Source organism: Gluconacetobacter takamatsuzukensis (assembly GCF_014174275.1).
Lineage (GTDB): Bacteria > Pseudomonadota > Alphaproteobacteria > Acetobacterales > Acetobacteraceae > Gluconacetobacter > Gluconacetobacter takamatsuzukensis.
Map to the genome: position 1 here is coordinate 1 of NZ_JABEQK010000015.1, position 57,671 is coordinate 57,671.

The following is a 57,671-nucleotide window of genomic DNA, read 5'->3' on the forward strand; positions in this document are numbered from 1 at the left end:
TCCACTCAACCCAGCAGGGCCAAAGAAACTAGCAGGTCCAAACCGCCAAGTCAAGAACCTCAGCCCCGGCGGTGAACAGCGATCTACACCCCACCCCAAACACCGTCAACAGCCAAAAATGAACTTCGTCGTTTTTTTCTGACCCACCGATCAGAAAATGGCGGTTTCAGGCCGTTTTGCCCCGATCGATCAGCATGTTGGTCACGGCTGCCTTGAACGGAGCGAGGGAATCGGCCGCCCGCAGGCCGGCCCGACGCAGGTAGCGAAAGGGCGATTCGTCGCGCGTATAGAGGGTGGCAATGCCGTTGGTGGCGGCAAACAGCGGCGCCGTGGTCAGGCGATGCCGCATGGAGAACCGCCGCAACACCGCAGCCGACCCCGGATCGCCATCGCGCGCCATCCCCGCCGCGATTTCCTGGGCCAGGATACCCTGCCCCTTCAGGCCCAGGTTGAACCCGTGCGCGGTGATCGGATGCATGCCCACCGCCGCGTCGCCGATCAATGCGAAGCGCCGCGCCGTGAAGCGATGCGCATAGACCGCCCGCAAGGGATAGACATGCCGCGAGCTGACCAGCCGCATCGCCCCCAGCCGGTTGCCAACCCGGGCCATGATCTCCTCGTTGAATCGCTCGCGCTCCATGGTCCGCAGCACTTCGATCCGGTCCGGCGGCAGGGTCAGGACCAGCGAGGACGCACCGCCATTGACCGGCAGCAGCGCAATCGTCTGCCCGTCATCGAACCATTGGGTCGCCACATGATGATGGGGCGATTCATGCGCCATCCGACAGACCAGCATCGATCGATGGAAATCATGGACGATCGCCCCGATCCCCTGCAAACGCCGGATTTCGGAAAACCGCCCATCGGCCGCAATGGCCAGGCGCGACATCACGTCGCCCCCCTCGGCCAGCACGGTCACGCCATCGCCGTCGTCCCGCACACGCCGCGTCGCAACACCCGCGCGCAGCACGATCCCGGGACGCGACACGGCCTCTTCATACAAGGCCCGCCGGATCAGGTGATTGGAAACCAGATACCCCAGCGCCTCGACGCCCTGGCCGTTCGTATCGAAGGTCAGCGGATGATTATGTCGCCCCGTCTCCACCCGTGCTTCGCGCAGGGGGGAAATGCCCACCGAGGGAATGCGCGCCCACGCCCCCGCGTCCCGCAGGAGCGAGACCGAATGATGGGTCAGGGCGATTTCCCGCCCGTCGAACGCGGGTTCGGCCAGCGCGGCCTGTGGCGCGCGCTCCAGGACAGTGACCGACAGGCCCAGGCTCTCCAGCGACAGGGCCGTGGCCAGGCCGGCGGGACCGCCGCCGATGATCGTGACGTCGCTGCGCATCTCGCCCCTCCCTATCCGCTCTCTTACCTGTCCGCCCCGAACGTGACCGGCGCGCCGTGCCACTCGGCTACATAATCGTCCACCGGCCGGCGCGAAGGCACGGCCCGGTCAGGGGCCGGCGTGCCCACGAACAGGAAGCCCGCCAGCCGGTGCGGCGCCGCGAACCCAAGCGCCGAGGCCACCGCCGGATCAACGGCCATGTCGCCCGTCACCCAGACCCCGCCGAACCCGGTCGCATGCAGCGCATTGAGAATGTTCATCGCTGCCGCCGCGACCGCCATTTCCTGCTCGATCACCGGGATCTTGTCCTCGGGCCGCAGATGCATGCCCAACGCAATGGTCAGCGGCATGGTGGAAAACCGGCTGCGCCGCTTCTCGATCTTCGCGGCCGGCACATCCGGATCGCGCGCAAGCATGCCCGCCACCACCAGCTCGGCCAGCTTCGGCCGCGCCTCCCCGCGGATCAGCACATACCGCCACGGCCGCAAGCGGCCATGATCGGGCGCACGCATCGCGGTGGACAGGATATCCTCCAGCACCGATCCTTCGGGCGCGGGTTCGGACAGGGCGTCGGTCGATGAGCGGGACAGCAGGCTGTCGAGCACGGCCATATCGGGGCCTCCTTGGTCTCGGGCCCCGGCAGCGGTCGCGCGGCCCTGGCCGGCACCATGCCGCAGAAGGAAGATGAAGCCAATATCTGCCGCCCGCGCCCCAGAGGCGCAAGACAGGACCGGCGACACCCCGACGCCCCCTACAGGAGAGTGGCCTAACGCGGCCCACTCCTGTAGGAGAACGGGCATGGATACTGCCCGCACAGCCACGATTCATCGCGTCACCAGCGAGACCGACATCACGCTCCGACTGAACCTGGACGGCACCGGCCAGGCACGGATCGCGACCGGAATCGGCTTCTTCGATCACATGCTGACGGCACTGGCCCGCCACGGCCTGTTCGATCTGGAGATCGAGGCCAAGGGCGACCTCCATATCGATTTCCATCACACCACCGAGGATACCGGCATCGCGCTCGGTCAGGCCTTCGTCCGCGCGATCGGCGACAAGCGCGGCATCCGCCGCTTCGGCCACGCCCTGGTGCCGCTCGACGAGGCACTGAGCGAAGTGGTGGTCGATATCTCGGGCCGTCCCTTCCTCGCCTGGTCGGTCGATTTCACGCGCGACAAGATCGGCGAGATGGACACCGAACTGTTCGAGGAATTCTTCCGCGCCTTTGCCATGAGCGCCATGCTGACGCTGCACGTCACGCAGAAGGCCGGGCGGAACTGCCACCATATCGCCGAAGCCTCGTTCAAGGCGGCAGCCCGGGCCCTGCGCATGGCGGCGGAGCCCGACCCACGCGCGGCCGGCAGCATCCCCTCGACCAAAGGCGTGCTGTGACCAGCTATTCCTCCTGGTTCCGGCCCGACGACCGCCGGCCGCCCGTCCTGGTGGCCGATCGCCTGTCCTGGCGGGTGCTGCTGCTGGGCTGGCTGGGGCTGGTGATCCAGGGAAGCTGGATCGCCGGACTGCTGGCCGGCGCCGCCAGCCTGGCCCTGATGGGCGCGGTAGAGGTGGCGCATCTGCCGCTCCTGCCGTTCTGGGCCGGACTGCATCTGTTGCTGGGCCTGAACACCGCCGATATCCGGGCATGGGAATTGCGCCTGAACGGCCTCGCCGCCGGCCCGATCATCGTCGCGCAAGGGCGCGAAGCCGCACTGCTGCGCCTGCTGGAGCGCAATCCCACGCTCGCGCGCACCCGCGGAACGACGGCTGAGGCATAAGACATGACATCCGCGACGCAATCCATCGTGGTCATCGATTATAATGGCGGCAACCTGGCATCCGCTGCCCGGGCGCTGTCGCGCGCGGCGGCCGATAGCGGCATCGACGTCGAGGTCACGATCTCGGCCGACCCGCAGGCCGTGCGCGGGGCAGACCGGATCGTGCTGCCCGGCCAGGGCGCCTTCGCCGACTGCGCCGCCGGGCTCGAGGCCGTGCCGGGACTACGCGCCGCCATCATCGACGCGACGGACGCCGGCACGCCCTTCCTCGGCATCTGCGTCGGCATGCAGTTGATGGCCCAGCGCGGGCTGGAACACGCCGTCACTCCCGGTTTCGGCTGGATCGCGGGCGAGATCGCGCCGATGGAGGCCCCCGGCCTGCGCCTGCCGCAGATGGGGTGGAACCGGCTGGATTTCACGCCGGGCGCACATCCGCTGACCGACGGGCTGGACTCGGACGCCCACGGCTATTTCGTCCATTCCTATGCGCTGCGCCACGGCACGCCCGACCAACTGGTGGCCACCACCGATTATGGCGGGGCCGTCCCGGCGATCGTGGCCCATGGCAACCGCGCCGGCACCCAGTTCCATGTCGAGAAAAGCCAGACGGTCGGCCTGCGAATCCTGTCCAATTTCCTGCGCTGGACCCCAGCCCGCGAAGGAGCCCCCGCATGACGAGCATCGGCAATTCCACCCACGACCAGCCGCGCGCCGAACGCGTCCAATCGCTGACGGAGGACGAGCTTCAGGCCCTGTGCGAAGCCACCGACGCCGCGATCCTCGATGGCGGCGGGTTCGGCTGGCTGAACGTGCCGGGCCGCCAGGCGATGGAGCGCTATTTCCGGGGCCTGCTGATGGTGCCGGAACGCATGCTGTTCGTGGTGCGTCTGGACGGCGTCATCGTCGGCGCCGCCCAGATGGTCCGCCCCCCCCGCAACAACGAAGCGCAGGCGATGAGCGCGACGCTCATGCATCTCTATGTCGCGCCCTACGCCAGGGGGCGCGGCCTGGGCCGGCTGCTGCTGCTCGAAGCCGAGCAATGCGCGCGCGCCATGGGCTACCAGATCCTGAACCTGGATGTGCGCGAGACCCAGGAGGCCGCGATCCGGCTGTTCCGTACGTTCGGTTTCCATCAATGGGGCACCCACCCCAGCTATGCCCGCGCCGACGGGCGCACGGTGCGGGGCCTGTTCTTCACCAGGCGCCTGCAGGATAATGAGCGGGTCGTCCCTGCCCACCCGCAGGCTTCCTCCGTTCCCATTCCCGCGACAGGACCCGCCAGCGTGACCGGCCACAGCCTGACCCTCTACCCCGCCATCGACCTCAAGGACGGCGCCTGCGTACGCCTGCGCCGGGGCGAGATGGACGACGCCACGGTCTATTCCGACGATCCCGGCGCCCAGGCCCGCGCCTGGATCGCGGCGGGCTGCGGCTGGCTGCATGTGGTCGACCTCAACGGTGCCTTCGCCGGCAAGTCGGCCAACAGTGCCGCGATCGAATCCATCATCGCCAACGCCACCGTGCCGGTGCAGCTGGGCGGCGGCCTGCGCGACCTGGGCAGCATCGAACGCTGGCTGGCCGCCGGAATCAGCCGCGTCATCCTGGGCAGCGTGGCGGTAAAGAACCCCGAACTGGTCCGCGCCGCCTGCCGCGCCTTCCCCGGCCGCATCGTCGCAGGCATCGACGCGCGCTCGGGGCAGGTGGCCACCGAAGGCTGGGCCGAAACCTCGGACATGAAGGCCATCGACCTGGGCCGCCGGATGGAGGATGCCGGCGTCGCCGCGATCATCTTCACCGAGATCAGCCGCGACGGCATGCTGACGGGCATCGACATCGCCCAGACCGCCGAACTGGCGAACAGCCTGTCGATCCCGGTCATCGCCAGCGGCGGCGTCGGCAATATCGAACATCTGCGCGCATTGCGGGCCGCCACCGTCACCGCCCCGGGGATCGAGGGCGTGATCGTCGGCCGCGCCTTGTACGACGGCAGGGTCGACCCCGCCGACGCCTTGCGGATCCTGTCCTGATGCTGAAGCTGCGGGTCATCCCTTGCCTCGACGTCAAGAACGGCCGGGTGGTGAAGGGGGTCAATTTCGTCTCGCTGCGCGACGCGGGCGACCCGGTGGAGCAGGCGGCGATCTACGACGCCGCCGGCGCGGACGAGCTGACCTTTCTCGACATCACCGCCAGCCACGAAAACCGCGACACGATCCTCGACGTGGTCAACCGCACGGCGGAGAAGATCTTCCTGCCCCTGACCGTGGGCGGCGGCGTGCGCACGACCGACGACATGCGCCGCCTGCTGCTGGCCGGCGCCGACAAATGCGCGATGAATTCCGCCGCCGTCAGCCGGCCGGAACTGGTCAACGAAGCCGCGCGCAAATTCGGCAGCCAGTGCGTGGTGGTGGGCGTCGACGCCCGGTCCGACGGGCATGGATCATGGGAGGTCTACACCCATGGCGGCCGCACCCCCACCGGCCGCAACGCCATCGACTGGTGCCGCGAAGTGACCGAGCGCGGCGCCGGCGAAATCCTGCTGACCAGCATGGACCGCGACGGCACCCGCAGCGGGTTCGACCTCGACCTGCTGCGCGCGGCCTGCGGCGCGGTGCGGGTGCCGGTCGTCGCCTCGGGCGGCGTCGGCACGCTGGAACATTTCGTCGAGGGCGCGCGCGCCGGGGCCACCGGCCTGCTGGCCGCCAGCGTGTTCCATTTCGGCCAGTTCACCATCCCGCAGGTCAAGCAGGCCCTGGCGGATGCCGGCCTGCCGGTTCGCCACACGCCGGCCGCCAGATCCTGAACGGCGCGAACACCCAAGCGAGGGCATGATGCCAAAGATCCCGAAGACCACGCGCAAGAACGACGACACCAAGGCCGCCGGCAAGAAGAGCGTCACCAAGAAGACGGCCCGGAAAAAAGCCGCCCCCGCCGTCCCCGCCATCAAGGCGGTCCCCCCCCTGCCCGCCGAACCGGCGGCAACGGCGGAAATCCTCGACCGGCTGTTCAACGTCGTCGTGTCCCGCAAGGGCACCGACCCCGCCATCAGCCATTCGGCACGCCTGCTGTCGCGCGGCCGGCGCAAGATCGCCCAGAAATTCGGCGAGGAAGCGGTCGAATGCCTGATCGAGGCCGTCGCCGGCAATGCCGAGGAACTGATCGGCGAAAGCGCCGACGTGCTCTACCACCTCATCGTCATGTGGGTTGATGCCGGCATCCATCCGTCGGATGTATGGTCCGAACTGACGCGCCGTCAGGGCACCAGCGGCATCGCCGAAAAGGCCGCCCGCCCCCGCGACCCGTTGGCGGTGTAAAGCAAGGAGGCATGTCCATGGCCGTTTCCGGACGGGGTCCCTACGACCCGCAAAACGTCTTCGCCAAGATCCTGCGCGGTGAAATCCCCTGCCGCAAGGTCTACGAAAACGAGTACGCGCTGGCGTTCCACGACATCGCGCCCCAGGCGCCGGTCCATGTGCTGGTGATCCCCAAGGGCCCCTACGTCTCCTACGCCGATTTCAGCCAGACGGCCGCCGATCCCGAAATCGCGGGCTTCACCCGCGCGGTCGGCCATGTGGCGGCACTGCTGGGACTGGAAGAGAACGGCTACCGCCTGCTGGCGAACATGGGGGTCGCAGCGGGGCAGGAAGTGCCGCACTTCCATGTTCATCTGTTCGGGGGCGCCGCTTTGGGGCCGATGCTGCATCGGTCCTGAACGGGCGCTCTTCGTCGGGGCCCTGCCCCGATACCCGATGGCTGTCGATCCCCACCCGGCATTGATACCGCCCCGTCGAGCGGATACGATATTTCAAAATATTGCCAAACGGGAGCCAACGGGAATGATCACGCAGAAAGGCGCGCCATTGCGCGCCCTCGCCATCCTGACCATGCTGGCCGGCCTCCCCTCCTGCGAAACGGCCGACCAGAGGATCGCGCAGAAGGAAGACCATCTCGCCGCGGCGGGCTTTGCCCTGAAACCCGTCAACTCGCCGCAGCAGCAGGCGATGCTGAACCGCCTCCCGCCCCACCATTTCGTCCGCAGGACGCACGGCAACAGCGTCTTCTACGTTTTCGCCGACCCGACCGTCTGCGACTGCCTGTATATCGGCGACCAGGCCGCCTACGACAATTACCAGAGCTACCGCCAGCAGAAGATGCTGGCCGACGAACAGCAGATGACGGCCGGAGAATACCGGGACGCCGCCTGGAACTGGAACGCATGGGGTCCGATGACCGGCCCCGGCTGGGGCGGCTGGAACCCGGCCTGGAACCCCGCCTGGGGCAACTGGGACCCCGGCATGGGCCAGTATAACGCCGGCTGGTAAGCAAGGCTCATCCGGCAACCGGACGGATATTGCCGTCGGCACATCCTAATCGTGGCGGATCCGTGCGGAGACATAAGGATCCGGCGTGTAGGCCAGGTCGGCAACCCACGGCCATGTCGGCCTGCGCCGGTGATTGGCGATATGGACGATATCCTGATCGATGGCCCCCGGCGAAAGCGCCATCAGCGCCGGATTGGCCAGCGGTTTCATCGTCGGGTTCAGATACCCGCATTTCAGCACGACGATCTTGAAGCGCGTCGGTTCCAGCCCGATATCCCGGAACGCTTCGGCGGCATGATACAATCGCCGCCGGGCCGACAGGGTGGCGGTAATGCCGTCGAATGTAACGACAGCTTCCCCGTCCTCCGGACGCGCGACAGATGTCAGATGCCTGACAGTCGCCGTCACGTGCACAGGCTTGCACATCAGCGGGTCCAGCGTGGCGCCAATGGAAAGCGGCAGCACGGCACCGACACCTGCCTTGTAGCAGGCATCGGTCGCGGCCCGATCCGTCATGCCCCCCAGCAGGACATCTTTGGCACCAGCCTTGAGCAGGGCCTGCAAGAAGAAGGTCTGGTCGGAATTTCCGCCCCCACCCGGATTGTCCCCGGAATCCGAAATGACGACCGGATGGGTTTTCGACTTCATGGCGCGGGCGAGGCATTCCTCGATCGTCCCGGCCGGCGCACCAAAATGGAATTCATGCCGTGAATCCCAATAGCGTTGCGCAAGTTCGGCGGCGATCCGCTTCTGTTCGTCCAGGTTCGTCCCCGTCACCACGACCGATGCCGCGGCGCGCGGCTCATCCGCCCAGACATAACCGACAAGCTGCGAGACATCGAGGATACCCGGCAGACGATTATACTCGCTCAGGTCCGACCACAGGCGCCGCCCCGGCTCCCACTCCGTACTGCTCTGCTCGCCCGGCAACAGCACGGGAATGCTTGCCCACACAATGCCGGGGCGAATGCCGTATCGCAGGCAATGGGTCAACATGTCCGTCGCACGCATCACATTTTCGATGCGATCGACATGCGGCGCGGTACGATAGGCCGTGAAGGCATCCAGCGTATCGACAATCCGCCGGCTGAGATTGCCGTGAAGATCGTAATAGGCCGAAAGAAGACAATCCGGCCCCACGACAGAGCGGGTCGCGGCGTACCAGTCGCCTTCGGCATCCTCCATCCCGTCGACGCTCAGGGCCCCATGCATGGCCAGGTAAACCCCATCCAGCGGCAGGAGCTTGTGCAACCGTTCGAGATATTCGGCTTTCAGCGCCTCATAGGTCGCCCTGTCCACGGGCCCGCCCGGCGGCGCGGAGGCCTCCAGCGTGGGCATGAAATCGACATCATAACGATGCAATGGCTGCGACAGCGGCGCCCCGAAAATCTCGTCCCCCCGCAAGGTGGTAAAATCCGGCAACCGGGAGCGAATGCGACTGTACGTGCTGCATTCCGAAGCGATTCCGCCAACGGCGATGCGGGGAGTCCCTTTAAAGGCCGGTATCAGTCCGGCCGCTCGGCTCTGATGACGATACGCCAGAATCCCTGCCGGAAGCATCTTCAAAACCAGTCTACGCCGCACGCCGTCAACTCCCTTGGTATTCTCTCAGATCCGAAGCGGCAGGCCTCATCGCAGCTCTTCCCCACTCCCTGCCCCGGACAGGAAGTCTGAACGATGCCGATATTGTTTTGCCATGAAAATTAACCGCGCGAGCGCACACCGAACAAACGACCATGCAAGCATCCCCTGCTTCCTCTTTTTCTCCTTGACCTCGTCGTTTGTATACAGAATACTGAACCCATGACGACCACATCGCTCACGACCGAAATCGGCACTTCGATCCCCGAGAACCTCGCCCGGCTGATCGGGGCCGACATCACTTTCGGTCGCCTCGCCGCCTGGACAAGGCTGACCGAAGAGCAAGTCGCGAATACCTATAATGTCAGCCGCTCCCCGGTGCGCGAAGCCATTCGCCTCCTCGAGCGCGACGGCCTGATCGCACGCTCAAGCCGCCGCGGCATATGGGTCGCGCCCTTGTCGCTGAAGGATTTCGACGGCGTCTATGCCTGTCGTATCGCTCTGGAGGCTCTCGCTGCCGAGCAAGCCGCCCGCTCGCCCCACGCCGCCTCCACACGCCCCGCATTCGACCGCCTGCTCACGCGCCTGAGGACGACGCTGGCCAATGGCGACACGGTCGGCTTCTTCGAAGCCGATGTCGAGGGCTCCGAAATCATTTACGATCTTGCGGATAACCCCACCCTCCGGCGGCTTCTGCTGAGCCTCGAAAAGCAGGCTCTCCGTTATCGCTATTTCGCCTATCAGCACAGTGCGGAAGTCACCGCGCTTTCCGTCAACGCCACGCGGGACATCTATGCCCGGATCTGCGAAGGCGACCATGCCCGCGCCCGCGCCCTGACCGAGACCCTGATCAAGGACATCTGGCAATCCACGCGGGAAGTGCTGGCCGATTTCTTTTCCGAGAAAATGCCATGATGCGCAGCGCACGCACTTTCCTGGTCATCGATTCCCACACCGCCGGTCATCCGACACGCGTCATCCAGGCAGGCATTCCTCCGCTTTCGGGGGACAGCGTCCGTGCCCGCCGCGACGATTTCCAGGCCCGTTTCGACGCGCTGCGCCCTGCACTCCTGCACGAACCCGCCGGACATGCCGCGATGGTCGGCGTCGTCATGGTACCATCCGGCGTCGCACAATTCGGCGCGTTCTTCATCTCATCCTATATCTATCTCGACATGTGCGGCCACGCGACGATGGGTCTGGCCAAGACCCTGTCGGTCACCGGGGCGATCGCACCGGACATGCCGTCATTTACCCTGGAGACGCCCGCGGGCATCGTGGACGTGGCACTCGACTGGAGCGATCAAGGCACGCTCAATTCAGTACGAATACGGAACGTTCCGTGTTGCGCAGGTCTTTCCGCCATCAGCCTCGATATTCCCGAAATCGGTACGGTCTCGGCAGACCTGGCATATGGCGGCATCTGGTATGCCGCAGTGGACGCGCGCGCCATTGGGCTCTCCCTCACTGTCGACAATGTACGAACGGCGATGCATTGGGGCAGCCTGATCAAGAAGGCGATCACCGCCGCCATCGCGTCGGAACCCACCGGACTCGGTGGCGGCAGCGAGCCGAGCATCCTTTTCTACGAGGCAATGGGGCCGGCGCACGGGCGCCATCTGGTCGTGCTCTCCCAGGACAAGTTCGACCGGTCTCCATGCGGCACCGGGACCTCGGCCCGCCTCGCCCTTCTTGCCGCACAGGGCATGCTGGAGCCGGGTGAGACCTATATCGCCGAAAACATTCTCGGACAGTCGTTCCGGTGTCGTTTTGTACCAGCGGAAGACACGCGCAACCGGGAAATCATTCCCGAAATCGAAGGCGCCGCCTTCATCACCGCCTTGACCACGATCGTCAAGGAAGATGGTGATCCCCTGGCAGGAGGCTTTCTGTGTCGATGAACACCGTCCCGCCCCGGCACATGAGCCGCCGGCGGATCCTGGGCCTGGCTGCGACCGGGCTGCTCGGCGGCACGCTCGACGGGCGCCGCGCCGATGCCACCACGGACGATCCCAACACCGTTCTGCATCGCATCATCTCGCGCGGCACGCTGAATGTGCCCGTCATGGTCGGGGAAGAACCCGGCTATGTCAAAGACCCCGCCACGGGGGAATGGTCTGGATATTATCTGGATTTTCTCCGTTCGATCGCATCGGTTCTGAAAGTCGACATCAGGACCGTCGAGACGAACTGGGGCAATCTCGCGGCCGATTTCGAGGCCGGCAAGATCGATGTCGCCGTCGGCGTCAATCCGAATGCCCAGCGTGCCCTGGTGGTCGACTACCTGCCGGACCCGATCTTCTTCGATGCGTGGTCGGTCCTGATGCCACCCGATCGCCATGTGTCCAGCTGGTCCGAACTCGACCGCCCCGAATCCCGGGTCGTCGTGCAACTGGGCAGCACCATGCAGATCGTAGCCGGCGCGCAGCTACCAGCCGCCACGATCGTTCCCGTAGCCGACCGCGCGACCGCTCTTCTTGAAATGGAATCGGGCAGGACGGATGCAGTCGTCCTTGCCGTCTTCGATGCGCTGCAGATCGCCTCTCGCAGGATCAACGGCCACCCCCTTGGCGCCGTCTCCGTTCCGCGCCCGATGCTGCGCAGCCCGGTCATGCTCTGCGTCGCCCGAGAGGCAGGCAATGAAGGCTTCATCAGCTATCTGACCGCGTGGACGCTGGAGCAACGCTCCCTGGGAATGGTGCGCGCCTCGCTTGAACGCGGATGGAAAGCCGCCGGCATCGATGTCGCCGCCATCCCCGCGGAGATTCTCGAATGAGGAATGCCGCGATCCTTTTCCTTCGGGCGGGAGGCTGAGAACATGTTCGACACAAGCGTCGTTGTTCAGAACGCGCCGCTCCTGTTTCGCGGCCTTCTCGTCACCCTGGCCTTTACGGTCACGACCATCGTGGCGGGCCTGTGCATCGGCCTGCTCGTCGGCATGGCGCAGCTCAGCCGAACCCGCCTCCTGCGCTGGCCGGCCCGGGTCTATGTCGAATGCCTGCGCAACGTGCCGCTGCTCGTCACCCTGCTCTGGATCTACTACGCACTCCCCATCTTCGCGCATATCTCCGTTACCCGCATGACGGCCGGCTTCGTCGCCCTGACGCTCTACGTCTCATCGTTCTACGCCGAAATCCTCCGTGGCGGCGTACTGGCCGTCGATCGGGGTCATATCGATGCCGCGACCGCACTCGGCATGTCGCGGGGCCATATCTTCTTTCGCGTCGTCCTGCCCCAGGCCGTCTCGAAGATGCTGCCGTCCCTGGTCGGCCAGTCGATCATCCAGATGAAGAATACGACGCTGCTTTCGGCCATCACGGTGCCGGACCTGCTCTACCAGGGCACCTATGTCAGCAGCTTCACCTATCATCCGGTCGAGATCTACACCTGCATCGGGGCGATCTTCCTGGCCATCCTCCTCCCCATGACGATGCTCGCCCGCCGTATGGAGCAGCGTCATGGCTGAGCCGGTTCGCAATTCCGGCCCGGATGAGGGCGTCGCACTCCGGGCCGAAGACATCTGCATGGCACGCGGCGGCCATATCATTCTCGATCATGTCAACCTGACGATCCGGCGCGGCGAGGTCGTCGTGCTGCTCGGTAGCAGCGGGTCGGGAAAAACCACCCTTCTCCGCTCGCTGAATCTTCTCAACGAGCCCGATTCGGGGCGCGTCAGCGTCGAGGGAACGACGATTTTCGACCGCGGCCCGGATGGCAGGCAGGGCACACGCTGCACGCCCCGCGACCTGGCACAGGTCAGGGCGCGGATGGGCATGGTCTTCCAGCACTTCAACCTGTTTCCCCACATGACGGTGCTGGCCAATATCGTCGAGGCACCGTGCCGGGTGCAGAACATCCCCCGCCCCCAGGCCGAGGCGCGTGCCAGGGCGCTCCTGGCCCAGATGGGACTGGAAAGATTCTCGTCGGTGCGCCCCGGCCGCCTGTCCGGCGGCCAGCAGCAGCGCGTCGGCATTGCCCGCGCACTCGCCATGGAACCGTCGATCATGCTGCTCGACGAACCGACATCCGCCCTGGATACGGAAATGGTCGGCGAAGTGGTCTCCGTGATCCGCACCCTGGCACGGGCCGGCATGACCATGGTCATGGTCACGCACGAACTCGGCCTAGCGCTCGAACTCGCCGACCGCGTGGTGATCCTCGACCAGGGCAAACTGATCGCGGACGGTCCACCCAGGACCGTCTTGCTGCATCCCACCAATGCGCGGGTCCAGCGCTTCGTCGGCCGCTTCCACGCCTCCGTCGAGGCCCTGCGACCACTCTGGGAAGCCCGCCGGCACGACAATCCGGGCACCAGTCCCACCGCTCCCTGAGGATTTCAGAATCATGCTCCATCCCGTTGATCCAGGATCCCTCTCCATGCCGTCGGGCCATTTTATCGGCGGCCGATTTGTCCAGATGTCCGGCGAGAAGATCCAGGTCTCCTGCCCGTCCGACGGGCGGCATCTCGGCACGCTGGACGATGCCGGCGAAAACGGCGTCGACGAAGCGGCGAAGGACGCGCGCAACGCGCTGGCGCGCAGCAGCTGGGCCACCGCCAATCCGCGGGAACGCGGCCGCGCGCTCTGCGCCTTTGCCGATGCGATCGAGGCCCAGGCCGAACGGCTGGCCATGATCGAGGCCGTCGGCTCCAGCCGGCTCCTGCGGCTGACGCGCACGCGCGACATCACGCGCACCGCCGGCGTCATCCGCTATTACGGCGAATTCTGCGACAAGCTCGACGGAAGCCTGACACCCGCCGGCAACGGTGTCATGAGCGCCGTGCGCAACGAGCCCTACGGCGTCGTCGCCGGGATCGTGCCCTGGAATTTTCCCATCATCACGGCGGCCTGGAAATTCGCCCCCGCTCTCGCGGCGGGCAATGCCGTGGTCATGAAGACCTCCGAACTGACGCCCCACTCCCTGCTGGCGGTCGCGGAGATCGCCTGCCAGGCCGGCCTGCCGCCGGGGCTCCTGAACGTGGTCAACGGCTACGGGGCGACGACGGGCGCGGCACTCGTGCGCCATCCGGAGATCGGCATGGTGTCCTTCACCGGTTCGACCAAAACCGGCGCGGACATCATGAGCCTGGCCGCCTATCACGGGATCAAGCCCGTCTCGCTCGAACTCGGCGGCAAGGGTCCCCAGCTCGTCTGCGCCGATCCCGGCGACCTGGACGACATCGCCGGCAAGGTGGCCGCTGGATTCATCGACAATGCCGGGCAGGTCTGCACGGCCGGCTCACGCCTCATCGTCCACGAATCGATCGCCGATGCGCTTCTGGAGCGGATCGAGCAGAAATGCCGCGATGTGCATCCCGGCCGCACATGGGACGACGCGACGACACTGGCGCCGGTCATCAGCGCGGGCCAGCTCGCGCGAATCAGTACCCTCGTGAACCAGACGGTGGCGGAGGGCGCGACCGTCCGCATCGGCGGCGCACCGATCCCCTCGCCCTATGGTAGCGGGCATTTCCACGCACCGACGATCCTGGAAAATGTCGGTCGCGACATGACCGGATTCCGCGAGGAATTTTTCGGACCCATCCTGATCGTCGACCGTTTCCGCGACTTCGAGGAAGGACTGGCGAAGACCCGGCACCCTGTCTACGGCCTGTCGGCGAATGTCTATACCCGCTCGCTGCCGGAAGCCATGAGAGCCGTCGAGACCATCGAGGCAGGCATGATCTGGGTGAACCAGCCGGGACGCGCGCCGGAATTCACATTTCCCGCCGGCGGTTTTCGCAGTTCGGGGTTCGGCAAGGATATGGGCCGCGAAGGGCTCCTCGGCTTCACGCGCCAGAAAGCCGCCTGGATCAATTATGCCGCCTGACGCCACGAAAGCCCCCCAGGACATGAACAGCGATCCCTACGATTTCATCATCATCGGCGGTGGGTCGGCAGGCGCGGTCATGGCCGGCCGCCTGTCGGCGCGCAGCAACCTGCGCGTCCTCCTTCTCGAAGCCGGACCGGACATTCCGCCCGACAACGTGCCGGACATCATCGCCGACAGCTATCCCGGCCTGTCCTATTTCGATCCGCGTTTCCATTGGGAAAGACTGCGCGTCTACACGACGCGTCGCAACAATGGCGGCCCGGGCACGCGCGGCGCGGAAAAGCTCGAGCAGGCCCGCGTCATGGGCGGCGGCTCCAGCATCAACGGCCAGTTCGCCATACGCGGCCTGCCCGCGGACTATGACGAATGGGAACAGAACTACGGTGCGAAAGGCTGGGGATGGAACGACATGCTCCCCTGCCTGAAGCGCCTCGAACGCGATCTGGATTTTCCCTCGGCCGACCTGCACGGCCATGACGGCCCGATGCCCATCCGTCGCCTTTTTCCCGATCAGTGGGCCGGTTTTACAAATGCCGTGGCCGCCACCCGAAAGGCGGACGGCGCCAGGTACGAGGCCGACTATAACGCCAGCACCGACGACGCGATCTTTCCGCTCCCCCTGGCCAACGAAAACGACCACCGCGTCTCGACAGCGACAGCCTACCTGAACGCCGATGTGCGCAAACGCCCGAACCTGCACATCATGGGCGATGCCGAAGTTCAGGAAATCCTGTTCGAGGGCAGCCGTGCCACAGGCGTCCATGCCCGTGTCGGGGGGAAGGAGACCCGGTTCGCGGCGCGCGAGGTGATCCTCTGCGCAGGCGCGCTTCACTCGCCGGCCATGCTGCTGCGCGCGGGAATCGGCTCCGCGCTTTACCTGAAGCAGATCGGCGCGGACGTGCGGGCCGATGTCCCGGGCGTGGGCGAGAACCTTCACGACCATCCCCATATCGCGGTCGGTGCCCACCTCAAGGCCAGGGGGCGTCTGCCCAAGGGCCAGAGGCGCCATATCTTCATGGGCGAGCGCTACAGTTCCGGCCATGCCGGCTGCACGCCGGGCGACATGCTGCTCATGCCCGTCAACCGGGCCGGCTGGCATCCTCTCGGCTTCAGCATGGGCGCGCTGAATATCTGCGTGAACAAATCCTACTCTCGCGGACGGGTCCGCATCCATTCGCTCTCGCCGGCCGACGAGCCCCTCGTCGAACTCGACCTCAGTTCGGACCGGCGCGACCTTCTGCGCCTCGCGGACGGGTTTCGCCGCATCCATGCCATCATGACGAGCGGCCCCCTGCGCGACTGCGTCAACACATGGTTCCTCGCAGGATACAGCGACGAAGTCCGCGCCATGAGCGTCTTCAGTCGCAAGACCTGGTTCAAGACCGCGACCGCCGCGCTCCTGCTCGACATTCCCGGCATTCGCGGGGCCGTCCTCCGTCACAAATTCGGAACCCAGACACGGATCAACCAGCTGATGGCCGATCCCGAGGCGCTTCTGGAATGGGTGCGCAGCGCGGTCTGGTCCGGCTGGCACGTCTCGGGCTCGTGTCGCCTGGGCACCGACGACGATCCACATGCCGTCGTCGATCTCCGATGCCGGGTCCGGGGCATCCAGGGGCTGCGCGTCGTCGACGCCTCGATCATGCCGAGCATCATCAGCGCCAACACCAACATCACGACCATCGCGCTCGCCGAGCGCGCCAGCGAACTCATTCTCGCCGAATAAGGAAATCCGCCAATGCGACCCAATCTTTTTCGCCAGAAGCTCGATCGCGGTGAAACCGGCTATGTCGGCTGGCTCATGATCCCCTCGTCCATCAGCGCCGAGATGATGTCCCTCCAGGGATGGGATGCCCTGACCATCGACATGCAGCATGGGCTGATCGACTACAGCGACGCCCTGACCATGCTGCAGGCCATTTCCAGCACCGACGTCACGCCGCTCATCCGCGTTCCTTCGCTCGACGCCGGCATGATCGGCAAGGCCCTCGACGCCGGCGCCTACGGGGTGATCTGCCCGATGATCAACACGCGCGCGCAATGCGAGGCCCTTGTCGCCGCATGCCGTTACGCGCCGCTCGGCCACCGCAGCATGGGGCCGGTCCGCGCGACCATGTATGCGGGCGCCGACTACGCCGCCAATGCCGACAGGACGGTGATGGCCATTGCCATGATCGAAACACAGGAAGCGTTCGACAATCTCGACGAGATTCTCTCCACCCCCGGACTGGACGCGATCTTTGTCGGCCCGTCCGATCTCTCCCTTTCCATGGGCGGCCCGCCGGGCTTCGATCCCACCACGCCGCACATTCGCGAGGCCCTAGTGACGATCGCCACGGCCGCGAAACGTCACGGCGTCATCGCCGGGCTGCATACCGGCGCGGTCGCGTATACGCGCAGCATGGAAGAGGCGGGATACGATTATTTCGCGTTCCTGAGCGAACTGCGCTTCATGGCGCTCAACAGCGCGACCATGCTGTCCGCGCTTCGCGCCAATGCCGCACCGACCCAGCACGCTTCCACGAACTCGTACTGAGGGATCCGTCGGTGGACGACCTTGCCAATGACCAACGGAAGCGCGTGACGGTAATCGGTGCGGGAATCATCGGCGTCTGCGTCGCGCGTTATTTGCAGATGGACGGGTTTTCGGTCGACATCGTCGATCCCGAACCACCGGGAAGCATGTGCTCCTACGGCAATGCCGGCGGCATCTGCCCTGGTTCATGCGTCCCGATCGCCGGCCCGGGCATGCTGCGCAAGGTGCCGGGATGGCTGCTGGACGAAGACGGGCCGCTGCATATCCGCATCGCTTTCCTGCCCCACATGATCCCGTGGCTGGTAAGCTTCCTGCGGGCCGGGCGCGAAGACGCCGTGCGACGCATCTCGCGCCAGATGAGCGCCCTGCATGCCCAGACCTACCGTTTCTACGAGCCCCTTCTGCGCGACGCGTCGTGCCCGGACCTCCTGGAGCGCAACGGCCAGCTCTTCGTCTACGACGAGGAGAATGGACCGGCAGCCGACGCATTCGGACTGGGCCTGCGCCGCGACGCGGGCGTCAGGATCGAGCTTCTGGACCAGCACGCGCTGCGCGATCTCGAACCCGCCCTCTCCTCACGCTTCAAAAGCGCGGTCTACCTGCCCGAGCAGGGGCAATGCCGCAATCCGGGACGCCTCGTCACCAGCATCGCGGAAAGCGTGGTCCGGGCGGGCGGCACGATAATGCGCCGGCGGGTCAACGCCATCGAAATGGACAATGGACGCGCGCGCGCATTGCTGACCGACGCCGGCCGCCTTGCCGTCGACCAGGTCGTCATTGCCGCGGGCGCATGGTCCCGGGCGCTGGTTCGCAACCTGGGCCTCGATGTGCCCCTCGAGACGGAACGCGGCTATCACGCGATGCTGCTGGGTACGCAGACCCCTTTGCGCACGCAGACGATCTGGTCGAAACGCAAGTTCGTCGCGTCGCAGATGGAGCAGGGGCTTCGTTTTGCGGGCACGGTCGAATTCGCGGGACTGGAGGCGCCGCCGGACATGCGGCGCGCCGACACCTTGCTGCGGCTCGGCCGGCGGATGTTCGCCCGCGCGCCCGAGGGCGAGGTCTCGCGCTGGATGGGCTTCCGCCCGAGCCTGCCGGACAGCCTGCCCGTCATCGGCCGGGCACCCGGCTGTGCCAATGCCTTCCTGGCCTTCGGACACGGTCATATGGGGCTGATCGGCGGCTCGACCACCGGCCGCCTCGTGGCCGACCTCATCGGCGGCCGCACGCCCGTCATAGACCCCGCCCCCTATCGCCTCGAACGCTTCCGGTCCTACAGGAGGAAAGCCGCATGACCGCTCGCGACCAGCGCCCCCATATCCTTCAGGCCGGCCCGCTGATGCCCTATCTGGAAGAGCGCCTGAACGCGCGCTTCTCGGTCACACGCCTGACGGACCTGCCCGAACGCGCGGGTCACCTCGCCGCCACGGGCCACGATTACACCGCCATCGTGACCAGCACCTTCCTCGGGCTGAAGCCGGAGATCCTGGATTCCTGTCCGAACGTGCGCCTTGTCGCCTCGTTCGGCGTCGGCACCGACAGCCTGCCCGTGGACCATGCCACGAAGCGCGGCGTCCTGGTCACCAATACGCCGGACGTCCTCAACGACGACACCGCCACGATGGCGATCGCCCTTCTCCTCGCCTGCACGCGGAACATCGTCGCCAACGATCGCTACGTCCGGGCGGGGGAATGGCGCCTGCGGGGCGACCCGCCGCTCGGCCGCAGTCTCCGCGGCAAGCAGGTCGGGATGGTCGGCCTCGGCCGGATCGGACTGGAGATCGCGCGGCAACTCGAAGTCTTCGGCTGCGAGATCGCCTACCACACACGCACCCCCCGCCCCGACCTGCCCTATCGTCACGAGGCGGACCTCGAGACGCTCGCCCGCATGTCGGCTGCCCTCATCGCCATTGTTCCGGGCGGCCCGGCCACGCACCACCTGATCGGCGCCCGCATTCTCGACGCGCTGGGGCCGGAGGGCGTGTTCATCAACGTCGCCCGCGGATCGGTCGTCGACCAGGACGCCATGATCGCGGCCCTGCGCGACGGCCGGCTCGGTCATGCCGGGCTCGATGTCTACGACGACGAGCCCAACGTGCCCGACACGCTGGCCGCACTGCCCAATGTAGTGCTCCAGCCGCACCAGGCCAGCGCCACGCGCGAGACACGCGAAGCGATGGCCGATCTCGTGCTGGCCAATCTCGATCGTTTTTTCGCCGACCGCACGGTCGTCACTCCCGTCGTTCCCGCCACCCGCACATCATGAGGCCTTCCATGAACACGCCAATCCTCAACATCATCGACGGCACGCCGATCGCTCCGGATGGAAGCGAGACCTGGCAGATCGCGAACCCGGCGCGCCTCGACCTTCCGTCGCGGCACTATGCGCTTTCGTCGCCCGAACAGGTCGACCTGGCGGTCGCGGCAGCCCACACGGCGCAGAAGATCTGGGCCGAGACCTCTCCCATGCTGCGCGCGGACCTGATGATGAAGGCGGCCGCCCTGATCGCGGAAAGGCAGGAGGAACTCGCGCTCCTCATCACGCGCGAAATGGGCAAACCCCTTGTGGAATCCCGTGGCGAGGTCGGATATGCGGCGAAGATCCTGCAATTCTACGCCGCCGAAGCCCAGCGCCCACGGGGCGAGACGCTGTCGTCGGGCCGTCCGCGCGTCCACTACTACACGGTCCGCGAGCCGATCGGCGTTATCGGCGCCATCACCCCCTGGAACTTTCCCCTCTCCATCGCCTGCTGGAAGATCGGCCCGGCAATCATGACGGGCAACACGGTGGTCTGGAAGCCCTCGCCACAGCATCCGCTCTGTTCGCAGGCCCTGATGCAGGTCTTTCTCGACGCCGGCCTGCCGAACGGCGTGGTCAACATGCTCCATGGCGCGGTAGACGCCGGCAGCGCCCTCGTCGCCCATCCGGGCGTCCAGGGCATCTCCTTTACCGGATCGTCGGCGACCGGCGAGGCGATCTATCAAACCACGTCCGCACGTCTGGCCCGCGCCCAATGCGAAATGGGCGGCAAGAATGTTCTCTACGTCCACGAAAGCGGTGATCTGCAAACCGCCGTGACCCTCGCGATCGAGGGCGCCTTCCGCAGTGCCGGGCAGAAATGCACCGGCACCAGCTGGATTCTGCTCGATCCCGCAATCGCCGATCCGTTCATCGAGGCCTTCCTTGCGCGCGCACGCGCCCTGGATGTAGGCGACCCCGAACTGGCCTCGACCTTTCTCGGTCCCGTCGCGGATGTCCGGCAATTCACCAAGGTCTGCGACTATATCGAGGCCGGCATCGAGGAAGGGCTTGCCCTGTCATGCGGCGGCCTGCCCGCCGCGCCGGAAATGGGCTATTTCATAGCGCCGACCGTTTTCACCGATGTCCCCGCGACATCGCGCCTCGCGCGAGAGGAGATCTTCGGCCCCGTCGTGGCGATCACGCGGGTCGCGGACCTGACGGATGCCATCGACCATATCAACACAGGCACATATGGGCTGAGCAATACCATCATTGCCACCGATCTCGGTGCCATCCAGAAATTTTCCCGCAAGGTCGAATCCGGCGTGATCAACGTCAACCTGCCGACGGCGGGCGTTGAAATGCACGCACCTTTCGGCGGCTGGAAGCGGTCGGGGCTCGGCGCCCCGGAACAGGGCCTGAAGACCCTGGATTTCTACACGCACTGGCGAAGCGTCGCCATCCAGTCACCGATCTGAGATCGCAATACAGACAAAAATAAACAAAGAACAAACATCGCAATATCCGCGCCGGACAGAAAGATGTCAGGCGCGGACCGCCGAATTGCGCCCTGTTTTTTGAGAACTATCAATAAAATAATAATATCGACTATGACCTGATTCTTCTTTTTGTTGGGTGTCCATTATGATACTCATATCGATATCGGAAAGTTCCGGACGGACATCAACCGAACCGCCGGAACGCGAACTCCCCCGCTGCCAACCACGGAGACGGTGAAGATGCTTGTGTCTCGATATGGAAAGAAGACTGCCATCGGCCTGCTATCGTGCTCCATGTTGCAGGGCACGGCATGGGCAGCTTCCACCGCTGATGTATACAATCGACAGGATGCCGCGCGCATCCGGCCCAATCCCTCAACGGCTCCGCAGAAGCCGGCGGCCCCGGCAGTGGCAAGGCACGCCAGGGCGGAAAAAGCCAAAGTGGCCGCCGAGGAAATCGTGGTGACGACGCGCAAGAAGAACGAGTCGCTCATGCGCGTGCCGACATCCGTCACCGCATTCTCGGCACGTGACATCGATCGTTATTACATCAAGAGTTTTACCGATTACGCAACCCAGACCCCGGGCCTGTCGTTCAGTAATGGCGGGGGGTCCAATTACGGCCTCGCCGGCTCGCGCGCCATCGCGATTCGCGGGATCGCCGGCAACAACACGACGGGTTTCTACATCGACGATACACCGGTCCCCGCATCCATCGATCCGCGTGTGGTCGATCTCCAGCGCATCGAAGTGCTGAAAGGCCCGCAGGGCACATTGTACGGCGCATCGTCGGAGGGCGGCAACGTACGCCTGATCACGACCCCCGCCGACTACAACAAATCCTCCCTGAAGATCATGACCAATGCCGGGGGCACCGTACACGGCGGCAGCGCGGATGTCGGGGACACGATAACCGGCAATCTCGCGATCGTGCCCGACAAGCTCGCGCTCCGCGTAAGCCAGTATTACAACCAGGACGCCGGCTATCTCGTCCGCTCCTATCTCGATCCGAGCAAAGCGGGCGGAGTCGCCTACAAGCCCAATCAGGGCCAGATCACGACGACCGGCTACTCGGGCGCATTAAGCTATCACATCATCCCCCGCCTGACGGCGACGATGCGGATGCTCTATCAGAATTCGTACGATTACGGATGGCCGTCGGCGTACGCGCCGGCAAACAATTTCGTCGTCTCCAGCTATACCGTAAACCGCGACCTCAATATCCAGGAGAAGTCGAAGGATATCTGGTACCTCCCGAGCTTCGTCCTGTCATACGAGGGCAAAGGCTACACCGTCACATCCTCGACCAGCTATTTCGACCGCTCCTCCCACGACGTAGAGAATGGAAGCGAGGGCGTCACCCAGCAATTGCAGGACACGTTCGGCTACACCGGGCCCGAGCAACCTTCCTACTGGGTCCTCAACAATCATGAGCAGATCTTCACGGAAGAGGACCGGGTTACGTTCGATCCCATCTTTTTCCACCGCATTTCCGGTACGGCCGGTGTCTATTTCAATTCCGACCACCTCAACATGGACCAGCCGCCTTCCATATTTCAGGGAATCTCCTCCCTGTATGGAGACGACAACATCTATGGCGGCCATGCCTCAACCGACACGCGCCAGGTCGCCGCGTTCGGCGAACTCTATATCAAGCTGGCGAAAGGGCTCACCGCGACGCTGGGCGTGCGCGAATACTGGATCCACCAGACAACCAACGCCTCCTCCAACGGCCTGTTCGGCAGTCCGGAGCCGGGGATCTCATCCCAGGACCTGAATGGGGCATTGCCCAAATACGGCCTGTCCTATCAGGCTTCCAAATCCACCATGATGTATTTCAACGCCTCGAAGGGCATGCGTCCCGGCGGCGGCGGCGTTCCCGTCCCGTCAAGCTGCAACGCGGATCTCGCGGCGCTCGGCCTGAACACCAAGTCGCCCCTCCATTATAATGCGGATTCGGACTGGAGCTTCGAGCTGGGGCAGAAGACATCCCTCTTCAACTCCCGCTTCAATCTTTCGACTGCGATCTACCAGGTCGACTGGAACAACATCCAGCAGCAGGTCAATCTCGTCAGTTGCGGGGCGGTCTTCATGAGCAACGCCGGCGCCGCCCGCGTCCGCGGCGGCGAACTCGAATTCAATGCCGTTCCGATCGACGGCCTGCATATCCGGGGCGGTTTCAACTACAATAACGCGGTCATTACCCAGCAGGGCGACGGCGTCCTTCCTGCGGGGGAATGGGTTAACGGCGTGCCCCAGTGGACGGCGAACGCGGCGGTCGAATACGAGCATTCGCTCTGGAACAAGACGACCGGTTTTATCGCGGGCACTTTCTCCCATTCCGGCCCCAGCCGCTCCGACAACAATTCGCCCGGGTCCCCGCTGTATCGGCAGGGCTACAACATCGCCAACCTGCGGGGCGGCGTGCGTTTCAAGAATACCGAAATCGCCTTCTACATCAACAACCTGACAAATACGAAGGTCAATTTCGGCGACCTGCAGCCCATTTCGATCGTGCGCCAGATCACGAACAGCAAAGGCACGACGAACGATCTTCGCGTGACACTCCTGCCCCCTCTCACGGCCGGCCTCCAGATCAAGGAAGCATTCTGACGCCGGAACTGCCCGCCAACAGAGTCTGCTCCGGCCAGCAGGCCGGCGCAGACTCACGACATGCCATGGCACGCGACCGCCCCGTGGCACACCGTCCCTTTCAGACCGATGGGGCTCCGTTCAGCACATTCTTCCTACCCGTCCAGCGACTGCAATTCGAACAACCGCCGATACAACCCGCCCTCATGCGTCACCAGCTCCGCATGCGACCCATCTTCCAGCAATTCGCCGTGCGCAAACACCAGGATCCGGTCCAGCCCGACGACGGTCGACAGGCGATGGGCGATCACCAGCACGGTGCGCCCGACCATCAGCCGTTCCATGGCCTCCTGCACCAGGATTTCCGATTCCGAATCCAGGCTGGACGTCGCCTCGTCGAAGATCAGGATCGGAGCATTGGCCAGGAAGGCACGGGCAATCGCCACCCGCTGCCGCTCCCCGCCCGAAAGCTTGACCCCGCGTTCGCCGACCATGGTGGCATAGCCCTTGGGCAGGCGGTCGATAAAGCCCGCCGCATTGGCCTGCCGCGCCGCTTCCTCGATCTCCGCCATCGAGGCTCCGGGGCGTCCATAGGCGATGTTCTCGGCCAGCGAACGATGAAACAGCACCGGCTCCTGCTGCACGATCGCGATCTGCGACCGCAGGCTGGACTGCGTCACCGTGGCGATATCGATCCCATCGACCAGCACCCGGCCCGACGTCACGTCGTACAGCCGCTGCAACAGCTTGATCAGCGTGGTCTTGCCCGAGCCCGAGGGCCCCACCAGCGCAACGCGGCTCCCCGCGGGAATATCGATCGACAGATCATGGAACAGCGGCCGGCTCTGCGCCCGGTAGCCGAACCCGACATGGTCGAAGCGGATGGCACCATGCGTCACGCGCAGCGTGCCGGCTCCCGGCCGGTCCGCAACCCCCAGCGGCAGGCGATAGATGGCGACCAGTTCCTCCATCTCGTTCACCGACCGCTGAACCATCGAGATCTGCTGCCCGATATCACGCAGATAGCCCTGCACCAGAAACACCATGGTCAGCACATACGCCACGTCGCCGGGCCCGGCGCGCCCACGCCACCACAGCGCCAGCACCGCGCCGATCAGCAGCACCCGCATCAGCAGCGCCGCCACGTTCTGCAGATTTCCCGAATTGGTGCCCCGAATCCACGACCGTTCCGTCCGCGTCTGCCACCGCGCGAGGATGCGCGACAGATGCGCATCCTCCCGCTCTTCGGCACCGAACGCCTTGACGACGCTATTGCAGGTCACGGCATCGGCCAGCGCCGCGCCCATGCGGGTATCCCATTTGTTGGCCAGCCGGGCAGAGGGCGCGACATAGCGCAGGGTCAGCCAGGTCGACATCGCCACCAGCAGGACCGAACTCACCCCCAGCAGCAGCCCCATCGACGGCCAGTGCGCCGCCAGCACCACCGTCGTCGCGGCCAGCACCAGCACGCTGGGCAGCAGCATCAGCATCAGCGTGTCGGCCAGCGTGTCGGTCGCCCACATGCCGCGCGTCAGCCGGCGCACGGTCGACCCGGCGAACGTATTGCCATGCCAGTCGGTCGAAAAACGCTGCACGCGGGCAAAGGCGCTCTCGGCAATGCCGCGCATGGTGCGCGCGGTCAGGTGCGTGATGCCCAGATAGGACATGCGGCGACCGACCACCCCCAGCAGGCCCAGCAGCACCAGGCCGCCGACCATCCACAGCGCGCCGCGCCGGGCCGCCTCCATCGCCGGCGTGGCCACCGCGTCGGCACCCGCGCCGCCGGCGGCGCGGGAGACGTCATCCACCATCCAGCCGGCCAGCAGCGGCGTGACCACATCGGCCACCGTCGCCACCGACACACCCGCCAGCGTCCAGGCCAGCGCGCCGGGGTGGCGCAGCCAGCGGCGGATCACAAAATCCAGAACTTCGGCAAATTCGTTGCGCGCGGGGCGCTCCTGGCCCGACACGGCGTGCTGCTCCGTCATGATGCTCCGGCCGGTCATGCCGGCCATCCTCGTGCGTCCGCCCCAACCGCGGCGACGGCGCAGGCCGTCGCGTGCCGCGCGACGCGCGCCCGCGCCGCACGATGGGCATTCTGATCTTGTCCCGGTTTTCGGGGCAAATTATCGCCGTGCCGCCCCCGGAACGCAAGACGGCACCCCTCACGCGCGCGCCCGACGATTTACACATCCCCCCATCAGGCCGAAAACAGACCCCACCTGTCCCCCACCTTCCGCAGAGACGGCATGACCCGCACCCCCACCACCCAACCCGCCCGCGCCCGCCGCCGCATGACGCTGAAGGAAGTCGAACGCTTCATCACCCTGCTGGCCGAAGCCCACCCCAATGCGGAAAGCGAGCTGGATTTCGTCGACGACTACACGCTTCTGGTCGCCGTCGCCCTGTCCGCCCAGGCCACCGACGTCTCGGTCAATCGCGTGACCAAGGGCCTGTTCCGCGACGCCCCGAACCCCGCCGCGATGGTGGCACTGGGCGAGGACGCGGTCGGCGACCATATCCGCACCATCGGCCTGTGGCGCACCAAGGCCCGCAACGTCGTCGCCCTGTCGCAGGCCCTGCTCGACCAGCACGGCGGACAGGTCCCGCACGACCGCGCGGCCCTCGAAGCCCTGCCCGGCGTTGGCCGCAAGACCGCGAACGTGGTGATGAACGTGGCCTTCGGCGACAGCACCATGGCCGTCGACACGCACATCTTCCGCATCGGCAACCGCACCGGCCTGGCCCCCGGCAAGACCCCCCGCGCGGTGGAAGACCAACTGGTCGCCCGCATCCCGGCCCCGATGCTGCGCCCGGCCCACCACTGGCTGATCCTGCACGGACGCTATGTCTGCAAGGCCCGCCGCCCGGAATGCTGGCGTTGCCCGGCGACGGAACCCTGCCAGTATACGGGCAAGGTGCTGATCGCGCCCTGATGCGGGAGCTTTCCGTTCTTTTTTTGAAAAAAAGAACCAAAAAACTTTTGATCTGTTCAGGAATTTTTTGCCGGGACACACGATGGCCCCAAACGAATAAAAGTCTTTTTGCTTTTTTTTTCTTCAGAAAAAGAAGACGCTACTCCCGCTGCGCCAGCGGCAATGCCGGCATTCCATGCTGCCCCGGCGCCAGCACCCACGGCCGCGCCCCCCGCCAATCGCGGTCCGAGATCACCACCGGACCACCCGACGACAGAAAGACAGCCTGCGCGCCACTCTTCCACGCCTCCAGCGTATCGAGCACGCGCACGCCCCGACAGCCCGCATCGTCCGGCACCAGCGTCACCAGCACCACCATTCCCGCGCAACCGGAAGACGGCGCCACGTCCCGCAGACGCACCCCGACACGCCCGCCATCCAGCAGGCATGCCCCCTCCCGGCAGGCCCCCGCCATCGGCGCAGGCGGCAGCGCCAGGGCCTGCCGCCAGTCCGCCTCGACCAGCCGCTCGCTGCCGGGGCGCGGGCCAATGCGCAGCACGCCGCCATCCCGCACGGCCACCGTCCGCCCATCGGGCGACAGCAGCAGATCCGGCCGCACGACCCAAAAGGGCACGGCCAGCGCCAGCACCATCGGCCCCACCCCCCACCAGCGCCACCGCCCGGCCCACAGGCACAGCCAGCACAGGCCCAGCAACCACACAGCCAGCCCCCAGCCGGGCATGGCAGGCACCGCCAGCCGCGCCGCCGGCCAGCCGGAGACCATCCGCGCCAGATCGAGAATCACCCCAATGCCCCACCCCATCGGCACCAGCGCCGCGCCTTCCGCCCCCAATGGCATCAGCAACAGGGACAGCAGGCCCAGCGGCAGCACCCACATCGCCATCAGCGGCACCGCCAGCAGGTTGGCCAGCACGAACCAGGGCTGAAGCGTGCCGAAATGCGCCATCACCACCGGCACCGTCGCCCCACCGGCCAGCAAGCTGGCCTGCCCCAGATGCACGACATGAAGCAGGACACGCCGCCACCAGCCGGGCTGCTCGGTCAGGCGGGCAAGGACCGGCCGCGTGACCTCGGCCCCCGCCGCCAGCGCCATGACGGCCGCCAGGGACATCTGCAATGGCGCATCCAGCAGATCGGCCGGCCCGGTCAGCAGCAGCAGGATCGCTCCCACCGCCAACCCGCGCAGCGACAGCGCCCGCCGGCCGGTGACGATCGCCAGCACCACCAGCGCCGCCATGGTCAGGCTGCGCAACGCCGGCAGATGCGCCCCCGTCAGCCCCACATACACAATGCCGGCCCCCAGCCCCGCAATGGCGGCAATCGACCGGCACGGCCAATACAGGGTCGCCCACTCCGAACAGGCCAGCAGCAGCCGCGTCACCGCCACCGAAACCCCCATGACGATGCCCAGATGCAGCCCCGCCACCGCCAGCAGATGCGCCAGCCCCGCATCGGCAAACGCGTCGCGATCCGCCTGGTCCATCCCGACGGCGGAACCGGTCAGCACCGCCGTCGCCACCCCGCCCGTGGCACCCGGCAAGGCGCGCACGATACGCGCCGCAACAAGCTCGCGTATCCCCTCCAGCGACGAAGTCCCCGGCACCGCCCCAATAGCCTCCGCCGGCCCCAAGGCCGTTCCGCTCCCGGCCGTTCCGTCGAAATAAGCCCGGCGCTGCCGGTCGGGACCACCGGGCCAGGACGGCGGCGCCGGCGGCCGCAACAGGGCCCGCACCCGTACCACCATCCCCGGAACCAAAACCAGCGGATCGTCGGCCCGCAGACGCACGCGCAGGATGCGGCGCAGGGGCGGCATGCCGGCATCGAGCGGATCGTCCAGCACCACGCCAGCCAGATCCAACCGCCGGACAGACGGCCCGTCAGACGCCGCCAGCAACGAAACCGCCACGACACGCCCGGTCACGATGCTCGCGCGCGCCGGCAGGTCGGGCAATGGCGACTGGCGATGCGTGGCCCAGAACGCGGCCAGAAACCCCACGGCCAGCGTCGCGGCACCCCCACCGAACATACGGGGCGCCAGCGCATAAGGCCGCCACGCGATCCAGCCCAGCCCCAGACCCGCGATGCCGGCCCCGGCGAGAACCGCCAGCGTGCCCGGCTCGTGGCGCAGCCCGAAATACCAGGCGATGCCCAGCCCCAGCCCGACCGGTACCCACAGCATCAGGCGCCGCTGTTCCGCCAGCAGCAGGCCGGCCACCGCCTCCCGTTCTTTTTTGAAAAAAAGAACCAAGAAACTTTTAGCCTTTTTAAGAGGAAAACCGCCCCACAAGGCAGAATGCCGACAACAGATTAAACGTCTTTTTGCTTCTTTTTCTTCAGAAAAAGAAGAGACAAACGCGCCCCGCCCACAAGGCTCCCATACCGGCGCCCCCTGTCGGCAGACATCGTCCCATGGTAAAGAGCCGGCTCATGACCGTTCGTACGCGCTTCGCCCCCAGCCCGACCGGGTTGCTGCATATCGGCAACGCCCGCGCCGCCCTGTTCAACTTCCTCTATGCCCGCCACCATGGGGGAAAATTCCTGCTTCGTATCGAGGATACGGACCGCGAGCGATCGACCCAGCACGCGGTCGACGTCCTGTTCGACGGGCTGGCCTGGATGGGCATCACCCCGGACGAGGAACCGGTGTTCCAGTCCACGCGCCAGGCCCGGCACGCCGAAATCGCGCACCACCTGCTGGCGCAGGGCCTGGCCTATCGCTGCTACTGCACGCAGGAAGAACTGCAGCAGATGCGCGAGCAGGCGATGGCCGAGGGCAAGCCCCCCCGCTATAACGGCTACTGGCGCGATCGTGATCCGTCCGAAGCCCCGCCCGGCGCCCCCTATACGGTGCGCATCCGCGCCCCGCGCGAGGGCGAGACCGTGATCCAGGACCTGGTGCAGGGCGATGTCCACGTCGCCAACGCCGAAATGGACGACATGATCATCCTGCGCGCCGACGGCACGCCGGTCTACCAGCTCGCGGTGGTGGTCGACGACCATGACATGGACATCACCCATGTCATCCGCGGCGACGATCACCTGACCAACACGTTCCGCCAGGCGATGATCTATCGCGCCATGGGCTGGGACCTGCCGAAATTCGCGCACCTGCCGCTGATCCACGGTCCGGACGGCGCCAAGCTGTCCAAGCGCCACGGCGCGCAGTCGGTCGTGGAATTCCGCGACATGGGCTACCTGCCCGAGGCCCTGAACAACTACCTGCTGCGCCTCGGCTGGGGCCATGGCGACGCCGAGATCCTGTCGCGCGACGAGCAGATCCAGCTCTTCGACCTCGACGGCGTCGGCCGCTCGCCCTCGCGCATGGACTACGCCAAGCTCTCGCACCTGAATGGCGTCTGGCTGCGCCAGGCCGACGACGCACGCCTGACCGACGACGTCGTGGAGCGCCTGGCCGGGCGCGAGGGCGTGACCGTCGACGACACGCTGCGCGCGCGCATCCTCACCCTGATGCCGGGCCTGAAGGAACGCGCGAAGACACTGGTCGAACTGGCCGACAGCGCCGCCTTCCTCGGCCGGCACGTGCCGCTGGCGTTCGACGCCAAGGCCGAAAAGCTGCTGACGGACGAGGCCCGCGCCATGCTCGGTCTGCTGGCCCGCGAACTCGCGGTGCTGGCCGAATTCGACGCCCCGTCGATCGACGCCGCCCTGCGCCATTTCGCCGAGAATCACGGCCACAAGCTGGGCCAGGTCGCCCAGCCCCTGCGCGCCGCCATGACCGGTGGCGCCACCTCGCCGGGCATCGACGCCACGCTGGCCGCCCTGGGCCGGGACGAGGTGATGGCGCGGCTGGGGGCCGTCGCCCGATGAACGACAGCCCGCGCGCGGCGCCGCCCCGGTTCTTCCCGCAGCACGGGCGCCACCTGCTGGGTCTCCAGGGCATGCATCCCACCCGGATCGTGCCTTTCCTGGACCTGGCCGAGAGCTACGCGCTGATGAACCGCTCGCGCCAGACCCCGCGCGACCGACTGCGCGGGCGCACCGTCATCAACTTGTTCTTCGAGGACAGCACGCGCACCCGCACCTCGTTCGAACTGGCCGCGAAGCGGCTGGGCGCGGACGTGGTCAACATGAGCGTGGCCACCTCGTCGGTGAACAAGGGCGAGACCCTGCTGGACACCGCCGCGACGCTGAATGCGATGCGCACCGACCTGCTGGTGGTGCGCCATTCGCAGTCCGGCGCGCCGGCCCTGCTGGCCCGCAAGGTCGAGGCCAGCGTGGTGAATGCCGGCGACGGCACGCACGAACACCCGACCCAGGCCCTGCTGGACGCCCTGACCATCCGCCGGCATTTCGGCACGCTGCACGGGCTGACGGTGGCGATCTGCGGCGATGTCAGCCACAGCCGGGTGGCGCGGTCCAACATCCACCTGCTGACGGCCATGGGGGCAAAGGTGCGGGTGGTCGGCCCGCCGACGCTGATCCCGGGCGCGATCGGCGCGCTGGGCGTGGATGTCCATTACGCGATGGAAGACGGGCTGCGCGACGCCGACGTGGTGATGATGCTGCGCATGCAGCGCGAGCGGATGAATGGCGGCCAGGTCCCCAGCCCGCGCGAATATTTCCGTTTCTACGGGCTGGACCTCAAGCGGCTGGCCATGGCCCGCCCGGGCGCGCTGGTCATGCACCCCGGCCCGATGAACCGCGGTGTCGAGATCGAAAGCCGCGTCGCCGATTCAGACCAGAGCGTGATCCGCGAACAGGTCGAGATGGGGGTGGCCGTGCGCATGGCCGTCCTCGACCTGCTGTCGCGCGCCGGAGACCAGACGTGACCGTTTCCCACCCGATGGCCCAGCCCATCCTGTTCGAGAATGTCCGCCTGATCGACCCCGCGCGGGGCCTGGACCGGCCGGGGCGCCTGCTGGTCCGTGGCGGCACGATCGCCGGCACCGACCTTCCGGAGTCCGAAGGCGTGCCCGACGGCGCCCATGTGGTCGATGGCGGGGGCGCGGTGCTCTGCCCCGGCCTGGTCGACATGCGGGTGGCGATCGGCGAACCCGGATTCGAATATCGCGAAACCGTGGCCTCGGCGGCGCGCGCGGCGGCGGCCGGCGGCATCACCACAATGGCGGTGCTGCCCAACAGCCAGCCGGCAATCGACGATCCCGCCCTGGTGCGCCACCTGCGCGCGCGGGCCGAGGAAACGGGCATGGTCTCGATCCTGCCCTACGGCGCGCTGACCCGCCGGTGCGAAGGCAGCGAGATGGCCGAGATCGGCCTGCTCAACGAGGCCGGCGCGGTCGCCTTCACCGACGGCACGCGGGCCCTGGCCGATGCGCGGATGATGCGCCTTGCCCTGACCTATGCAAGGGGCTTCGACGCCCTGGTCGTCCAACACCCCGAGGACCCGTCGCTGGCGCGCGGCGGCTGTGCGACCGACGGCGAACTGGCCACCCGCCTCGGCCTGCCGGGCATCCCCACGGCGGCCGAGGCGATCATGATCGCCCGCGACCTGCGGCTGGCCGAACTGACGCGCGGCCGCCTGCATTTCGCCCATGTCTCGACGGCGGAAGGCTTGGACCTGATCCGCGCCGCCAAGGCGCGCGGCCTGCGCGTGACCTGCGACACCGCCCCGCCCTATTTCGACCTGAACGAGACCGCGATCGGCGATTTCCGCACCTACGCCAAACTGTCGCCCCCCCTGCGCGGCGAGGCCGACCGGCTGGCCGTCTGCGCCGCGCTGGCCGACGGCACGATCGACGCCATCGCCTCCGACCACGCCCCCTGCGACGCCGACGACAAGCGCCAGCCCTTCGCCGTGGCCGCGGCCGGCGGCACCGGGCTCGCGACCCTGCTGGCCGTCACGCTGGCACGGGTGCATGGCGGCAACCTGAAGCTGATCGACGCGCTGGGCCTGCTGACCCACCGGCCAGCCGCCCTGCTGGGCAGCGACGCCGGCACGCTGGCCGACGGCGCGGTGGCCGATCTGTGCCTGTTCGACCCCGACCGCGCCTGGCAGATCGTGGCCGGCGACCTGCCGGGCCGCGCCCGCAACACGCCCTTCGACGGCCGGGCGGTCGAAGGCCGCGTGCTGGGCACCTGGAAGGCCGGACGCCAGGTCTACGGCCAGGACGCGGCATGATGTCCGAAACGCTCCCGGGCTACGTCCTGCAATTGCTGGCGGCCATCGCCGTGCTGGCCTACGTCATCGGCAGCATCCCCTTCGGCCTGTTGCTGACGCAGTTGGGCGGCGCGGGCGACATCCGCACCATCGGGTCGGGCAATATCGGCGCGACCAACGTGCTGCGCACCGGCCGGCGCGGGCTGGCGGCGGCGACGCTGCTGTTCGATGGCGGCAAGGGCGCGTTCGCGGTGCTGTGCGGCTTCATCCTCTCGCCCTTCCATCCCGCACAGGCCATGGCGGTGGCGGCCCTGTTCGCCGTCATCGGCCATTGCTTCCCCATCTGGCTGAAATTCAAGGGCGGCAAGGGCGTCGCCACCGGGCTGGGGGCGGCGCTGGCGCTGTCGCCGCTCACCGGCCTCGCCTGCTGCGCCATCTGGCTGGGCGTGGCGAAACTGACCCGGATCTCCTCGGCCGGCGCGCTGGCCGCCTTCGTGGCCATGCCCGTGCTGCTGGCGGCGCTGGGCGGCGAAGGCCTGCGCGCGCCGGCCCCGATGGCGGGGCTGCTGATCGCGCTGCTGGTCATCGCCCGGCACCACGGCAATATCCGCCGCCTGCTCAACGGAACCGAACCGCGAATCGGGCGGAAGGCTCCGTGACACCGGCCGGGCCGCTGGCCGCGCGCCTTCGCCTGGCCCGCAGCGAAGGCGTCGGCCCAGTCGGCTACCGCAAGCTCCTGCTCGATTACGGCGACGCCGAAAGCGCCCTGTCCGCCCTGCCGGCCCGCGCCCGCGCCGCCGGCCGCGCCCGCATGCTGCGCATCCCGCCCGAGGACGAGATCGCGGCGGAAATCGCGGGCACGGCGGCCCTTGGCGGCCGGATCCTGATGCTGGGCGACCCCGATTACCCCCCGCTGCTGGCCGCCATCCACGATGCGCCGCCGGCCCTCTCGGTCCTGGGCGACCCGGCCCGGCTGAACGGGCGCTGCGTCGCCATCGTGGGGGCGCGCAACGCCTCCTCCAACGGCGCGCGAATGGCCGAAAGCCTCGCCGCGACCCTGGCGGCCCAGGGCGTCACCGTGGTCTCGGGCCTGGCGCGCGGCATCGATGCCGCCGCCCATCTCGGGGCGCTGCGGGCCGGCATCACCATCGCCGCCGTCGCCGGGGGCCTCGACCGTCCCTACCCGGCGGACCATGCGCAATTGCAGGACAGGATTGCGCAATACGGTGCCGTCGTCACCGAAACCCCGCTGGGTATCGCACCGCAGAGCCGCCATTTCCCCCGCCGCAACCGCCTGATCGCCGGCCTCTCGCTGGGCTGCGTGGTGGTCGAGGCCGCACTGCGCTCGGGCAGCCTGATCACCGCCGACCTGGCGGCGGGCTATGGCCGCACGGTCTTCGCGGTGCCCGGATCGCCGCTGGACCCGCGCAGCCGGGGCACGAATGCCCTGCTGCGGCGCGGCGCGATCCTGACCGAAAGCGAGAACGATATCCTGGCCGAACTCCCCCACGCGGCGACGACCGGCCTTTTTTTCGCCAGCCCGCCGGGCCACCCCGGCCGGCTGGCGCAAACCACCGCACCCTGGCCGGAACCGCCGGCCCCAGGCACCCCTTTCTCCCCTTCCGACACTTCGGAGGAAGCCTCCGATATCCGCCAGGCGATCCTGACTCTGCTGTCATTCACGCCAACGCCGGTTGACGATCTTGTACGGCGCTGCCAGTTCTCGACATCGGCGATCCTGACCGTACTGTCGGAACTGGAACTGGCAGGCGACATTGAAACCCTTCCGGGCGGGAGTGTCGTCCTTCCATCCCTGCCCGACGGACCCTGACGGGCGCCGGAACGAGACGCGTGATCCGGAGACAGAATGACTGACGTGGTCGTGGTCGAATCGCCTGCCAAGGCGAAGACGATCAACAAGTATCTGGGAGACGGCTTCACCGTTCTGGCGTCGTTCGGCCATGTCCGCGACCTGCCGCCCAAGGATGGCAGCGTCCGCCCGGACGAGAATTTCGCCATGGACTGGGAAGCCGACGAACGCGGCAACCGCCAGATCGCCGCCATCGCCAAGGCCCTGCGTGGCGCCAAGCACCTGTATCTGGCCACCGATCCGGATCGCGAGGGCGAGGCGATTTCCTGGCATGTCCGCGCGATGCTCGAGGAGCGGAAGCTGCTCAAGGGCGTGGATGTCCAGCGCGTCACCTTCAACGAGATCACCAAATCCGCCATCCAGACCGCGATGGCCCACCCCCGCGACCTCGACCAGCCGCTGATCGAGGCCTATCTGGCCCGCCGCGCGCTGGACTATCTGGTGGGATTCACCCTGTCGCCGGTCCTGTGGCGCAAGCTGCCGGGCTCGCGCAGCGCCGGCCGCGTGCAATCGGTCTCCCTGCGGCTGATCTGCGAGCGCGAAGCCGAGATCGAGAGCTTCAAGAGCCGGGAATACTGGACGGTCGCCGCCCAGTTCGCCACGCCGGACGGCGCGCCCTTCACCGCGCGCCTGACCCACTTGGCCGGCCAGAAGCTAGACCAGTTCGACCTGCATGACGAAGCCGGGGCCATGGCGGCCAAGGCGACCGTCGAGGGTGGAAAATTTTCGGTCCGCTCGGTCGAGCGGCGCAAGGTCCGCCGCAACCCGCCGCCGCCCTTCACCACCTCGACCATGCAGCAGGAAGCCTCGCGCAAGCTGGGCATGGGCGCCCAGGCGGCGATGCGCGTCGCGCAGCAATTGTACGAAGGCATCGACCTGGGCGGCGAGACGGTCGGCCTGATCACCTATATGCGAACCGACGGCGTGCAGATGGCCGGCGAGGCGATCGCCGCCATCCGCGAGCATATCGGCACCAGCTTCGGCGCCCCCTACGTGCCGGAAAAGGCACGGATCTACTCCACCCGCGCCAAGAACGCGCAGGAAGCGCACGAGGCGATCCGCCCCACCGACGTCGCCCGCACCCCCGCCGAGGTCGCCCGCTATCTGAGCGACGAGCAGAGGCGCCTGTACGAACTGGTCTGGAAGCGCTCGGTCGCCAGCCAGATGCAGTCGGCCGAACTGGACCAGGTGATCGTCGAGATCGCGGATGCCGCCGGCGCCGCGACCCTGCGCGCCAACGGCTCCATGATCGCCTTCGACGGCTTCCTGAAACTCTACAGCGAAGGCCGCGATGACGCCGCGACGAAGGACGAGCAGGACGACGAAAGCCGCATGCTCCCGCCGATGCGCGAGCGCGACCCGCTCAGGACCGGCACCGTCGCGGCCGACCAGCATTTCACCCAGCCGCCCCCCCGCTATTCGGAAGCGTCGCTGGTCAAGAAGATGGAAGAGATCGGCATCGGCCGCCCCTCCACCTACGCCTCGATCCTGTCGGTGCTGCGCGACCGCAACTATGTGCGACTCGAGGCCCGGCGCTTCGTGCCCGAGGACCGGGGGCGGCTGGTCACGGCCTTCCTCACCTCGTTCTTCGAACGCTATGTCGATACCGGCTTCACGGCGGGGCTGGAGGAACAGCTCGACGACATCTCGGGCGGCCGCGCCGACTGGCGCGACGTGATGTCGGCCTTCTGGCGCGATTTCTCGCACGCGGTCGACCAGACGAAGGAGCTGAAGATCTCCGACGTCATCAACGCGCTCGATGCCGACCTGGCCCCCCATTTCTTCCCCGCCCACCCCGATGGCAGCGACCCGCGCGTCTGCACCGCCTGCGGCACCGGCCGGCTGGGGCTGAAGCTGGGCCGCTACGGCGCCTTCATCGGCTGCTCCAACTATCCCACCTGCCAGTTCACCCGCCGCCTGGTGGTGGATTCGAAGGAGGAAGGCGAGGCCGACACGCTCAAGGACGGCATGCGGCTGCTGGGCCAGGCCCCGAGCGGCGAGGACGTGACCGTCAAGCGCGGCCCGTGGGGTCTCTACGTCCAGCAGGGCGAACCCAACCCCGAGGACAAGAAGGCCAAGCCCAGGCGCGCCACCATCCCGCGCGGCATCGAGGGCGACAAAATCACGCTGGAACAGGCGCTGGGCCTGCTGTCGCTGCCGCGCACCGTGGGCATCCACCCCGAAACCGGCGAGCCGATCGAGGCCGGGCTGGGCCGCTTCGGCCCCTATGTGAAGATGGGCGCCATCTACGGGTCGCTGGACAAGGATGACGACATCCTGACCGTCGGCCTCAACCGCGCGGTCGACGTGCTGGCCCGCAAGCTGGCCTCGGTCCGCACCATCGCGCCGCATCCCAGGGATGGCGAGCCGGTGATGGTGCGCAAGGGCCGGTTCGGGCCGTACATCCAGCACGGCCAGATGGTCGTCAACGTACCGCGCGGCGAGGCGATGGAAGACGTGACGCTGGACCAGGCGGTGGCGCTGCTGGCCGAAAAGGGCAAGCCGCTGAAGCCCAAGGGCAAGGCGGCCGCCAAAAAGACGACTGCCAAGTCCACCACCCGCAAGACGGCGGCAAAGACCACGAAGAAGGAGGCCCCCGCCGAAGGGGCCGAAACCCCGGTCCGCAAGACCACCCGCGCCAGAAAGGCGCCCCCCGCCGAGGCCACGGAAGCAGCCCCGGCGAAGCGAAGCCGGCGCGCGGCGGCCAAGGCCGAGTGACGATGGAGGGGAGGAAACCTTCCGACCCTCAGCCGCCGCCCGATACGCTGCCCGATCCCTCCAGCCCCCCCCGGGCCGGAGGGCTTCCGGATCGCGAAACCCTGCGCCGGTTCGTGACCGAGGCCACCGGCCGCGTCGGCAAGCGCGAGATCGCGCGCGCCTTCGGCCTGGGTCCGGAACACAAGGCGGCCCTGCGCGACATGCTGCGCGAACTGGCGCTGGACGGCGCGCTGGTCCCCGCCGGTGCACGCCGCTTCCGCGCCTCCACCGCCATGCCCGAGGCGACGGTGGTGCAGGTCACCGGCACCGATCCCGACGGCGACCCGATCGCCCGCCCCGTGATGTGGGAAGGCGACGGACCCGCGCCCGTCATCTTCATGCACCCCGAGCAGAAGGGCCGCCCGGCCCTGGCACCGGGCGAGCGGGTGGTCGCGCGCCTCAAGCGCGTCGGCCCCGGCCGCTACGAGGGCCGCACCCTGCGCCGCCTGACCGACGCCCCCGGCCGGGTCGTCGGCCTGTTCCGCGCCACGCCGGCCGACCCCGCCGCCCCGCCGCGCCGGGTGCAGGAGGCCGGGCGCATCGTCCCCGCCGACCGGCGTTCCAAGGCCGAATGGATCGTCCCGGCAGGCGAGACGATGGGCGCCGAAACCGACGAGATCGTGGTGGCCGAGCCCCTGCCCATGGCGGGCCACGGGCTGAAGCCGGTACGGATCGTCGAGCGGCTGGGCCCGATGGGCGACGCGCGCTCGGTCAGCCTGCTGGCCATCCACACCCACGCCATCCCCCACCAGTTCTCCGCCGACGCACTGGCCGAGGCCGAGCGCGCGCGCGGCGTATCGGCCGAGGGGCGCGAAGACCTCCGCGAGGTCCCGCTGATCACGATCGACGGCGCCGACGCCCGCGATTTCGACGACGCGGTGTATGCCGAACCCTGGTCGGGCCCCGAGGGCCCCGGTTTCCGCCTCATCGTCGCCATCGCCGACGTGGCGCATTACGTACGCCCCGGCTCCGCGCTGGACAGCGAGGCAAGGCGGCGCGGCAATTCGGTCTATTTCCCCGACCGGGTGGTCCCGATGCTGCCCGAGGCCCTGTCGAATGGCTGGTGCTCCCTGCGCCCGGGCGAGGATCGCGGCTGCCTGTTCGTCGAAATCCATATCGATGCCGAGGGCCGGAAACTGCGCCACCGCTTCGGCCGGGGCCTCATGCGCAGCGCGGCACGCCTGACATATGACGAGGTCCAGGCGATGGCCGAGGGCCGGCAGGACAGCGCGCTGCCCGAGGGCATGCTGGCCACCCTGTTCGCCGCCTGGCGTGCCCTGTCGACGGCGCGGGCACAACGTGGCACGCTGGAACTCGACGTGCCGGAACGGGTGGTCCGACTCGACGAGGCCGGGCGGATCACCGCCATCGAACCCCGTATCCGCCACGACAGCCATCGCCTGATCGAGGATTTCATGGTGCTGGCCAACGTCGCCGCCGCCGAGGAACTGGAACGCCGCCGCCGGCCGTGCCTGTACCGCATCCACGCCCCGCCCTCGCCCGAACGGGCCGAGTCGATGCGCGACAATTTGTCGGCCATGGGTTTCACGGTACCGCCGGTCGGCACCCTGCACGCGCGCGACCTGGCCGGCGTGCTGGCCCGCGCCGCCGAAGGCGACGCCCCCACTCTGGTCAGCGAAACCATCCTGCGGGCGCAGAGCCAGGCCGAATACAGCCCCGACAATATCGGCCATTTCGGCCTCGCCTTGTCCTCCTACGCCCATTTCACCAGCCCGATCCGGCGCTATGCCGACCTGATGGTGCATCGCGCCCTGATCGGCATGGGCACGCACCCGCCCGACGCCATGCCCGCCGCCGATGCGGCAAAGCTGGAGGAAATCGGCACGCAGGTCAGCACCGCCGAACGGCGCGCCATCCAGGCCGAGCGCGAGACGACCGAACGCTATGTCGCCGCGTGGCTGGCCGACCGGGTCGGCAGCGAATTCTCCGGCCATGTGTCGGGCGTAACCCGGTTCGGCGTGTTCGTGACATTGACGCAGACCGGGGCCAGCGGTCTGGTACCGGTATCGACCCTGCCCGACGATGTCTGGACCCATGACGACAAGACCCACACCCTGCGCGGCCGCGACAGCGGACTGGTCCTGCGGCTGGGCCAGCCCGTCACCGTGCGGCTGGCCGAGGCGACACCGGTGACGGGCGGCCTGCTCTTCACCCTGACGGACCCGCCGCCCGCCCCCGCGCGCCGCACCCGCGGCCAGCGCCCGCGCTGATGCGCCCCCGGGCCGCCTCGCGAGGGTGGATCGGCCGCCGGCCCCTGCGGCTGCCGGCCCGCTCGATCGCGATCATGCTGGTCGTCATCTACCTGATGACGCCAAGGCTGGCGGCCGCCGATCCGGCGCGCCCGGCGCTGGACACCACCATGACCCAGGCCGTCCTCAACGCGGCCCTGACCTTCCTGCTCCCCCGCACGCTGGAGAGCCATACCTCGCGCGATTTCTGCCTATGGGGCCTGAACGGGCTCAGCGCGATCGACCCGTCTCTGACCGTCACCGACCGCGACGGCACCGTGCAACTCGCCCTGGGGCAGGACGTGCTGCTGCGCGTGCCCGACCCCGCCGAGACCGACCAGGCCGGCTGGACCGACGTGACGGTGCGGCTGATGCAGGCGGCCTGGGTCCGGTCCTCGGCCGTGCGCGACGCGGGCGGCGGCGGCTTGCTGCAAGGGTTCTTCGACGAACTGTTCAACCATATGGACCCGTATTCGCGCTACGTCGCGCCCGCCCCGGCGACGACCGACCGCGACACCCGCACGGGCGGCGAGGCCGGAACCGGCCTGACGCTGGGGCGTGACGCCCGCTCGATCCTGATCACGGCGGTCAACGCCAACGGGCCGGCCTGGCCGGCGGGCCTGGTGGTCGGCCAGCGCCTCTACGCGGTCGACGGCCGCTCCACCCGCGACCAGACGCCCCAGACCGTCACGCAATGGCTGCTGGGCGACCCCGGCAGCCGGGTCACGCTGCTGGTGGGCGACGAGCGCGCGCGCCGCACGATCGTGCTGCACCGGGCCTCGGTCCCGCCCGAGACGGTCTTCGCCTACGCCGACGGCCATGTGGTGGTCATCCGCATCACCGCCTTTTCCGCCGATACCGCGCAGGAAATGAGCCAGTATCTGGACCAGGCGAGCGACGACCCGCATCTGCGCGGGCTGGTGATGGACCTGCGCGGCAATCGTGGCGGCGTGCTGCAACAGGCGGTCACGGCCAGCGCCCTGGTGCTGGATCGCGGCGTGGCGGTGGTCACGCATGGGCGCGACGCCCAGGCCAACCATGTCTGGGCCGTGCAGGGCGGCGACATGACCAACGGCGTGCCCATCGTCGTGCTGGTCGACGGGCGCACTGCCAGCGCGGCCGAGATCCTGGCCGCCACCCTGGCCGACCACCGGCGCGCCGTCGTGGTCGGCAGCGCCACGCTGGGCAAGGGACTGGTCCAGACAATCGGCCAGATGCCCGACGGCGGCGAACTGTTCGTCACCTGGAGCCGCGTCCTGGCGCCGCTGGGCTGGCCGCTGCAAGGGCTGGGCGTCATGCCGCAGGTCTGCACCAGCCGGGGCGAGGCCGACCTGGAACGGCAGCTCCAGGACCTCGCGGCCGGCCAGGTGGACATGCGCGACACCGTGCAGGCCAGCCGTGCCGTCCGCTTCCCCGTCGCCGTGTCGCGGATCCTCGACCTGCGCAAGGCCTGCCCCGCCGCGATCGGCACCGATTCCGACCTCGACGCCGCCCGGTCGCTGATCGACAATCCGGCGGAATATCGCGCCGCCCTGTCCGCCATCCCCGAGGAGGGCACCTATGCGCCGCAGGCCGAATAAGACCGTCCCGCCCCTCTCCGGACCTCCGGGGACCAGATCGGGGGCGACATCGTGACCGAGGCCCGCCTCCGCGCCGGCCTGTGGGTTTCCGCCGTGGTCCGCCATGCCAACCAGACCGGCCACCCCGCCATGGTCCTCAGGCGGGGCGACGCCGACGCGGGCGGCGTCCTGGCCGTCCTGCTGGGCCGCGACGGCCGCCTGTCGGTGCTGGCCCAGACCCGCGCGCCCGACGGCAGCCCGGCCTGGATTCGCGGCACGGGCGCCGACCCGGTCGACCAGGCCACCGCCGACGCCTATGTCGCCCGCCAGGTGGGGCGCGACCCCGACCTGTGGGTGCTGGAATTCGACGCCCCCGATCTCGCCCCACCGTTCGAGGCAACCCTGCTCTGACCCCCCTCGGCGGAACCTTGTGGGTGTGTCGTGCGCTCCACACCCGTCCCCTCACGACCATCCGGCGCCGCTCAGGCCGCCGCGCATGCCACCCAATGGATTGCCATCCGCGCGTCTTTCGGCAAAGAAGACAGAAATATAAAGGCGACGCGCGTTCATTCGACCGGGCCGCACAGTCAGCATACCCGGCTAAGGGAGAAACCAGACCATGACAGTGCGGCACGGATTGCTTGGAGGAACGATTCTGGCGGCGGCGTTCGCTTTCGGTTCCACCCTCTCCGTTGCCCCGGCCTTCGCCCAACCCGTCCAGGGCCTGTACGTGGCCGGCGAGGGCGGGGCCACCTTCAACCAGGACCAGCGCGTGCGCTCGTCGCCCAACTTCCCCGACGGGCGCGACCGCTACCATACCGGCGCGGTCGGCATCGGCAGCATCGGCTGGGGCCTGGGCAACGGCTTCCGGGTGGAGGTCGAGGGCAACTACCGCAATAACGGGCTCAAGAACTTCAACACCAGCGCCCTGGCCTCCAGCCATGTGGGCGGGCGGCAGCAGACCTACGGGGTCATGGCCAACGCGCTGTTCGACATGGATATCGGCAAGAGCTGGCTCTACCCCTATTTCGGCGCCGGCATCGGCTATGCTTGGCAGTCGATGAACGCCTCCGTCATGGGGCCGGGCAACAGCTTCAACCAGCAGATCGGCGGCACGTTCGGCAATTTCGCCTACCAGGGCATCTTCGGCCTCGCCTTCCCGGTACCGTGGGTCGTCGGCCTGTCGGCAACGGCGGAATACCGGTTCTGGACCATGCTCGGCCCGCAATCCCACAGCGCCACCTCGGTGGGCACGGTCGGCGGCTACGACACGTCCCGCCCCTACGGCACCGCGACGGGCAATCGCGACACCATGACCGATTTCAACCATTCGCTGATGCTCGGCCTGCGCTACGAATTCAATCCGGCCCCGCCCCCGGCCCCGCCGTCGGTCGAGCCCACGGCCCCCGCCCCTGCGCAGACCCGCACCTACCTGGTGTTCTTCGACTGGGATCAATCCGCCCTGTCCGATCGCGCCCGGGCCATCGTGGCCACGGCCGCCCAGGCCTCGACCCACACCCAGACCACGCGGATCGAGGTCAACGGCTATACCGACAATTCCGCCGCCCACCCCGGCCCGCGCGGCGCGCGCTACAACATGGCGCTGTCCCTGCGCCGCGCCCAGGCCGTGCAGGCCGAACTGATCCGCGATGGCGTCCCCGGCACCGCGATCGACCTCCACGGCTTCGGCGAGGAACACCCGCTGGTGCCCACAGGCCCGAACACCCGCGAACCCCAGAACCGCCGCGTCGAGATCATCCTGAAATAGGGCAAGTCGGCCCCTTGACCCCAATTCCATTGGGGGCCGCGCAATTTCTGGCCGTCAGCGGGGTCTGGTGAGCGAGAGTGGCCCGGCACGGGCCGCGCCCGTCGTGTGTCCGCGAGCACCGGAGCGGAGCGGCCTTGATGGCCGTGAGCACCGGAGCACAGCGGACGCGCGTCGGATCGCCGCCAGACCCCGCTGACGGCCAGAAATTCAGGTCAGGCCCGTAAAGAGCGACGTTGAAAGATACCGTTCGGCGAAGGACGGGGCGATCACGACGATCGTCTTGCCCACATGCTCCGGCAGTTCGGCCAGCTTCAGCGCCGCATGCAGCGCGGCCCCCGACGAAATCCCGATCGGCACCCCATCCAGCCGCGCACATCGCCGCGCCGCGGCGATCGCCTCGCGCTCCGACACCGTCAGCACTCCGTCCAGCGCCGGCAGGTCCAGCGTCCGGGGGCAGAACCCGGGCCCGATCCCCTGGATACCGTGCGGACCGGCCTCGTCCCCGTTCAGGATCGCGCTTTCCACCGGCTCCACGCCATAGACCGCCAGCCCGGGCTTGCGGGGCTTCAGCGCATGGGCAATGCCGCTGGCGGTGCCGCCGGTCCCCACGCCGGCCACCACGATATCCACCGCGCCCGCGGTATCGGTCCAGATCTCCTCGGCGGTGGTCAGGGCATGGATCGCGGGGTTGTCCGCATTCTCGAACTGGCGCGGCATCCAGGCATGCGGCGTCTTCTTCACGATATCCTCGGCCCGGGCGATGGCACCCGCCATGCCCAGGCGCGAGGGGGTCAGCTGCAATTCCGCGTCCAGCAGCCGCAGCATCTTGCGCCGCTCCATCGACGCCCCCTCGGGCATCGTCACGATCAGCCGATACCCGCGCGCAACGGCGACAAACGCCAGTGAAATCCCGGTATTGCCCGATGTCGGCTCCACCAGCACGGTCCGGCCGGGCGTGATGTCGCCCCGCTGCTCGGCGGCCAGCACCATGGCGGCGCCGATCCGGTCCTTGACCGACCCCAGCGGATTGAAAAACTCCAGCTTCATCAGGATTCGGCTGGCAACCTCGTCCTCGCGCATCAGGCGCGGCAGGGCGACCAGCGGCGTGCCGCCGACCGTATCCACGATCGAGTCGTACACACGCCCGCGCGGCCCGGCCAGGCCCAGATGGCCGTCCGCCGCCACTGAATGATCCATGGGTCGCTCCTTCGTTCAACGCATTGCCGCGGATTTAATCGTAATAGCTGACATAATCCATCATCACACCAAACAGAAGCGTGGATCATCGCCGCCGATCCTGCTAGCCTCACGCCCAGCGCGCGTCCGGCCGTCGGACGCACCATGAATTGCAGGGGAAATCGGGAATGCTGCTTCGGCGTGACAGGGCCATGATCGCGGTGCTCATCATGCTCGACGTCGCCTTCCATGCCGGACGCACCGGCACCGTCAGCGCCGCCGACATCGCCGAGCGCGCCGGCCTGGCCCGACGGGGGATCGAACCGCTGCTCCAGACCCTGTCGCGCTCCAGCCTGCTGGAAAGCGTGCGCGGGCCGCGCGGCGGCTACCGGCTGGGCCGCCCCCGGCGCGACATCACCGTGGCCGATATCGTCGAGGTCGCGACCGCCGACGATTCCTCGTCCGACGACGGGCCGATGGGCCAGTTGTTCACCCGCGTCATCGATCCGTGCTGGCAGAAGCTGGACGACACGGTATCGGCCCAGTGCCGCAAGCTGACCCTGGACGACCTGGTCCACCGGGCGGAATCCAGCGGCATGCGCCGCCCCCTGGCCGAGCCGATCACCTTTTCGATCTGATTTCTCCCCGCCTCATGCGGGGATTGGCGGGGGTCGAACCCCCGCCGCCCATCAGGGATGGGTGGTCGTCTTGGCGCGACGCCTGGTCGCGGTCTTGCTCGTGCTTTTCGCCGCCGCAGGGGCCGGAGTCGGCGCGGTGATCAGCGGGGTCGGCACCACCACGCCCGTCGCATCGACCGTCGCCGTCACATCCAGCGTATCGCGCGGCTGGCCGGGGCCACGGATCAGCGTCACGCCGAAATGGTCCGGCCCGGCATAGGCCGTGTTGGGCGTGTACATCACATAGGTATGATCGTTGTGATTGTACAGAAACGCCTTGCCATGCTCCGGCGCCGGCGAAACGCCGAACGAGGCATAGGCATGCTCCCCGCCCTGCTGGACCAGCACGACGCAGTTGCCGTCGTCGCTGCGCACCGCCATCGTCGTGGTCTTTTGGGCCGGCCCGGCCGACTTGACGGGGCCGACCTGGCAGACCGCCGAACGCTTCAGGTAGCCGAACGGGTCGGGCGGACCCGAGACCTGGAGCACAGGCTTGTTTTGACATCCGGCCAGCACGGCAGACGCCGCCACCAGAATTGCAGAAGACAGTCGCACGCGCACTCGTCAACTCCGCTCGCTCAAGAAACCGGCACGCTCCAGACGCGGCCGCGAATCGTCCGGCAACGCGCCAGGGCGCGACCGGGATGCACATAAAGACCCTACCCGATCCCCACGGATCGGCAATCTACGGATGGCCAGGGGCGGCAGAACGCGCCATGGTGCGACGGTCGGTCATGGCCCCAAAATTTGATTGCCAACACTCTGGTCAGGGTTATGCTGCCATTATAGAACGCTAGCAAGCCCAGTTCACATGCCGGTTCATGTCATCGACCACGACCCGGCGCAGCTTTCCGGTCGGTCGGGAGAAACCCCTATCATGACGTTTCCCATTTGGCGCGCCACGGTCGCCGGCCTGGCCCTGGCCGGCCTGCTGAACGGCCAGGCCGCATTCGCCGCCAGCGCCTGCACCTCCTCGCCTGCGCACGAGGCCTTCGACGTGCAGGGCCTGAAGAGCGAACTGATGGTGACGGCCCTGTCGTGCAACATGCAGGACCGCTACAACGCCTTCGTCGAACGCTTCCGCCCCCGCCTGCTGGACGAGGAAGGGACGCTCAACGCCTATTTCCGCACCACCTACGGCCGCGGCGCCCAGCGCGAGCATGACGACTACATCACCCAGCTCGCCAACGTGCAGTCCGAACGCGGGCTGAAGGCCGGCACCGCCTTCTGCAACCAGCGCGCGGCGATGTTCGACGAGGTCGCGGTGCTGGAAAGCGCGCAGGACCTGGCGCACTACGCCCAGGCCAAGGACATCATCCAGCCCGCGTCGTACGAGACCTGCGCAGCACCCGAACGCGTGCTGCATACCGAGGTCCGCAGCCGCTCGCGCGCCCGCGCCGCCCGCACCACCCGCAGCTGACGCGCGGCACCTGCCGGGCATGGCGCGCGACCCCGCTCACGCGCCTGCTTGACAGGGAACAGGGGCGCGGAACAAAGAACAGTCCATGAACGACGATCTCTTTTCCGCGCCGCGCCCGAAGCGGGGGCCCCGCCCCCGCCCGACCGAGGCCGCCGCGCCGGCTCCGGCCAACGCGGCCGAGGCGTACGACGCCAGCGCCATCGAGGTGCTGGAGGGGCTGGAGCCCGTACGGCGCCGCCCCGGCATGTATATCGGCGGAACGGACGAGGCCGCGTATCATCACCTGGCCGCCGAAATCCTGGACAATGCGATGGACGAGGCGGTGGCCGGCCACGCCACCACCATCGATGTCGCGCTCGACGAAGGCGACTGGCTGACCATCCGCGACAACGGGCGCGGCATTCCGGTCGACCCGCACCCCAAGTTCAAGGATCGCTCGGCCCTGGAAGTCATCCTGACCACGCTGCACGCGGGCGGGAAATTCTCTGGCAAGGCCTATGCGACATCGGGCGGCCTGCACGGCGTGGGCTCGTCGGTGGTCAACGCCCTGGCCGCGCGGATGGAGGTCGAGGTCGCGCGCGACCGCACCCTGTGGCGCCAGGCCTACGAACGCGGCCATCCGGTCACGACGCTGGAAAAGGTGGGTCCCACCCAGAACCGGCGCGGCACCCAGATCCGCTTCACCCCCGATCCGCAGATCTTCGGCCGCCTCCATTTCTCCCCGGCACGCCTGTACAAGCTCTGCCGGTCCAAGGCCTATCTCTATCGCGGCGTGACCATCCGCTGGGCCTGCGACCCGGCGCTGATCCGCGACGGCGACATCCCCGCCGAGGCCGTGCTGCATTTCCCCGGCGGCGTGGCCGACAGCCTGCGCGACGAGCTGGGCACCGCCGCCCTGCTGGCCGAAATGTGGCACGGCGACGCCGACCTGCCCGTGGGGCCCGACGGCGCCGAAACCGGGCGGATGGAATGGGCGGTGGCGTTCCTCGAATCCGGGTCGTCCAGCCTCGCCTCCTACTGCAACACCATCCCCACCCCGCAGGGCGGCACCCACGAATCCGGATTCCGCACCGCCCTGCTCAAGGGCTTCCGCGCGTGGGGCGAGCAGCGGTCGAACCGCCGCGCCTCGGCGATTGCGGCCGACGACATCATGGGCATCATCGCCGCCAAACTGTCGGTCTTCATCCGCGATCCGCAGTTCCAGGGCCAGACCAAGGAAAAGCTGACCTCGCCCGAGGCCGGCCGCCTGGTCGAGACCGCGCTGCGCGACCGGTTCGAACAATGGCTGGCCGGCCATCCGGCGCAGGCCGACAATCTGCTGGCCTTCATCATCGAACGCGCCGAGGAACGGCTGCGCCGCAAGGACCTGAAGGACACCCCGCGCAAGAGCGCCACGCGGCGCCTCCGCCTGCCGGGCAAGCTGACCGACTGCACGCGCGAAAACGCGGCCGAGACCGAGATCTTCCTGGTCGAGGGCGATTCCGCCGGCGGCTCGGCCAAGCAGGCCCGCAACCGCGAAACCCAGGCCGTCCTGCCCCTGCGCGGCAAGATCCTGAACGTCGCCAGCGCCTCGACCGAGAAGCTGCGCGCCAACCAGGAACTGCGCGATCTGGTCGAGGCCCTGGGCTGCGGCATCGGCGACCGGTTCGATGCCACGCGCCTGCGCTACGGCCGCGTCATCATCATGACCGACGCCGACGTCGACGGCGCGCATATCGCCTCGCTGCTGATGACCTTCTTCTACCGCGAACTGCCCGAGCTGATCCGCCGGGGCCATATCTACCTGGCACAGCCTCCGCTCTACCGCCTGACCCAGGGCGGCCGGACGGTCTATGCGATGGACGATGCCGACCGCGAGCGGAAGCTGAAATCCGATTTCAAGCCCAACGCCAAGGTCGAGATCTCGCGCTTCAAGGGCCTGGGCGAAATGCCGCCGGGCGACCTGAAGCAGACGACGATGGACCCCAAGAAGCGCACGCTGCTGCAGGTCGTCACCCGGCCCGAAGACCGCGCGCTGACCAGCGACCGCGTCGAACAGCTGATGGGCCGCAAGGCGGAATCGCGCTTCCAGTTCATCCAGGAACATGCCCGCCTGGTCGAAGAACTGGACGTCTGACCCCCTTGCCCGCCCCGATGCCCCCCACCCCCATGGGCAACCGATGAGCACGGCCGCCCATCCCACGGCGGCCGACGAACAGCAGCACGATCCGCTGGCCGGCATGCTGCTGGTCGTGGGCGGCATGGTCTCGTTCCAGGTGGGCGGCTCGTTCGCCAAGCTGCTGTTTCCCGTCTTCGGGCCGCTGGGCACGGTCAGCCTGCGCCTGTGGATCGCCGCCATCGTGCTCGGCCTCCTGGTCCGCCCGTGGCGCGCGGCACCCGACCGGGCCACCCTCAGGCTGGTCCTGTGGTACGGCGCCTCGATCGGGGTGATGAACCTTGCCTTCTACCTGTCGCTGGACCGCCTGCCGCTGGGCGTGGCGGTGGTGGTCGAATTCCTGGGGCCGCTGACCCTGTCCCTGTCGGGCGCCCGCCGCGCGCGCGAACTGCTGCTGTTTCCCGTCATCGTCGGGGGGCTGTACCTGCTGCTGCGCCCCGGCGCGGCCTTGGCCGGCCGCCCGCTCGACCTGCTGGGCGTGGCCTACGGGCTGATGGCCGCGGCAGCCTGGGCCGCCTATATCGTGGCCGGCGGCCGGGTCAGCCGGCGCATCGACGCGGCGCGCGCCACCGCACTTGGCCAGGCCGTGGGCGCCGTGCTGGTCACGCCGCTGATGGCGGCCACCCTGCCCGTCGCCGCCGCCCATCCCCATGCCGCCCTGCTGGCCTGCTTCGTCGCCATCCTCTCCTCTGCCCTGCCCTACACGCTGGAAATGCTGGCCATGAAGCGCCTGCACCCCCGCCAGTTCGGCATCCTCACCAGCCTCGACCCGGCCGTGGCCGCCATCATCGGCCTGCTGCTGCTGGGCGAACATCTGGCCCCCGCGCAATGGGCGGGAATCCTGTGCATCGTGCTCAGTTCGATCGCCGGCGTGCTGCTCCAGCGGCCGGGCCTTGAAGTCCCGGCGGCACTGCCCGAGGGCTGAGAGAGACAAGGGCTTTGCCCTTGACCCACCAAAGGGCATAGCCCTTTGGAAACCCATTCGTTATCAGATCGTTGGGCGTCGGCACTCCTCACTGCGCCGGGATCGCGATAGGGTCGCAACGATCGGACAGCGAGGGGAGCGAGACATGACGGACCGCCTGGTCTTCTACAGCCGGATGGACAATCCCGAGCCCTGGCGCGCCGCCCTGCGCACGGCCTTGCCCGACCTGGCATTCGACCTGGCCGACTTCGTCACCGACCCCACCGGGATACGCTACGCCCTGGTCTGGAACGCACCGCAGGGCTTCTTCGCCCGCTTCCCCGACCTGCAGATGATCGTCAGCCTCGGCGCCGGGGTGGACGCGCTGGTGGCGCGCGACGACCTGCCCCCCGGCGTGGTCATCACGCGACTGCAAGACCCGATGATGTCGCGGATGATGGCCAGCTACGTCCTGTTCGCCACCCTGCGCATGGCCCGCGACATTCCGGCGTTCGAGGCCGCGCAACGCCAGCGTCGCTGGACCTTCGTCGAACCCCGCCCCCTCTCGCACACCCGCGTCGGCATCATGGGGCTGGGCGAGTTGGGACTGTTCGCGGCACGCGAATGCGCGCGCCAGGGCTTCACGGTCAGCGGCTGGTCGCGCAGCCCGAAATCGGAACCCGGCATCGCCTGCCATGCCGGAATGGACAGCCTGCCCGCCTTCCTGGCCGGATGCGACATCCTGGTCTGCATGCTGCCCCAGACGCCGCAGACCGTCGGCCTGCTGAACGCCGAGCGCCTGGCAATGCTGCCGCAGGGCGCAGGCTTCATCAACGTCGCCCGCGGCGCCATCGTCGATCAGCAGGCCCTGCTCGCCGCCCTGCGCTCGGGCCGGATCGGCCAGGCCACGCTGGATGTCTGCACCCCCGAACCCCTGCCAGATGACCACCCGCTCTGGACCCTGGACAATGTGCTGATCACACCGCACGTCGCCTCGGTCGCCCTTCCGGACTCCGCCGCGCCACAGGTGGCCGAAAATATCCGCCGCCTGCGTGCCGGCCTGCCCGCGCACGATCCCGTCGACATCGCACGCGGCTACTGAGCAGGCCGCAAGGGCGTCGCGGCACCCGTCCGCCACGGGCCTGTGGCATTCACAGCACAGGCCCGTGGCGGCCATGAAGATCGAAAAAAAAGCCACCCTTTTTTCAATAAAAATTCGTTCACAAATTTCCCTGACAGTTCAATTAGATTTCTAAAATTTTAATCTTCCGCATTTCGCCGGGTGCAGACCTGCGTCTGCCGCCGGGCATCCATGTTGCAGATGGGCAACATAATGCAAGAAATCCGTAACAGGCAGTCCACGGGCGGTCGACAGGTCCGTTCCGATCATGTGTAATTTTTATTAACGCGCCGTAACAGGGCAATGACACATGCAACAGGGAGCCCTACGCGACATCGCAATCACCGGAAATCCGGAACGAGATGGGACGTGGCCGACCGTCGAATCCGACAGGATCTTTACGATTCTGACAGATTCTTCGGTCGAAATGCCTGGCATGGCCCTTGGCGCCGAATTCTTGTCGAGACACTAGCTTACAAATCTTCACGTCAATCTCCTGGAGAAATTCATGGGCGATCGCCAGATAAAGCCGACGACCGCACGAACACTTCGCCGAAAGAACGTTCTTCTTCTCGCCTTCACGGCCATGAGCGGGGTGATGTACTCCTCCGCTTTCGCCCAGACGGCGGAAACGGCGACCCACACAACCCGCAAGCCCCATGTCCGGACGACCAAATCGGCCAAGGCCGTGAAGGCGACCCCGGTCACGGCAGCGCCGGCCGCGGCGGCTCCTGCCGTCGTCGCGCCGGTCGTGGCCCCGGCAAGCCGCAACGCTTCGGTGCTCTCGGCCGCGGCCGCCGCGCCGGAAGCCCCGTCGCAGGCCGAGTCGATCATGGTCACGGGCTCGCTGTTCCGCGACCCGAACACGACCAGCGCCTCGCCGATCACGCACATCACGGCGAAAGACCTCCAGCAGCGCGGCATCAAGACGGTGACCGACGCCCTGCAGCTTCTGTCGTCGAACGGCGCGGGCAACCTGACCAACGCCTGGTCGGCCGGCGGTGGCTTCGCGGCCGGTGCCTCGGCGCCGTCGCTGCGCGGCCTCAGCACCGACTCGACCCTGGTGCTGATGGACGGCCAGCGCCTGTCCTACTACCCGCTGGCGGATGACGGCGAGCGCAACTTCGTCGACACCAACTGGATGCCGCAATCCATCATGCAGTCGGTCGACGTCATGCAGGATGGCGGCTCGGCCACCTACGGCGCCGACGCGGTCGCGGGCGTGGTCAACATGATCACCCGCAAGGAAATCCAGGGCTTCGAAGGCAATGCCGAAGGCGGCCTGACCCAGCGCGGCGATGCCGGCCACCAGCGCCTCTACGCCACCTACGGCCATGGCGACCTGGCGCGTGACGGCTACAATTTCTACGTCAACTCGGAATACCAGCAGGACGATCCGCTCTATTATCGTCAGCTCGGCTATCCGTACAAGAGCGGCGACCTGACCGGTATCGGCGGTACCAACGGCAACGACAACATCCAGTCGGGCAGTTCGATTGCCAATTTCACCCCGTCGACGGTGGCGATCGCCCGTCCGGTCGACGGCTCGGGCACGGCAACAGGTCCGTGGCAGCTGCTGAATCAGTCGGCCGGATGCAACAGCCTGGGCGGCATCGTGGCGACCGGGACGGTCTCCGGCACACCTGGCGTCAGCCAGGCCTGCACCATGAACTCGCAGAAGTTCGCCCAGGTCGCCCCCGACCTGCGCCGCGTCAGCGCAACCGCGCACTTCACCGCGAACGTGACCGAGCGTTCACAGCTGGTCGCGATGTTCACGTGGTCGCAGGCCCGTTCGATCATCACCGGCACGCCGTACGGCACCTATGGCGGTTCGTCCTATACCCAGGCCGACCTCGCGACGGCGCAGAACACCTATGAGCCGGTCTACCTGGCAAACGGGTCGCTGAATCCCAACAACCCGTACGCGGCCCAGGGCGAGGAAGCGCAGATCGCCTCCCGTTTCAGCGATCTGCTCCCGACGACGACCGAGACCAGCCAGAACTTCCGCGGCTCGGTCCGTTATTCCGGCTGGGCACCGTCCAACTGGGGTTCCGACTGGAACTACGACGTCAATTTCGTCGGCATGAACACGCTGCTGAACCAGACGATCACGGGCGTGCCGACGATCAACGGTATCGAGAACGCGATCAGCAGCGGCAGCTACAATTTCGTCGATCCGTCGCAGAACTCGCAGGCGGTCCTGAATTCGATCGCACCGCGCAACGTGATGAACGCGCGGACGCAGGAATATTCGGGCGAAATGTCGGCCAGCAAGGGCCTGTTCCGCCTGCCGGGCGGCATGGCCAAGCTGGCGATCGGCGGCAACATCCGTTATGAAGCGCTGAACGATCCCAACGCCAACCCGCTGAACCCCGACGACCCGGGCGCGCAGTACACCAGCTACATCAACCCGGTGAACGCGCGGGGCAGCCGCTGGGTCGAATCCGGCTTCTTCGAGGTCAATCTTCCGTTCGTGAAGATGCTGAACGTCGACGTCTCGGGCCGTTACGACAACTACTCCGAAGGCTTCAGCCACTTCTCGCCGAAGGTCGGCGTGCAGTTCAAGCCGGTCGACAAATTCACCCTGCGCGGCACCTTCTCGAACGGCTTCCGCGTTCCCAGCTTCGCTGAAACCGGCGGGTCGAATATCGGCTACACCCCCTACACGCCCACGAACGCCGCCTTCATCAACCAGCATCTCAACGCGGACGGCACGAAGGACAATTACGCGCAGAACTACTATCTGGGCGTGAACACCTCGGGCAATCCGGACCTGAAGCCGGAAACCTCGGTCAACTTCTCCGGCGGCCCGATCTTCCGCCCGACCAAGTGGCTGACCCTGAGCGCGGACTATTATTACATTCGCAAGAACCACTACATCGCGCCGAACCCGGTGCAGTATGATGTCGTGGCCGAGGATTATCTGTCCGGCGCGGCTCTTCCCGCCGGCGTGACGGTCACGCCGAGCCCGGCCGATCCGCTGCATCCCAACGCGCAGCCCAGCCCCGGCATCATCAACCTGGGTTACGTCAACACCAACAAGCTGGTCACCGACGGTTTCGACCTGTCGATCGAAATCAATACCCAACTGCCGGGCTTCCTGCATGAGGTGCATTGGTACAGCAAGGGCAACGCGACCTTTGTCGACAAGATGAACCTGACCAACCCGGACGGTTCGGTGTACCGTTATGCCGGAACCCTGGGTCCGTACCTGGCGGTTTCCGCGTCGGGCACGCCGAAGTGGCGCGCCAACTGGTCCAACACCTTCTCCTGGAAGAAGCTGTCGGTTACCCCGACCGTCTATTACACCAGCGGCTACAAGACGACGGCCGAGGATTACACGGGCTCCGGCACGGCCAACAATTGCGCCGACGCCCAGCTCTCCAGCTCGTTCGTCCCGACGGGCCAGTGCAAGGTCAAAGGCTGGTGGGATGTCGACCTGACGGTCAACTACCAGATCAGCCCGCGCTGGGGCGTCTATGCCAACGTCTACAACCTGCTGGGCTTCCGGGCGCCGTACGATTTCGGCACCTATGGCGGCTATCTCTACAACTCTTCCTGGTCGCAGAACGGCGTCGTCATGCGCTCGTTCCAGTTCGGCGTGAACGTCAAGCTCTGACGAAACCCGACGTCGAAGGGGGGTGGTCTTCTGGACCACCCCCTTTTTTTTGCGACCTGCCCCACGGCCGGCAATCCTCGCACACCGGACGATCACGCATCCGGTTGATTTGCCTTACGCATCGGGCAGAGGAACAATAGCGACCGGACACCCTCATTCACGGTCCACCACACCGGAGCTTCCGTATGAACGTCAGACCCGCCATCGCCACGCTTCTACTGGCGAGCACGGCCCTGCTGTCAGGCCCTGCCCTGGCCGAATCCCCCTTCGATTTCGCGCACGCGCCGGGACAATTGCCCAAGGATGTCGTGCCCGGCGCCTATCGGATCAACATCGTCACCGACCTCAAGCGCCTGTCCCTGACCGGGCATGAAGACATCGACGTCACCGTCACCGCACCCACCGCCAGCATCACGCTGAACCAGGCGGGCCTGACGCTGACATCGGCCACGCTCGACGGCACGCCGGCCAGGATCGCGCAGGACGACAAGGCGCAGACGGCAACGCTGACCCTGCCGCAGCCCATGACCACCGGCCCGCACAAGCTGGCGATCGTCTATCGCGGCCCCATTCCGGCCACGCCGAACGGCATCTATTACGACGATTACCGCACCACCGACGGCAAGCAGCACCGCATGCTGGTGACGCAGTTCGAGGTCGCGGACGCCCGCCGCATGTTCCCCGGTTGGGACGAGCCCGCCTTCAAGGCGACCTTCCAGCTGACGGCGACCCTGCCGGCCAACCTCACCGCCATCAGCAACATGCCGATCGAATCGTCGACGCCGGCCGGCGCCCATGCCAAGCGGGTGGTCTTCGGCACGTCCCCCCGCATGTCCACCTACCTTCTGGCCCTGGTGGCCGGCGACATGAAGGCGGTCAGCGGCAAGGGCGGCGACACCCCGATCAACGTCTACGCCCCCACCGGCGAGCAGGAGCAGGGACGGTACGCGCTGGCCGCGGCCTCGCAGATCCTGCCGTACTACAATGACTATTTCGGCGTCGCCTATCCGCTGCCCAAGATGGACCTGATCGCCATTCCCGGAAATTACGAGGCCGGGGCGATGGAAAACTGGGGCGCCATCACCTTCATCGACGACGACCTGCTGTTCGACCCCAAGACCAGCGCCCCCACGACGCAGGAAGCCGTCTATATCGTCGTGGCGCATGAAATGGCCCACCAATGGTCGGGCGACCTGGTGACGATGGGCTGGTGGGACAATATCTGGCTCAACGAAGGGTTCGCCACCTGGATGGAGACCAAGGCCACCGACCATTTCAACCCGACCTGGCAGATGTGGCCGCGCCAGCATTACGAGCGCGAACAGGCGATGGCGCAGGATGCGCATCCGACCACCCACCCGATCCAGCAGGTGATCCACGACGTCAGCGAGGCCGACACCGCCTTCGACCGGATCAGCTACCAGAAGGGCGAGCAGGTCATCCGCATGGTCGAGGACTGGCTGGGTCCCGACATCTTCCGTGACGGCATGCGCACCTACATGAAGGCCCACGCCTACGGCAACACCACCAGCGCCGACCTGTGGGCCGCGCTGTCGCAGGTCTCGCACCAGGACGTGGCGACCGTCGCCCGCAGCTTCACCGAACAGCCGGGCATCCCGCTGGTCACCATCGGCCGACGCTGCGAAGCCGGCAAGACGACCCTGACGCTGACCGAGGGCCGCTTCGCCATCAGCGACCCCAATCCGCTGCCCGCGCGCTGGAACATCCCCGTCACCGTCGGCGGCCCCGGCGCCCCCACCCAGCGCGTCATCCTGACATCCGACAAGCCCGCACACCTCACCTTCGCCGGCTGCGACCAGGCGCTGAAGGCCAACCCGGGCGAAAACGGCTATTATCGCACCGCCTACGACGCCGCGTCGCTCGCGGCCCTGGGCAAGGCATTCGGCCAGCTCAGCGCCGTCGACCGCGCCAACCTGCTGGGCGACCAGTACGCGCTGTTCCAGGCCGGCCTGGCCCCGCTTTCCACCTGGCTGAACCTGGTCGCCGCCCTGCCCGCGACGCACGAGGACAATATCGCCGTCTGGCAGGACACGATCGCCCATCTGAGGGAGCTGGATACGATGGAGCGCGGCACCCCGTCGCGGCCCGCGTTCCATGCATTCGCCCGTGCCCTGCTGGGCCCGCAGATGGCACGCCTGGGCTGGACGCCGCGCGCGGATGAATCCTTCCTCGACACGCTGCTGCGTCCGCAGGTGATCTCGGCCCTGGGCCTGTTTGACGACCCGGCGGTCATCAGCGGCGCACAGGCACGCTTCGCAGCCTATGTGAAAGACCCCGCCAGCCTGCCGGCCAGCCTGGTCGACCCGGTCACGTCCGTCGCCGGCCGGCACGCCGACGCCGCGACTTATGCCACCCTGGCCAAAATGCTGCGCACCGCCACCAGCACCGAGGACAAGCTGCGCTTCTTCAACGCGCTGGCGGCGGCGCATGATCCGGCGCTGATCCGCCAGACCGTGCAGATCGCCTATAGCGGCGTCATTCCCAACGGCCGCGTCGCCCGCTCGCTGGCCCGCGTGGCGGCCTCCAGCGACAATCCCGACCTGGTCTGGTCGCTGGTGCAGGAGCCGCAGACCCAGAAGCAGATCCGCGCGCGCCTGGCCCCGTGGTCGCAGTCCGCGCTCCTGCCGGCCATTGCGTCGCACTCGATCAACCCGGACGTCGCCAGGGCGCTGGCCGCCGACCCGTCGGCCACGGCCTCGACCGGCGCCAAAATCGAGGCACACAAGGCCACGGACCTGATCGCGGCCAATGCCGCCATCGCGGCCCGGGCCCAGGCCGACCTGACCCCCTGGCTGGCGGCCCTGTCGCACTGATACCGCCGGAGCATTTCACCCGATCGTTTCAGGCCGGCGGGGCCTGAAACGATCGCCTCCGGCAAGATCATTTCCGGGTGCGATCGATCGCACCCCTGATCCACCGCCGGGGCCTCGTTCGCCCGCACCGATTCGCGAACAACGCCCCGGCGCGTTTTCTTCCAGGCCCTTTCAGAAATCCCGCCGCGGCAGCACCATGCTTCCGCACATCACCAGCCGTCTGAAACAGCCCCCCTCCTCGCGACGTGAAAACACGGGACCGGACGCCTGCTCCGCCTACCCGCACGGCCTGTCCACGTCCCACGGTCCTGCCGCCCGTCGGCCGGCCGCCGCCGCCATCCCGGAAAGACGGGGGCGCCATTGCCTCACCCCCAAGGGACAGCACAAAAAAGAAAGAATTGACAAAAACAGAGCCATGAAAAGATCGCAAGCCGGCTCATTAAGGTAATTTTATTACATCCCACGCCGCATCTGTTCTGTTCCGAGCAAAAAACGAGACCCCGCCGGACAGAAGAACGCATGTTGCGCCAATGCAACATAACGTACGAAATTCGTTACAAACTGAATGGAACAGTCGACAGAACCGTTGCGTTTATGCCTATTTTGTTACCGCTATGTAATAGGAAGTTAAGCATGGGTTCTCGGCATCATGGGGTGGATGATCGTAATGCACGGCGCTTCGGCACCGGGCGGATCATCATGCGCTTCTGTCAGGGCCATGCCACACCGGGGCACCAGGACCTGGCACAATCGGGCCGATGTCCGCACCGGCCCTGATGGCTGAAAAGCATTACAAAAACTACATGACGTAACGGTGCTTAATC

45 protein-coding genes are annotated in these 57,671 nt (G+C 67.3%); 38 read left to right on the forward strand and 7 right to left on the reverse strand.

Features of this window, described 5'->3' with window-relative positions; translation table 11 throughout:
• Positions 1 to 166: 166 nt before the first annotated feature.
• Both ubiM and HLH27_RS15295 read right to left on the reverse strand, forming a co-directional pair.
• The gene (gene ubiM, locus HLH27_RS15290) at positions 167 to 1,345 is read right to left on the reverse strand and encodes a 5-demethoxyubiquinol-8 5-hydroxylase UbiM (protein WP_182950913.1); all 1,179 of its coding nucleotides are present in this window, start codon (positions 1,343 to 1,345) and stop codon (positions 167 to 169) included.
• A 23-nt stretch (positions 1,346 to 1,368) separates the two neighbouring features.
• Positions 1,369 to 1,956: a nitroreductase family protein gene (locus HLH27_RS15295; protein ID WP_182950914.1), complete on the reverse strand. Its 588-nt coding sequence runs from the start codon at positions 1,954 to 1,956 to the stop codon at positions 1,369 to 1,371.
• Between the two features lie 187 nt (positions 1,957 to 2,143).
• Here HLH27_RS15295 and hisB point away from each other — a divergent pair, with 187 nt between their 5' ends.
• From hisB to HLH27_RS15335, 8 genes are all read left to right on the forward strand, one after another.
• Positions 2,144 to 2,740, forward strand: coding sequence for an imidazoleglycerol-phosphate dehydratase HisB (gene hisB, locus HLH27_RS15300; RefSeq protein WP_182950915.1), 597 nt, complete (start codon positions 2,144 to 2,146; stop codon positions 2,738 to 2,740).
• Positions 2,737 to 3,123 carry a hypothetical protein gene (locus HLH27_RS15305; RefSeq protein WP_182950916.1) on the forward strand — a complete coding sequence of 129 codons (387 nt, stop codon included), beginning with the start codon at positions 2,737 to 2,739 and terminating at the stop codon, positions 3,121 to 3,123. The genes hisB and HLH27_RS15305 overlap by 4 nt, the downstream gene beginning before the upstream one ends.
• Before the next feature lie 3 nt (positions 3,124 to 3,126).
• Entirely contained in the window at positions 3,127 to 3,798 is a 672-nt protein-coding gene (gene hisH / locus HLH27_RS15310) for an imidazole glycerol phosphate synthase subunit HisH (RefSeq protein WP_182950917.1), read from the forward strand.
• The gene (gene hisA / locus HLH27_RS15315) at positions 3,795 to 5,150 is read left to right on the forward strand and encodes a 1-(5-phosphoribosyl)-5-[(5-phosphoribosylamino)methylideneamino]imidazole-4-carboxamide isomerase (protein ID WP_182950918.1); all 1,356 of its coding nucleotides are present in this window, start codon (positions 3,795 to 3,797) and stop codon (positions 5,148 to 5,150) included. Before hisH ends, hisA begins: the two co-directional genes overlap by 4 nt.
• A complete protein-coding gene (gene hisF, locus HLH27_RS15320; RefSeq protein WP_182950919.1) occupies positions 5,150 to 5,923 on the forward strand; it encodes an imidazole glycerol phosphate synthase subunit HisF in 774 nt (257 codons plus the stop codon). Before hisA ends, hisF begins: the two co-directional genes overlap by 1 nt.
• 28 nt (positions 5,924 to 5,951) lie before the next feature.
• Complete coding sequence (locus tag HLH27_RS15325; RefSeq protein ID WP_182950968.1) at positions 5,952 to 6,434, forward strand: phosphoribosyl-ATP diphosphatase; 483 nt, start codon at positions 5,952 to 5,954, stop codon at positions 6,432 to 6,434.
• Between the two features lie 17 nt (positions 6,435 to 6,451).
• Positions 6,452 to 6,832 carry a histidine triad nucleotide-binding protein gene (locus HLH27_RS15330; protein WP_182950920.1) on the forward strand — a complete coding sequence of 127 codons (381 nt, stop codon included), beginning with the start codon at positions 6,452 to 6,454 and terminating at the stop codon, positions 6,830 to 6,832.
• A gap of 124 nt (positions 6,833 to 6,956) precedes the next feature.
• Complete coding sequence (locus HLH27_RS15335; RefSeq protein WP_182950921.1) at positions 6,957 to 7,442, forward strand: hypothetical protein; 486 nt, start codon at positions 6,957 to 6,959, stop codon at positions 7,440 to 7,442.
• A 45-nt stretch (positions 7,443 to 7,487) separates the two neighbouring features.
• Here the strand turns inward: HLH27_RS15335 and HLH27_RS15340 are convergent, their stop codons facing one another.
• Positions 7,488 to 8,987, reverse strand: a complete 1,500-nt coding sequence (locus HLH27_RS15340; RefSeq protein WP_408870862.1) for a M81 family metallopeptidase — start codon at positions 8,985 to 8,987, stop codon at positions 7,488 to 7,490.
• Between the two features lie 258 nt (positions 8,988 to 9,245).
• On the opposite strand from HLH27_RS15340, the gene HLH27_RS15345 reads away from it, so the two are divergent.
• The 12 genes from HLH27_RS15345 (at position 9,246) to HLH27_RS15400 (ending at position 23,745) form a co-directional block, all read left to right on the forward strand.
• Complete coding sequence (locus tag HLH27_RS15345; RefSeq protein ID WP_182950922.1) at positions 9,246 to 9,938, forward strand: GntR family transcriptional regulator; 693 nt, start codon at positions 9,246 to 9,248, stop codon at positions 9,936 to 9,938.
• Positions 9,935 to 10,924 carry a proline racemase family protein gene (locus HLH27_RS15350; protein WP_220790443.1) on the forward strand — a complete coding sequence of 330 codons (990 nt, stop codon included), beginning with the start codon at positions 9,935 to 9,937 and terminating at the stop codon, positions 10,922 to 10,924. The genes HLH27_RS15345 and HLH27_RS15350 overlap by 4 nt, the downstream gene beginning before the upstream one ends.
• Positions 10,921 to 11,799, forward strand: a complete 879-nt coding sequence (locus tag HLH27_RS15355; RefSeq protein WP_182950923.1) for a transporter substrate-binding domain-containing protein — start codon at positions 10,921 to 10,923, stop codon at positions 11,797 to 11,799. Before HLH27_RS15350 ends, HLH27_RS15355 begins: the two co-directional genes overlap by 4 nt.
• Before the next feature lie 42 nt (positions 11,800 to 11,841).
• Positions 11,842 to 12,489, forward strand: a complete 648-nt coding sequence (locus HLH27_RS15360; protein ID WP_182950924.1) for an amino acid ABC transporter permease — start codon at positions 11,842 to 11,844, stop codon at positions 12,487 to 12,489.
• Entirely contained in the window at positions 12,482 to 13,354 is an 873-nt protein-coding gene (locus tag HLH27_RS15365) for an amino acid ABC transporter ATP-binding protein (RefSeq protein ID WP_182950925.1), read from the forward strand. The genes HLH27_RS15360 and HLH27_RS15365 overlap by 8 nt, the downstream gene beginning before the upstream one ends.
• Before the next feature lie 13 nt (positions 13,355 to 13,367).
• Positions 13,368 to 14,852, forward strand: a complete 1,485-nt coding sequence (locus HLH27_RS15370) for an aldehyde dehydrogenase family protein (RefSeq protein ID WP_182950926.1) — start codon at positions 13,368 to 13,370, stop codon at positions 14,850 to 14,852.
• Positions 14,842 to 16,581: a GMC family oxidoreductase gene (locus HLH27_RS15375; RefSeq protein WP_182950927.1), complete on the forward strand. Its 1,740-nt coding sequence runs from the start codon at positions 14,842 to 14,844 to the stop codon at positions 16,579 to 16,581. The genes HLH27_RS15370 and HLH27_RS15375 overlap by 11 nt, the downstream gene beginning before the upstream one ends.
• A gap of 12 nt (positions 16,582 to 16,593) precedes the next feature.
• Positions 16,594 to 17,391, forward strand: coding sequence for an HpcH/HpaI aldolase family protein (locus HLH27_RS15380; protein WP_182950928.1), 798 nt, complete (start codon positions 16,594 to 16,596; stop codon positions 17,389 to 17,391).
• An 11-nt stretch (positions 17,392 to 17,402) separates the two neighbouring features.
• Positions 17,403 to 18,686, forward strand: a complete 1,284-nt coding sequence (locus HLH27_RS15385) for an FAD-dependent oxidoreductase (RefSeq protein ID WP_182950929.1) — start codon at positions 17,403 to 17,405, stop codon at positions 18,684 to 18,686.
• Positions 18,683 to 19,657, forward strand: coding sequence for a 2-hydroxyacid dehydrogenase (locus HLH27_RS15390; protein WP_182950930.1), 975 nt, complete (start codon positions 18,683 to 18,685; stop codon positions 19,655 to 19,657). The genes HLH27_RS15385 and HLH27_RS15390 overlap by 4 nt, the downstream gene beginning before the upstream one ends.
• A gap of 8 nt (positions 19,658 to 19,665) precedes the next feature.
• Positions 19,666 to 21,111, forward strand: a complete 1,446-nt coding sequence (locus HLH27_RS15395) for an aldehyde dehydrogenase family protein (RefSeq protein WP_182950931.1) — start codon at positions 19,666 to 19,668, stop codon at positions 21,109 to 21,111.
• Positions 21,112 to 21,372: 261 nt separating this feature from the next.
• On the forward strand, positions 21,373 to 23,745 hold the full coding sequence (locus HLH27_RS15400) for a TonB-dependent receptor (RefSeq protein WP_182950932.1): 2,373 nt from the start codon (positions 21,373 to 21,375) through the stop codon (positions 23,743 to 23,745).
• Positions 23,746 to 23,879: 134 nt separating this feature from the next.
• On the opposite strand, the gene HLH27_RS15405 is transcribed toward HLH27_RS15400, so the two are convergent.
• Positions 23,880 to 25,730, reverse strand: a complete 1,851-nt coding sequence (locus tag HLH27_RS15405) for an ABC transporter ATP-binding protein (protein ID WP_408870861.1) — start codon at positions 25,728 to 25,730, stop codon at positions 23,880 to 23,882.
• A gap of 288 nt (positions 25,731 to 26,018) precedes the next feature.
• On the opposite strand from HLH27_RS15405, the gene nth reads away from it, so the two are divergent.
• The gene (gene nth, locus HLH27_RS15410; protein ID WP_182950972.1) at positions 26,019 to 26,660 is read left to right on the forward strand and encodes an endonuclease III; all 642 of its coding nucleotides are present in this window, start codon (positions 26,019 to 26,021) and stop codon (positions 26,658 to 26,660) included.
• A 139-nt stretch (positions 26,661 to 26,799) separates the two neighbouring features.
• On the opposite strand, the gene HLH27_RS15415 is transcribed toward nth, so the two are convergent.
• Positions 26,800 to 28,875 (reverse strand): ComEC/Rec2 family competence protein, encoded by a 2,076-nt coding sequence (locus tag HLH27_RS15415; protein ID WP_338029929.1) that lies wholly within the window; start codon positions 28,873 to 28,875, stop codon positions 26,800 to 26,802.
• Between the two features lie 212 nt (positions 28,876 to 29,087).
• On the opposite strand from HLH27_RS15415, the gene gltX reads away from it, so the two are divergent.
• The 10 genes from gltX (at position 29,088) to HLH27_RS15465 (ending at position 42,942) form a co-directional block, all read left to right on the forward strand.
• Positions 29,088 to 30,488, forward strand: a complete 1,401-nt coding sequence (gene gltX, locus HLH27_RS15420) for a glutamate--tRNA ligase (RefSeq protein WP_182950933.1) — start codon at positions 29,088 to 29,090, stop codon at positions 30,486 to 30,488.
• Entirely contained in the window at positions 30,485 to 31,450 is a 966-nt protein-coding gene (locus HLH27_RS15425; RefSeq protein WP_182950934.1) for an aspartate carbamoyltransferase catalytic subunit, read from the forward strand. The genes gltX and HLH27_RS15425 overlap by 4 nt, the downstream gene beginning before the upstream one ends.
• A gap of 14 nt (positions 31,451 to 31,464) precedes the next feature.
• Positions 31,465 to 32,760, forward strand: coding sequence for a dihydroorotase (gene pyrC / locus HLH27_RS15430; protein WP_182950974.1), 1,296 nt, complete (start codon positions 31,465 to 31,467; stop codon positions 32,758 to 32,760).
• Positions 32,760 to 33,398: a glycerol-3-phosphate 1-O-acyltransferase PlsY gene (plsY, locus tag HLH27_RS15435; RefSeq protein WP_182950975.1), complete on the forward strand. Its 639-nt coding sequence runs from the start codon at positions 32,760 to 32,762 to the stop codon at positions 33,396 to 33,398. The genes pyrC and plsY overlap by 1 nt, the downstream gene beginning before the upstream one ends.
• Positions 33,395 to 34,570, forward strand: coding sequence for a DNA-processing protein DprA (gene dprA, locus HLH27_RS15440; protein WP_182950935.1), 1,176 nt, complete (start codon positions 33,395 to 33,397; stop codon positions 34,568 to 34,570). Before plsY ends, dprA begins: the two co-directional genes overlap by 4 nt.
• 36 nt (positions 34,571 to 34,606) lie before the next feature.
• Positions 34,607 to 37,327, forward strand: coding sequence for a type I DNA topoisomerase (gene topA / locus HLH27_RS15445; protein WP_182950936.1), 2,721 nt, complete (start codon positions 34,607 to 34,609; stop codon positions 37,325 to 37,327).
• A 2-nt stretch (positions 37,328 to 37,329) separates the two neighbouring features.
• A complete protein-coding gene (rnr, locus tag HLH27_RS15450; protein WP_182950937.1) occupies positions 37,330 to 39,597 on the forward strand; it encodes a ribonuclease R in 2,268 nt (755 codons plus the stop codon).
• Positions 39,597 to 41,195, forward strand: coding sequence for a S41 family peptidase (locus tag HLH27_RS15455; protein ID WP_182950938.1), 1,599 nt, complete (start codon positions 39,597 to 39,599; stop codon positions 41,193 to 41,195). The genes rnr and HLH27_RS15455 overlap by 1 nt, the downstream gene beginning before the upstream one ends.
• A 51-nt stretch (positions 41,196 to 41,246) precedes the next feature.
• Entirely contained in the window at positions 41,247 to 41,585 is a 339-nt protein-coding gene (locus HLH27_RS15460; RefSeq protein ID WP_182950939.1) for a DUF1491 family protein, read from the forward strand.
• Between the two features lie 208 nt (positions 41,586 to 41,793).
• Entirely contained in the window at positions 41,794 to 42,942 is a 1,149-nt protein-coding gene (locus HLH27_RS15465; RefSeq protein WP_182950940.1) for an OmpA family protein, read from the forward strand.
• Positions 42,943 to 43,149: 207 nt separating this feature from the next.
• Here HLH27_RS15465 and cysK read toward each other — a convergent pair whose 3' ends face one another.
• On the reverse strand, positions 43,150 to 44,139 hold the full coding sequence (cysK, locus tag HLH27_RS15470; protein ID WP_182950941.1) for a cysteine synthase A: 990 nt from the start codon (positions 44,137 to 44,139) through the stop codon (positions 43,150 to 43,152).
• A gap of 167 nt (positions 44,140 to 44,306) precedes the next feature.
• On the opposite strand from cysK, the gene HLH27_RS15475 reads away from it, so the two are divergent.
• Positions 44,307 to 44,756 (forward strand): RrF2 family transcriptional regulator, encoded by a 450-nt coding sequence (locus HLH27_RS15475; RefSeq protein WP_182950942.1) that lies wholly within the window; start codon positions 44,307 to 44,309, stop codon positions 44,754 to 44,756.
• Between the two features lie 51 nt (positions 44,757 to 44,807).
• Here the strand turns inward: HLH27_RS15475 and HLH27_RS15480 are convergent, their stop codons facing one another.
• Positions 44,808 to 45,350, reverse strand: a complete 543-nt coding sequence (locus tag HLH27_RS15480; protein WP_338029930.1) for a hypothetical protein — start codon at positions 45,348 to 45,350, stop codon at positions 44,808 to 44,810.
• Positions 45,351 to 45,672: 322 nt separating this feature from the next.
• Here HLH27_RS15480 and HLH27_RS15485 point away from each other — a divergent pair, with 322 nt between their 5' ends.
• From HLH27_RS15485 to HLH27_RS15510, 6 genes are all read left to right on the forward strand, one after another.
• Positions 45,673 to 46,215: a hypothetical protein gene (locus HLH27_RS15485; protein ID WP_182950944.1), complete on the forward strand. Its 543-nt coding sequence runs from the start codon at positions 45,673 to 45,675 to the stop codon at positions 46,213 to 46,215.
• 85 nt (positions 46,216 to 46,300) lie between these two features.
• On the forward strand, positions 46,301 to 48,331 hold the full coding sequence (gene parE, locus HLH27_RS15490; protein WP_182950945.1) for a DNA topoisomerase IV subunit B: 2,031 nt from the start codon (positions 46,301 to 46,303) through the stop codon (positions 48,329 to 48,331).
• A 43-nt stretch (positions 48,332 to 48,374) separates the two neighbouring features.
• The gene (locus HLH27_RS15495; protein ID WP_182950946.1) at positions 48,375 to 49,295 is read left to right on the forward strand and encodes an EamA family transporter; all 921 of its coding nucleotides are present in this window, start codon (positions 48,375 to 48,377) and stop codon (positions 49,293 to 49,295) included.
• A 145-nt stretch (positions 49,296 to 49,440) separates the two neighbouring features.
• On the forward strand, positions 49,441 to 50,376 hold the full coding sequence (locus HLH27_RS15500; protein WP_182950947.1) for a 2-hydroxyacid dehydrogenase: 936 nt from the start codon (positions 49,441 to 49,443) through the stop codon (positions 50,374 to 50,376).
• Between the two features lie 616 nt (positions 50,377 to 50,992).
• A complete protein-coding gene (locus HLH27_RS15505) occupies positions 50,993 to 54,013 on the forward strand; it encodes a TonB-dependent receptor plug domain-containing protein (RefSeq protein ID WP_338029931.1) in 3,021 nt (1,006 codons plus the stop codon).
• Between the two features lie 185 nt (positions 54,014 to 54,198).
• Entirely contained in the window at positions 54,199 to 56,847 is a 2,649-nt protein-coding gene (locus HLH27_RS15510; RefSeq protein ID WP_182950949.1) for a M1 family metallopeptidase, read from the forward strand.
• The last annotated feature ends 824 nt before the right edge of the window (positions 56,848 to 57,671 follow it).

What these genes read in the sequence shown, in the direction of transcription:
- HLH27_RS15395 (WP_182950931.1), top strand. Translation starts at nt 19,666, where the DNA reads ATGAACACGCCAATCCTCAACATCATCGACGGCACGCCGATCGCTCCG.
- HLH27_RS15345 (WP_182950922.1), top strand. Translation starts at nt 9,246, where the DNA reads ATGACGACCACATCGCTCACGACCGAAATCGGCACTTCGATCCCCGAG.
- HLH27_RS15495 (WP_182950946.1), top strand. Translation starts at nt 48,375, where the DNA reads ATGAGCACGGCCGCCCATCCCACGGCGGCCGACGAACAGCAGCACGAT.
- HLH27_RS15465 (WP_182950940.1), top strand. Translation starts at nt 41,794, where the DNA reads ATGACAGTGCGGCACGGATTGCTTGGAGGAACGATTCTGGCGGCGGCG.
- hisF (WP_182950919.1), top strand. Translation starts at nt 5,150, where the DNA reads ATGCTGAAGCTGCGGGTCATCCCTTGCCTCGACGTCAAGAACGGCCGG.
- gltX (WP_182950933.1), top strand. Translation starts at nt 29,088, where the DNA reads ATGACCGTTCGTACGCGCTTCGCCCCCAGCCCGACCGGGTTGCTGCAT.
- HLH27_RS15325 (WP_182950968.1), top strand. Translation starts at nt 5,952, where the DNA reads ATGCCAAAGATCCCGAAGACCACGCGCAAGAACGACGACACCAAGGCC.
- HLH27_RS15390 (WP_182950930.1), top strand. Translation starts at nt 18,683, where the DNA reads ATGACCGCTCGCGACCAGCGCCCCCATATCCTTCAGGCCGGCCCGCTG.
- hisA (WP_182950918.1), top strand. Translation starts at nt 3,795, where the DNA reads ATGACGAGCATCGGCAATTCCACCCACGACCAGCCGCGCGCCGAACGC.
- parE (WP_182950945.1), top strand. Translation starts at nt 46,301, where the DNA reads ATGAACGACGATCTCTTTTCCGCGCCGCGCCCGAAGCGGGGGCCCCGC.
- ubiM (WP_182950913.1), bottom strand. Translation starts at nt 1,345, where the DNA reads ATGCGCAGCGACGTCACGATCATCGGCGGCGGTCCCGCCGGCCTGGCC.
- HLH27_RS15330 (WP_182950920.1), top strand. Translation starts at nt 6,452, where the DNA reads ATGGCCGTTTCCGGACGGGGTCCCTACGACCCGCAAAACGTCTTCGCC.
- HLH27_RS15380 (WP_182950928.1), top strand. Translation starts at nt 16,594, where the DNA reads ATGCGACCCAATCTTTTTCGCCAGAAGCTCGATCGCGGTGAAACCGGC.
- hisH (WP_182950917.1), top strand. Translation starts at nt 3,127, where the DNA reads ATGACATCCGCGACGCAATCCATCGTGGTCATCGATTATAATGGCGGC.
- hisB (WP_182950915.1), top strand. Translation starts at nt 2,144, where the DNA reads ATGGATACTGCCCGCACAGCCACGATTCATCGCGTCACCAGCGAGACC.
- HLH27_RS15455 (WP_182950938.1), top strand. Translation starts at nt 39,597, where the DNA reads ATGCGCCCCCGGGCCGCCTCGCGAGGGTGGATCGGCCGCCGGCCCCTG.
- rnr (WP_182950937.1), top strand. Translation starts at nt 37,330, where the DNA reads ATGGAGGGGAGGAAACCTTCCGACCCTCAGCCGCCGCCCGATACGCTG.
- HLH27_RS15505 (WP_338029931.1), top strand. Translation starts at nt 50,993, where the DNA reads ATGTACTCCTCCGCTTTCGCCCAGACGGCGGAAACGGCGACCCACACA.
- HLH27_RS15335 (WP_182950921.1), top strand. Translation starts at nt 6,957, where the DNA reads ATGATCACGCAGAAAGGCGCGCCATTGCGCGCCCTCGCCATCCTGACC.
- HLH27_RS15375 (WP_182950927.1), top strand. Translation starts at nt 14,842, where the DNA reads ATGCCGCCTGACGCCACGAAAGCCCCCCAGGACATGAACAGCGATCCC.
- HLH27_RS15500 (WP_182950947.1), top strand. Translation starts at nt 49,441, where the DNA reads ATGACGGACCGCCTGGTCTTCTACAGCCGGATGGACAATCCCGAGCCC.
- HLH27_RS15475 (WP_182950942.1), top strand. Translation starts at nt 44,307, where the DNA reads ATGCTGCTTCGGCGTGACAGGGCCATGATCGCGGTGCTCATCATGCTC.
- HLH27_RS15405 (WP_408870861.1), bottom strand. Translation starts at nt 25,730, where the DNA reads ATGACCGGCCGGAGCATCATGACGGAGCAGCACGCCGTGTCGGGCCAG.
- pyrC (WP_182950974.1), top strand. Translation starts at nt 31,465, where the DNA reads ATGGCCCAGCCCATCCTGTTCGAGAATGTCCGCCTGATCGACCCCGCG.
- plsY (WP_182950975.1), top strand. Translation starts at nt 32,760, where the DNA reads ATGTCCGAAACGCTCCCGGGCTACGTCCTGCAATTGCTGGCGGCCATC.
- HLH27_RS15350 (WP_220790443.1), top strand. Translation starts at nt 9,935, where the DNA reads ATGATGCGCAGCGCACGCACTTTCCTGGTCATCGATTCCCACACCGCC.
- nth (WP_182950972.1), top strand. Translation starts at nt 26,019, where the DNA reads ATGACGCTGAAGGAAGTCGAACGCTTCATCACCCTGCTGGCCGAAGCC.
- HLH27_RS15425 (WP_182950934.1), top strand. Translation starts at nt 30,485, where the DNA reads ATGAACGACAGCCCGCGCGCGGCGCCGCCCCGGTTCTTCCCGCAGCAC.
- cysK (WP_182950941.1), bottom strand. Translation starts at nt 44,139, where the DNA reads ATGGATCATTCAGTGGCGGCGGACGGCCATCTGGGCCTGGCCGGGCCG.
- HLH27_RS15295 (WP_182950914.1), bottom strand. Translation starts at nt 1,956, where the DNA reads ATGGCCGTGCTCGACAGCCTGCTGTCCCGCTCATCGACCGACGCCCTG.
- HLH27_RS15360 (WP_182950924.1), top strand. Translation starts at nt 11,842, where the DNA reads ATGTTCGACACAAGCGTCGTTGTTCAGAACGCGCCGCTCCTGTTTCGC.
- HLH27_RS15510 (WP_182950949.1), top strand. Translation starts at nt 54,199, where the DNA reads ATGAACGTCAGACCCGCCATCGCCACGCTTCTACTGGCGAGCACGGCC.
- HLH27_RS15400 (WP_182950932.1), top strand. Translation starts at nt 21,373, where the DNA reads ATGCTTGTGTCTCGATATGGAAAGAAGACTGCCATCGGCCTGCTATCG.
- topA (WP_182950936.1), top strand. Translation starts at nt 34,607, where the DNA reads ATGACTGACGTGGTCGTGGTCGAATCGCCTGCCAAGGCGAAGACGATC.
- HLH27_RS15365 (WP_182950925.1), top strand. Translation starts at nt 12,482, where the DNA reads ATGGCTGAGCCGGTTCGCAATTCCGGCCCGGATGAGGGCGTCGCACTC.
- HLH27_RS15370 (WP_182950926.1), top strand. Translation starts at nt 13,368, where the DNA reads ATGCTCCATCCCGTTGATCCAGGATCCCTCTCCATGCCGTCGGGCCAT.
- HLH27_RS15355 (WP_182950923.1), top strand. Translation starts at nt 10,921, where the DNA reads ATGAACACCGTCCCGCCCCGGCACATGAGCCGCCGGCGGATCCTGGGC.
- HLH27_RS15485 (WP_182950944.1), top strand. Translation starts at nt 45,673, where the DNA reads ATGACGTTTCCCATTTGGCGCGCCACGGTCGCCGGCCTGGCCCTGGCC.